At 62.6% G+C, this 46,443-nt stretch carries 36 protein-coding genes; 17 read left to right on the plus strand and 19 right to left on the minus strand.

What is annotated here, in order from left to right; genetic code table 11:
* The 3 genes from EZI54_RS19935 to EZI54_RS19945 form a co-directional block, all read right to left on the minus strand.
* Positions 1-1,912: type VI secretion system Vgr family protein (locus EZI54_RS19935; protein WP_131483641.1), on the minus strand; the 1,912-nt coding region annotated here is incomplete at its 3' end.
* A 136-nt stretch (positions 1,913-2,048) separates the two neighbouring features.
* Complete coding sequence (locus tag EZI54_RS19940) at positions 2,049-2,624, minus strand: nucleoside 2-deoxyribosyltransferase (protein WP_131483642.1); 576 nt, start codon at positions 2,622-2,624, stop codon at positions 2,049-2,051.
* Positions 2,625-2,639: 15 nt separating this feature from the next.
* Complete coding sequence (locus EZI54_RS19945; RefSeq protein WP_131483643.1) at positions 2,640-3,434, minus strand: SDR family oxidoreductase; 795 nt, start codon at positions 3,432-3,434, stop codon at positions 2,640-2,642.
* Between the two features lie 227 nt (positions 3,435-3,661).
* On the opposite strand from EZI54_RS19945, the gene EZI54_RS19950 reads away from it, so the two are divergent.
* Positions 3,662-4,207, plus strand: coding sequence for a YaeQ family protein (locus EZI54_RS19950; protein WP_131483644.1), 546 nt, complete (start codon positions 3,662-3,664; stop codon positions 4,205-4,207).
* 16 nt (positions 4,208-4,223) lie between these two features.
* On the opposite strand, the gene EZI54_RS19955 is transcribed toward EZI54_RS19950, so the two are convergent.
* The 6 genes from EZI54_RS19955 to EZI54_RS19980 all read right to left on the minus strand — a co-directional run bounded on the left by EZI54_RS19955 (position 4,224) and on the right by EZI54_RS19980 (position 11,705).
* On the minus strand, positions 4,224-4,778 hold the full coding sequence (locus EZI54_RS19955; RefSeq protein ID WP_131483645.1) for an META domain-containing protein: 555 nt from the start codon (positions 4,776-4,778) through the stop codon (positions 4,224-4,226).
* Between the two features lie 6 nt (positions 4,779-4,784).
* Positions 4,785-5,066 (minus strand): YebG family protein, encoded by a 282-nt coding sequence (locus EZI54_RS19960; RefSeq protein WP_131483646.1) that lies wholly within the window; start codon positions 5,064-5,066, stop codon positions 4,785-4,787.
* Between the two features lie 96 nt (positions 5,067-5,162).
* Complete coding sequence (locus EZI54_RS19965; protein ID WP_131483647.1) at positions 5,163-6,515, minus strand: sigma-54-dependent transcriptional regulator; 1,353 nt, start codon at positions 6,513-6,515, stop codon at positions 5,163-5,165.
* Entirely contained in the window at positions 6,512-8,317 is a 1,806-nt protein-coding gene (locus tag EZI54_RS19970; protein WP_131483648.1) for a sensor histidine kinase, read from the minus strand. Before EZI54_RS19970 ends, EZI54_RS19965 begins: the two co-directional genes overlap by 4 nt.
* A 112-nt stretch (positions 8,318-8,429) precedes the next feature.
* The gene (locus EZI54_RS19975; RefSeq protein ID WP_131483649.1) at positions 8,430-10,622 is read right to left on the minus strand and encodes a TRAP transporter permease; all 2,193 of its coding nucleotides are present in this window, start codon (positions 10,620-10,622) and stop codon (positions 8,430-8,432) included.
* Positions 10,623-10,727: 105 nt separating this feature from the next.
* Positions 10,728-11,705 carry a TAXI family TRAP transporter solute-binding subunit gene (locus EZI54_RS19980; protein ID WP_131483650.1) on the minus strand — a complete coding sequence of 326 codons (978 nt, stop codon included), beginning with the start codon at positions 11,703-11,705 and terminating at the stop codon, positions 10,728-10,730.
* Between the two features lie 849 nt (positions 11,706-12,554).
* Between EZI54_RS19980 and EZI54_RS19985 the strand changes: the two genes are divergently transcribed.
* Complete coding sequence (locus EZI54_RS19985) at positions 12,555-14,804, plus strand: NADP-dependent isocitrate dehydrogenase (RefSeq protein WP_131483651.1); 2,250 nt, start codon at positions 12,555-12,557, stop codon at positions 14,802-14,804.
* A gap of 106 nt (positions 14,805-14,910) precedes the next feature.
* On the opposite strand, the gene EZI54_RS19990 is transcribed toward EZI54_RS19985, so the two are convergent.
* Entirely contained in the window at positions 14,911-15,609 is a 699-nt protein-coding gene (locus EZI54_RS19990; RefSeq protein ID WP_131483652.1) for a DUF6901 family protein, read from the minus strand.
* 221 nt (positions 15,610-15,830) lie between these two features.
* Between EZI54_RS19990 and EZI54_RS19995 the strand changes: the two genes are divergently transcribed.
* The 9 genes from EZI54_RS19995 (at position 15,831) to EZI54_RS20035 (ending at position 30,007) form a co-directional block, all read left to right on the plus strand.
* Complete coding sequence (locus EZI54_RS19995; protein WP_131483653.1) at positions 15,831-16,676, plus strand: sensor histidine kinase; 846 nt, start codon at positions 15,831-15,833, stop codon at positions 16,674-16,676.
* A 58-nt stretch (positions 16,677-16,734) separates the two neighbouring features.
* Positions 16,735-17,406: a GTP-binding protein gene (locus EZI54_RS20000; RefSeq protein ID WP_131483654.1), complete on the plus strand. Its 672-nt coding sequence runs from the start codon at positions 16,735-16,737 to the stop codon at positions 17,404-17,406.
* Positions 17,399-18,538, plus strand: a complete 1,140-nt coding sequence (locus tag EZI54_RS20005; RefSeq protein WP_131483655.1) for a sensor histidine kinase — start codon at positions 17,399-17,401, stop codon at positions 18,536-18,538. The genes EZI54_RS20000 and EZI54_RS20005 overlap by 8 nt, the downstream gene beginning before the upstream one ends.
* A 3-nt stretch (positions 18,539-18,541) precedes the next feature.
* Positions 18,542-20,791, plus strand: a complete 2,250-nt coding sequence (locus tag EZI54_RS20010) for an ATPase, T2SS/T4P/T4SS family (protein WP_131483656.1) — start codon at positions 18,542-18,544, stop codon at positions 20,789-20,791.
* Positions 20,784-24,431, plus strand: coding sequence for a PAS domain S-box protein (locus EZI54_RS20015; RefSeq protein WP_165495816.1), 3,648 nt, complete (start codon positions 20,784-20,786; stop codon positions 24,429-24,431). The genes EZI54_RS20010 and EZI54_RS20015 overlap by 8 nt, the downstream gene beginning before the upstream one ends.
* Positions 24,428-24,862, plus strand: coding sequence for a response regulator (locus tag EZI54_RS20020; RefSeq protein ID WP_131483658.1), 435 nt, complete (start codon positions 24,428-24,430; stop codon positions 24,860-24,862). Before EZI54_RS20015 ends, EZI54_RS20020 begins: the two co-directional genes overlap by 4 nt.
* A 7-nt stretch (positions 24,863-24,869) precedes the next feature.
* The gene (locus tag EZI54_RS20025) at positions 24,870-28,067 is read left to right on the plus strand and encodes an EAL domain-containing protein (protein ID WP_131483659.1); all 3,198 of its coding nucleotides are present in this window, start codon (positions 24,870-24,872) and stop codon (positions 28,065-28,067) included.
* A gap of 63 nt (positions 28,068-28,130) precedes the next feature.
* The gene (gene nosR, locus EZI54_RS20030) at positions 28,131-29,465 is read left to right on the plus strand and encodes a response regulator c-di-GMP phosphodiesterase, NosR family (protein ID WP_131483660.1); all 1,335 of its coding nucleotides are present in this window, start codon (positions 28,131-28,133) and stop codon (positions 29,463-29,465) included.
* Between the two features lie 5 nt (positions 29,466-29,470).
* On the plus strand, positions 29,471-30,007 hold the full coding sequence (locus EZI54_RS20035) for a response regulator (protein WP_131483661.1): 537 nt from the start codon (positions 29,471-29,473) through the stop codon (positions 30,005-30,007).
* 9 nt (positions 30,008-30,016) lie between these two features.
* Here EZI54_RS20035 and EZI54_RS20040 read toward each other — a convergent pair whose 3' ends face one another.
* Positions 30,017-30,445: an oxidoreductase gene (locus EZI54_RS20040; RefSeq protein WP_131483662.1), complete on the minus strand. Its 429-nt coding sequence runs from the start codon at positions 30,443-30,445 to the stop codon at positions 30,017-30,019.
* Between the two features lie 349 nt (positions 30,446-30,794).
* Between EZI54_RS20040 and EZI54_RS20045 the strand changes: the two genes are divergently transcribed.
* Entirely contained in the window at positions 30,795-32,555 is a 1,761-nt protein-coding gene (locus EZI54_RS20045) for a BMP family ABC transporter substrate-binding protein (protein WP_165495817.1), read from the plus strand.
* Positions 32,556-32,575: 20 nt separating this feature from the next.
* On the opposite strand, the gene EZI54_RS20050 is transcribed toward EZI54_RS20045, so the two are convergent.
* Entirely contained in the window at positions 32,576-33,241 is a 666-nt protein-coding gene (locus EZI54_RS20050) for an SDR family oxidoreductase (protein WP_131483664.1), read from the minus strand.
* A 394-nt stretch (positions 33,242-33,635) separates the two neighbouring features.
* Here EZI54_RS20050 and EZI54_RS20055 point away from each other — a divergent pair, with 394 nt between their 5' ends.
* Together EZI54_RS20055 and EZI54_RS20060 are read left to right on the plus strand one after the other, a co-directional pair.
* Positions 33,636-33,857 (plus strand): DUF1127 domain-containing protein, encoded by a 222-nt coding sequence (locus EZI54_RS20055; RefSeq protein ID WP_131483665.1) that lies wholly within the window; start codon positions 33,636-33,638, stop codon positions 33,855-33,857.
* Positions 33,858-34,020: 163 nt separating this feature from the next.
* The gene (locus tag EZI54_RS20060; protein ID WP_165495818.1) at positions 34,021-35,427 is read left to right on the plus strand and encodes a CHAD domain-containing protein; all 1,407 of its coding nucleotides are present in this window, start codon (positions 34,021-34,023) and stop codon (positions 35,425-35,427) included.
* Here EZI54_RS20060 and glcF read toward each other — a convergent pair whose 3' ends face one another.
* From glcF to dctP, 7 genes are all read right to left on the minus strand, one after another.
* Positions 35,428-36,636, minus strand: coding sequence for a glycolate oxidase subunit GlcF (glcF, locus tag EZI54_RS20065; protein ID WP_131483667.1), 1,209 nt, complete (start codon positions 36,634-36,636; stop codon positions 35,428-35,430).
* A gap of 4 nt (positions 36,637-36,640) precedes the next feature.
* Positions 36,641-37,705, minus strand: coding sequence for a glycolate oxidase subunit GlcE (gene glcE / locus EZI54_RS20070; protein ID WP_131483668.1), 1,065 nt, complete (start codon positions 37,703-37,705; stop codon positions 36,641-36,643).
* Positions 37,705-39,156: an FAD-linked oxidase C-terminal domain-containing protein gene (locus tag EZI54_RS20075; protein WP_131483669.1), complete on the minus strand. Its 1,452-nt coding sequence runs from the start codon at positions 39,154-39,156 to the stop codon at positions 37,705-37,707. Before EZI54_RS20075 ends, glcE begins: the two co-directional genes overlap by 1 nt.
* A gap of 71 nt (positions 39,157-39,227) precedes the next feature.
* On the minus strand, positions 39,228-39,653 hold the full coding sequence (locus EZI54_RS20080) for a GlcG/HbpS family heme-binding protein (protein WP_131483670.1): 426 nt from the start codon (positions 39,651-39,653) through the stop codon (positions 39,228-39,230).
* Positions 39,654-39,739: 86 nt separating this feature from the next.
* Entirely contained in the window at positions 39,740-41,290 is a 1,551-nt protein-coding gene (locus EZI54_RS20085; protein WP_131483671.1) for a TRAP transporter large permease, read from the minus strand.
* Positions 41,287-42,000, minus strand: a complete 714-nt coding sequence (locus EZI54_RS20090) for a TRAP transporter small permease subunit (protein WP_131483672.1) — start codon at positions 41,998-42,000, stop codon at positions 41,287-41,289. Before EZI54_RS20090 ends, EZI54_RS20085 begins: the two co-directional genes overlap by 4 nt.
* Before the next feature lie 95 nt (positions 42,001-42,095).
* A complete protein-coding gene (gene dctP, locus EZI54_RS20095; protein WP_131483673.1) occupies positions 42,096-43,214 on the minus strand; it encodes a TRAP transporter substrate-binding protein DctP in 1,119 nt (372 codons plus the stop codon).
* A 431-nt stretch (positions 43,215-43,645) separates the two neighbouring features.
* Here dctP and EZI54_RS20100 point away from each other — a divergent pair, with 431 nt between their 5' ends.
* The 3 genes from EZI54_RS20100 to EZI54_RS20110 all read left to right on the plus strand — a co-directional run.
* Positions 43,646-44,608, plus strand: coding sequence for an HAD-IIA family hydrolase (locus EZI54_RS20100; RefSeq protein ID WP_131483674.1), 963 nt, complete (start codon positions 43,646-43,648; stop codon positions 44,606-44,608).
* A gap of 104 nt (positions 44,609-44,712) precedes the next feature.
* Complete coding sequence (locus EZI54_RS20105; RefSeq protein WP_131483675.1) at positions 44,713-45,495, plus strand: spermidine synthase; 783 nt, start codon at positions 44,713-44,715, stop codon at positions 45,493-45,495.
* Between the two features lie 188 nt (positions 45,496-45,683).
* On the plus strand, positions 45,684-46,443 hold a 760-nt coding region (locus EZI54_RS20110; protein WP_131483676.1), incomplete at its 3' end, for a hypothetical protein.

Here is a 46,443-nt window from a genome sequence, read left to right on the forward strand (position 1 = left end):
GGCCGGCAGGTACTTCCGGCAGTTCTGCCGACTGCCCCGACCCACTCCCCGGCGCCCCGCCGGAATTCAGCTTGACGCTGGGGCCGGCCAGGGTGACGCCGCTGGCGTCCAGTTTCAGGAAGCTGCCACCGGCGGCGATGGTGAGTTCGGCGCCGGCGTCGAGGACGACCTTGGCGCCGGCTTTGTAGTGGGCTTCGTTGCCGGCTTCGGTGAGGGTGGCGGTGCCGGATGTCTGGTGGAATGTGCCGCCGACGGTCAGGCTCATATCCTGGCCCACCTTCTCCCGCTTCTCGCCATCGATGGTGCTGTGGTCGTTGGCCTGGATGTGGGCATAGCGGTCGTTGTCGACGGTCAGGTGGCTGTCGTGGTGGACCACCTCGGTGCGGTCGTTTTCGGTCAGCAGGTCCAGGTCCTTCTGGGCGTGGACGTAGATCTGTTCCTTGTCGGCCTCGTCCTCGAAGCGCAGTTCGTTACTGCCCTCACCCTTGTGGGTCTGGGTCTTCAAGGTCGTGCGGGTCTTGTGCTCCGGCAGCGCGTAGGGCGGCGTGTTGGTGGCGTGGTAGGTGCGCCCGGTGATGATCGGCTGGTCGGGATCGCCGTCCAGGAAGGAGACGATGACCTCGTGGCCGATGCGCGGCAGGGCCATGAAGCCGTAGCGGCCCCCGGCCCAGCCCTGGCTGACCCTGAGCCAGGCGCTGCTGTGCTCGTCATTCTGGCTGTAACGATCCCAGGGGAACCGGACCTTGACCCGGCCGTGCTCGTCGCAGTGGATCTCCTCGCCCTGGGGGCCGGTGACGAGGGCGATCTGAGGGCCGTCCATGATGGGGCGCTGCGGCGGCTCCGGCCGCCAGGTGGTATCCCCGGGCACGCTCTTAAAGGTGTTGCTGTAGGTGGTCGGCTCGGAACCCCCTTCCTCTTCCAGCGCCTGGGGCTGCTGGCCGGTGTGGGTGACCTGGGTGATCAGCCAGTCCCGGTTGAGACTGTCGGTGCTGTGGCCGGTGAGGGTGACCTTGGCCCCGGCGCTGAAGTCCGGGCGGTTGCTCTCGCCACTTCCGAGGCTGGCGTCCTTGCGCAGGCTGTCCAGCCTCGCTTCGGTGTAGGGCTGGCCGGAGGCATCGCCCATGAACCGGCCCGGGTAGTCGTAGTGTTCGTAGTCGCTGCGCTGGCTGTCCAGGTCCGCCGCATGGGCCTGGTGCATCAGGGCGTAGGCGGGATTCCTGAAGGTGTAGTCCTTCAGGGCCACGCCGGCGACGGAGACGGTCTCGGTGTAGCTGAATTTAAAGACGCAGGGGGTCTTGTGGGAACCGCCTGAGGTGGCGTTGTAACCCACTTCCGGCAGTTGCGGGGCATCCCGGTGGTGATCGGCGATCACGATCGGCTGACCGGCTGTGGTCGGATCGAACCGGTAGTGCCAGCCTTCCTCGGCGGCAATCCGGGACAGGAATGCGAGATCCGTCTCCCGGTGCTGGACGCAGTATTCCCGTTCCTGGGGCGGGCGCTTGAGATCAAAGGTCTTGTCCACCAGCCCCCGTTCGTCCAGCAGGGTGCCGAGAATCACATCCGGGGTCTGTTGCTGGAAGATGCGGCTGTTGTGCATCAGGTCCAGGCGCCACAGGGCGGGTCGCACCTCGACTTCGTAGCGGGTGCGGCGGTGGCCGCTGTCGCCCCGGCTGAAAGACGTCACCACGCCCTGGACGTTGCGCAGGGCCTGGCCGTCCTGCCAGATCACCAGTTCCATGCCTTGGTCCAGCACATCGCTGGCGGCGAGGTCGGCGAAGGTGCTGGCCAGCTTGAGGGTCAGGGTAAAGGGCCGGGACAGGTGCTCTTCGAGTTCGAACTCGACCACCGCGAAGGTGTCGTCCGGCAGGCTGCCGAGGCGGGCCGTGAACTGCAAGCCAGAGGGAGCGGGCATCCTATCTTCCTTGAGTTTGAAATAGGGTCGCGCTCGTCCTGAGCACGGTGACTGCGTATAGTGTGGTCAAAGATATCGACCGAGCCTACGTTTAGCAACCCGGGATACGAGACCTTTCTCACGCGCAGCCAGACAGCTACTGTCCCGCCAGGGCTGACATCAACCTCTTCAAACAAGCCACGGCCTGCCGGAACAGCGCCTCGTCGAAGTAATCGGCGGGGGCAAACCCGGTCGGCGGATACGCCCGCTCTCCCTGCAGCATCACGCCGCCAGCCCGGGCCAGGCCGCAATCCAGCATCAGGTTGTCCGCCAGCCCGAAGGGTTCGATGGCCGCGCCGTTCGGGTCGATGTCCTCGCCCTCGACACGCGCGTTGTAGGGCGTTTGGCATACCGTGAACCCGACCGCCGGCTTCCCCTGCCCCAGCATATAACCCAGCTCATACACGGTTCCGGCGTCCGCGCTGGGACCCCGGAACGGCGTCAGGTTGGCAATCAGGCCATCGGCCTGCGCCATCAGGGCCAGATTGGCGTCGTAGATGGCCCGGGCGGGATCGGCTTCATGCGCGATGTCGATCGCGTTATCCGACGGAGACAGGCCTTCAAGGCCCGCCTCCATCAGCAGCACCTTCCTGCGCCGGTCGATGTGGGCGCGAACCGCTTCGGGGAAGAAGACTTCCGGTCCGGCGAGGTAAACGCTCGGTGTTGATGCCATCGAATCCCCCTGCCCTCAATTGCGGCCCTTGGTCAGGCGGAACAGCATTTCCGGGGCGATACGTTTGACCCACAGCGCCGCCATTTCCTTGCCCTTGCCGACCGGGATTTCCCGTTTCTTCGCATTGAGCCCGTTCACCACGACCTCGGCGCATTCATCGACGTCCATACCACCGGCGATGTCGTCGTCCACCCGGCCAAACGCAGAGCCGTCAGCAGCCAGGGCGTTCTCCGCGATGGCCGTACGAATGAAGCCGGGCACGATGGTCGACACGTGAATACCCGAATCCTCCACTTCCGCGCGCAGGGCGTCGAAGAAGCCCATCACGGCATGCTTGGCGGCGCAGTAGCCGGTGCGCTGGGGTACACCCACCTTGCCCGCCACGCTGGCCGTGACAGCGATGTGCCCGGCCCCACGCTCGAGCATGTGCGGCAGCACGGCCTTGGTCAGGGCGATCTGGCCCATGACGTCCACATCCATCAGTTTCTGGTAGACGCTCATGTCGGTGTCCTTGCACAGCGAACGCTGGGACACACCAGCGTTGTTGATCAGCAGGTCGATGGCGCCAAACCGGTCCAGCACCGTCCGCACCGCCTTGGGCAGCGCCGCCCAGTCGGTCACGTCCAACGGCATCACCAGCACCTGATCCTCACTGATCCCGGCCTCGATGCAGCGGGTGGCGACACGCTGCAATTCAGGCTCGCGCCGGGCCGACAGCACCAGGTTGGCGCCCTCCCCGGCATAGCGTACGGCCAGGGCCTCGCCAATGCCGGAAGACGCGCCGGTAATCCAGACGGTTCGGGAGGTCATGAAAGCTCCTTGTTATGCTTTTGTCGAGACGACCAATGTAACTGAAGCGCCCGATTCAACACAGGGGCAGCGCTCCCATCCGGGGCGCGGTCACCCGTTCCGGGGGAGTGCGCCACAGCCACCGCGGGATCGGCAAAAGCCGCTACACGAATGTGCTTTACCCCATGCACCGCTTGCCCGAGAATACCGGCTGGCGCCCATCATCCACTCATGCAGCGAGCACCGACATGGCCCTGAAATCCACGGTCTTCAAAGCCCATATCAACATTGCGGACATGGACCGTGCTCACTACGCCGACCACGCCCTGACCCTGGCCCGGCATCCGTCGGAGACCGATGAGCGGCTGATGCTGCGCCTGCTGGCGTTCGCCCTCTATGCCGACGAGACACTGCAGTTCTCCAAGGGCCTGAGCACCGACGACGAACCGGACCTGTGGCAGAAGAGCCTGAGCGACGAGATCGAGCTGTGGATCGAACTGGGACTGCCGGAGGAGAGCCGCATCCGCAAGGCCTGCGGGCGTTCGGAAAAGGTGGTGATCCTGGCTTACGGCGGGCGCGCCGTACCGATCTGGTGGGACAAGCTGCACGGCAAGGTGTCGCGGTTCGACAACCTGGTGATCCTGCAGATCGATGCGGAAGACAGTCAGGCGCTTGCGGCCCTCGCGGAGCGCTCGATGCATTTCCAGTGCACCATCCAGGATGGGCAGGCGAGCTTTGGCGACGGTGAGCAGATCGTCACGATTGATCCGGTGCGCCTCTACCCAGAAGCCTGAACAGCCCTCACTGCAGCTACTTGAGCCGCTTTACCTGTGCCTTGAGCACGGCCAGTGGCTGACCGGACTTGTTGAGCAGGAGCAGTTCGTCGTTGTCCTGTTTCACGCCAACGGTCTGGCGCATCGCCTTCATGTAGGGCCCTTCCACCGGATCGTCGGGACACACGTCACGGGTCGCCGCCATCTCGGTGAAACGGAACTCCCCATTTACCACCGCGTAGGTGCCCTTGAAGTGATTACAGCCGGCAAAACCGCCCACGCGGCCATCGTCGAGGAAGATGATAAACGGGGCCTGACCGTCCGGCTCGGGAGGTGCCACCTTGTTGCCGCCCACATGCACCAGGCGCCAGATGGTGTTGGTAAAGCTGATTTTCGGTGCCGTGGATTCATCCTCCACCTGCACCGTGGTGCAGGCACTCAGCAGGCCGGCGGCCAGCACGAAGGCAAGCCATCCCTTACGCCGATCTGGCCGTCCCGATATCCCCTGCCACAATCCATGACAGGCCGATGCCCGGTCTTGCAGGCCGCGCATCATCCACAGTCCGAGCTGTGTCAGAGGATTTCGGGTCATCGCTGGCTACTCACTGTTTTCCCTGGATGCATTCAGTAATGAGGGCTTCTTGAGGGCTTTCTGGAACAGGTCCTTTTCCTGGGCAATGCTCAGGGCACATTGCTCGGCGAGGTCGTCCGTCAATCCCTCAACCCGGGACTGAAGAAATACCATAATCTCCTCGGACAACTCCAGCATCCGGTCACGGGCATCGGCATCCGCCTTGTTGGTGAAGAGCATCTTGTCGGGGTTCTTCAATGCCATCTCCTGCCCGTCCCTCTCCGAGAAATACAACGCTTGAACAGCCATACTGCGTTTCTCCTGTTATCGCCGTGCGCACGACGGTCTACGAAAAGTAGAGGCAAGAATAGCACTCATATACTGTATATAAAAACAGTATTCTGATTATTCCCGGAACTCGGCCTTGTCGAGCCCGTGCTTCTTCATCTTGTCGTACAGCGTCTTGCGGGCGATCCCAAGCTGTACCATGGTGTCCTTGAGGCTGCCCTGGCAGGCATTCAGGGCGCTGACGATGGCCGACCGCTCGAAGGCGTCCATCATTTCGCCCAGGGTGCGACGGCCGGGCACGTTGTCGGAGACGGCCACGCCGGTTTCATCCAGTGCCGGCGCACCCAGCAGCACGTAGCGTTCCGCCAGGTTGCGCAGCTCCCGCACGTTGCCGGGCCAGGTGTGCTGCATCAGGCGGGCGGCCTGCTCGGCGTCCAGCGGTACGCTTTCCCGGTCGTAACGGGCGGCGGCAATCAGCACAAAGTGATGGAACAGCAGCGGGATGTCTTCCTTGCGCTCGCGCAGCGGCGGGATGTCCACCTTCACCACATTCAGGCGGTAGTAGAGATCGGCGCGGAATTCGCCCTCGTCGCTGAGCTGTTTCAGGTCGGACTTGGTGGCGGCGATCACGCGCACGTCCACGTCCAGCGGCGTGTTGCTGCCCAACCGTTCCACCTTGCGCTCCTCCAGCACCCGCAGCAGTTTCACCTGCAGGGCCAGGGGCATGCTTTCCACTTCGTCCAGGAACAGGGTGCCCTTGTCGGCGTGTTCGATCTTGCCGATGCGGCGCTTGTCGGCGCCGGTGAACGCGCCCGCTTCGTGACCGAACAGTTCACTCTCGATCAGGTTCTCGGGCACCGCACCGCAGTTGATGGCGACGAAGTTATGGGCGCTGCGCGGGCTGTTCTCGTGGATGAAGCGGGCCAGCGCGTCCTTGCCCGAGCCGGTCTCGCCGAACACCAGGATGTTGGCGGAGATGTCCAGCAGGGGCTCCACCGTGGCGATCACCTTCTGCATGGCCGGCGAGTCGCCGAGGATGCGCGGCCCCGGGCGGGCGAGCTGGCGCAGTTGGGCCTTGAGTCGGCGGTTCTCCAGCGCCAGGTGGCGTTTTTCCAGGGCATGGCGCAGCAGTTCGATCAGCTCGTCGTGGTCGAACGGCTTCTCGATGAAGTCGTAGGCGCCGCGCTGCATGGCAGACACCGCGGTACTGATGTCCCCCTGGCCGGTGAGGATGATCACGGGTATGGCGGCGTCCATGGCCTGGATCTGGTCCAGCAGTTCGAGCCCGTCCATGCCCGGCATGTTGTAGTCGCAGAGGATCACGCCGGTGTAGTCCGGATCGATCTGGCGCAGGGCCGACGGCGCATCGGCGTAGCAAGCCACCCCCAGGTCTTCCAGCGATAGGGTCTGGGCCATGGCATGGCGGATGGAATCCTCATCGTCGATGAAAATCACGTCGGTCTGGGTCATTCCACGGTCTCCCGTCGCGTCAGGGTGAGGATGAATTCAGCGCCGGCGCCATCACGGCGGTTCTGGCCCGTCAGCCGACCGCCCTGGGCATCCACGATCTGCCGTGAAATGGACAGCCCCAGGCCCAACCCCTGTTTCATGGATTTGGTGGTAAAGAACGGCTCGAAGACCTGTTCGGAATTGGCCGGCAATCCCGAACCATTATCCCTTATCCGGCACTGCCAGCCATCCGCGTGTTCCTGGATGTCGATGGTGATGCGCGGGTCGTCGACACCTTCCACCGCCTGTATCGCGTTGGCGATCAGGTTCACCATCACCTGCTCGATGCGGATGAGGTCACCGTGGATCATGACCGGTTCGTCCGGACGCTGCCAGTCGATGGTGACGCCTTCGCTGTTCTCCTGGGCGGTGATGATCTTCAGGGCGGCGTCGATCGGCTGCCGGAGGTCGATGCACGACGGCGGCCCCTCGGATTTGCGCGCGAACACTTTGAACTGGCGGGTCAGCTCCGCCATTTTCAGGCACAGGTTGGCGATTTCCTGCAGGTTGGCGTCAACCATCGCAGTCTCGCCCCGCTCCAGGAAACGGCGGCTGTTACGGGCATAGGTCTGGATCGCGGTGAGCGGCTGGTTCATCTCGTGGTTCAGGCCCGCCGACATCTGTCCGAGCACCGCCAGCTTGGCCGCCTGGATCAGCTCCTGCTGGGTTTCCTTGAGCTCGTCCTGGGCCTCCTCCCGCTGCCGGATCTCCTCCAGCAGTTGCTGGTTGGTGTTCTCCAGGTCGGCCGTGCGTTCGGCCACCCGCCGCTCCAGTTGCTCGCCCCGCTGCGCCAGCTCCGCTTCCCGGCGATAGCGCTCGCGCAGGTAGAGCCAGGTCAGGAAGACGCCCAGGAACAGCATCAGCCCGCCGATCAGGAACTGGATCCGGATCCACAGGATCGGCTGGGTACTGACCATGACCTGCAGCGTCCAGTCCATGCGTGGCAGCGGCGTGCGCGATTGCAGGTAATCCTGGTCGACGCCCGGCTCACTGATGTGGATACGGGCGGCCTTCGCCGACACCCCCCAGGGCTGACCCAGCCGGGTAATGGCCATGGGCTCCAGCGACCGGTTGGGATAGCGCAGGCTCGGTGCCGGGTTGGGCGACTTGCGGTCGAAGTCCCGGTACAGCCAGTCCTCGCGGCTGGCCAGGAAGCTGATGCCGTCGTCGTCCAGCACCACCATTTCCGCATCGTGCAGGGACGCGGGCCGCTGCCACTGGGATTCCAGCTCGTCCACCTGCACCTTCACGGCGATCACACCGAGGATATCGCCCCGGGCGTTCTTAACCGGATGGGAAAAATACAGGCCGCGGATATCGGACGTGGTCCCCAGGGCAAAGTAGACGGCGGAATCCCCGGTGCGCATGGCCTCCTGGAAGTACGGCCGGAAATCGAACACGCGGCCGATAAAGCTGTCCTTGCGCTGGTAATTATTGGCGGCAATGGTGTAGCCGGTGCGATCCATCAGGTACACGTCGGAGCTGCCGACGATGTTGGCCATGCGCTTCATTTCCTCGTTGGCCTCGAGGATCAGGCGCTGGTTATCCGGGTTCAGCAGCACGTTTTCCATCAGCGGGTGTTCGGCCATCAGTTCGGGAATCGGCCGGTAACGCTTGAGCTCGTTGGCCACGAGCTGGGTATAGCGGAAGGACTCTTCGTGCGCTTCCTGTTCCAGCATACGGTAACCGGCCCAGCCACCGAGCAGCCAGGAAAAGCCGATGGTCGCGAGGAAAAGGAGTACTGCCCAGAGTCGGTAGGTCATGGATGCTTGCTTCTGAAAGTCCGAGGCAAGCCTACTCCTGAGGCGGGCAAGGAACAACCGGCCGGGTGCAGCCGGCCGGTTGTCGCCCGTGTGGTGACGGGTCACCGAAGGATCACGAGACTCCCACGGTCGTGCCATGATCCGGGCGCCGCTGCTTCTGCAGGAAGTAGGTGACCACGGCAAGCGCGATGCCCGCCAGGTCGGAGACCCAGCCGCCGGCGATCATCATCAGGGCCGCGGCCAGCAACAGCAGGCGCGTCAGGCGCGGCGCACTGGCCTGGAAGATCCAGCCCTGTACCGCACCGGACAGCAGGTAGACCCCAAAGGTGGCGGTAATCAGCGCACGGGCAATCGCCAGGACGCTGGCATCCATCAGCAGGGCGCCGTTGTAGAAGAACATGAACGGCACGATGAACGCGGCCAGGCCAATCCGGAACGACGCCACCGACGTTTCCATCGCGTTCGCGCCGGATATCCCGGCGGCGGCGTAGGACGCCAGCGCCACCGGCGGCGTGATCGCCGACACCACGGCAAAGTAGAACACGAAGAAGTGCGCGGTCAGCGGCTCGATGCCCAACTGCACCAGACCCGGTGCGACCACCGAGGCGGCAACGGCGTAGGCGGCCGTGGTGGGCATCCCCATGCCCAGCATGATGGAGATCAGCATGGCAAAGATCAGCGCCAGCAACTGGCTGTGCTCGGCCACGCTCAGCAGCAGCGACGAGAAGCGGGCACCGACGCCGGTCAGGGAGATGACGCCGACGATCACACCGGCACAGGCACATACTGCGATGATCTGGATCGACATGATGCCGGCCAGCTCCAGCGCGTGCAGGATCGAGCGAATGCCCATCTTGTGGGGCGACAGCCAGCTCACCACCACCGCCGAGACCATCGCCAGGGTGCCGGCGCGGATCACCGAGTACCCCATGAACAGGGCCACCACCAGGATCACGATGGGCGCAAACAGGTAGACCTGCTTGACCAGCGTCTTGAAGCGCGGCAGCTCGTCGGAGCGCATACCGCGCATGCCCAGCTTGGCCGCTTCGAAGTCCACCATGAAGAACACGGAGGCGAAGTAGAGGATCGCCGGGATGATCGCGGCAATGGCGATGTCGGTGTACGGGATACCGGTGATCTCCGCCATGATGAAGGCGCCGGCCCCCATGATCGGCGGCATGATCTGCCCGCCGGTGGAAGCCGCGGCTTCGACCGCGCCTGCGGTCTGCTTGCTGTAGCCCACGCGCTTCATCAGCGGGATGGTCAGCGACCCGGTGGAGACCACGTTACCGGCACTGGTGCCGTTGATCATGCCCATCAGGCCGGACGCGAAAATCGCCACCTTGGCGGGACCGCCGCGGGAGCGGCCGGCGCAGGCAAAGGCGAAGTTGACGAAGTAATCCCCCACCTTGGACGCCTGCAGGAAGGCGGCAAAGATGATGAACAGGATGATATAGGTCGACGATACGGCCGTGGTCGGCCCGAGCACGCCGGCATCGGTGTAGACCTGGCTGAAGAAGCGCTGTACCGACAGCCCCGGATAACTCAGGAAGCCTGGCAGGTAGGGTCCAACGAAGACGTAGGCCAGGAAGATCACAGCAATCACCACCAGCGCCAGACCGGCCACGCGGCGCGTCATTTCCATGATCAGCGCAGTGCCGGCAATGGCCGCGAAGGAGATGCCGATGGGGGCAAAGGAGGTCCCGGTGCTCATACGCAGGGAGGTGTTGTAGACCTCCAGGAAATAGGCCGCCGTGGCGATGGAACACAGGATCAGGACCAGGTCGGGCAGGCTGAAGGCGGCCCGTTCACGCTGGTGGAACCAGCTCAGCACGATGGCGCCGGCGGTGGCGGCGAGCAGCGGCCAGCCAAAGTGCCAGGTTTCCAGTTCCGGCGGCAGCCGCATGGTGCCGGCGGCAATCATCTGGTGGAAATTGAAGGTCTGGTACAGGGTATACAACGCCGGCAGCATCAGGACCGCAGCGATCCAGGTGGTCCAGCGATGGCGGGCCTCGCCCTCCTGGCCGGACACGAACTGGGCGCCGGTGTAGAGGAGGAAGCCGAGAATCAGGGCGCCGCAGACGTGAACGATCCGGAAAGACCAGGTCTCCATCGGCGCGATGTTCAGGGAATACAGGTGGAAGGCCGAATAGGCAATCGACAGGACGACAACGGCCTGCAACATCCAGCCGGTGTAGAGGCGACGGTTGGACTCAACCGGCTCGTCATCCACACCATGGGCCAGCATATGATCGTCATCCGGTGCGGCCGGAGACGGATTCTTGTCGTGGTTATCAGTAGTCATGATGCAACCTGATCGAAAAAGAGTGTGGCCGGGAGAGGGCCAGGAGCCAGGAAGCGGACCGGCCGGGCGGCCGGTCCTACGACTGTCGCCGGTGCGACAGGGGGCTTACTTGATCTGGCTGTCGTCGATCTTGTAGCCGTGCTCGTTGAACCAGCGAGCGGCACCCGGATGCCACGGCAGAACGGTGTTCTTGCTGTAGTTTTCCGGAATGGACGACTTGGCCGCCTTGTGGATGCCCACCATCTTGTCGTTGTTTTCCATGGTCAGCTTGGTGATCTCGTAGACGAAATCCTCCGGCACGTCACAGTTGGCGATGGCAAAGTTCCACATGGAGACCACGTGGGACGGCTGATCCAGCGACTGGTAGGTGCTGGCCGGAATGTCGAACTTGGATACCGGGAAGTTCTTCAGGATTTTCGCCTGTTCTTCGTCCGTCATACCGATGATGTTCACGTCGGTCTGGACTTCCAGCTGGCTGACCGCCGGAATCGGGATACCGGCCGCGAAGGCGACCACATCGATCAGGCCGTCCTGCAGCTGACCACCCAGGTCGGACCAGCTGCCGTTACGGCGCTCGTACTTCACGCCCAGGGCGTCCATCATCTTCGGGAAGTAGGTATCGGAGGTGGAACCGGCCGGACCGAAACCGATCTTGGCGCCATCCGGGATATCGGAAATGGACTTGATGCCGGAGCCGGCCAGTGCAGTGACCGAGAACGGCGTCTGGTACATCGGGAAGATCGCACAGACGTTGTCCATCTTCATGCCCGGTGCCAACGGGCTGTTGCCATCAATGGATTCCTGCGCGGGACCCAGGGTGGTCAGACCGAATTTCAGGTCGCCGGTGTGGACCAGCGCCATGTTCTGCATGGGGCCACCGGTGATTTCAGCACCACCGGACACACCCAGGTTTTCGGAAATGAAGTGAGCCCAACCGGAACCATAGGCGAAGTAGGTGCCGCCCTGGCTGGCTGTACCGACGGTGAACTTTTCGGGCCAGTCGGAACGGTCCTGCGCGGACGCGGAAGCGGATACGATCAGTGCCGAGGCGAACGAAGCCGCGAGCAGGGACTGTAATTTCATTATTTTTTGCTCCTGAATGTCATTGTCATTATGGAGCCTCTGATCAACACCTGAGATGTCGAGTGCTCCAGAGGCTCTCCAGTCATGCGCATCTCACTCAGAGCAAACGCCAGGCCAGGTCCGTAGAAGTCGCGACTTTCCTGGCCTCAACGGAAACCGTCACAATAGAATGTTGGCGACAATGGGTAACTTTTCACCCACACCCGGAACACCGATGTGTGGGATCTCACCCATTTGATATCGAAGGGATGATCCGGGCAAAGCGCCCCGGCACGATCGCCCATCGCACCCCCCAAGGTGCGCCGTTTTCGGCTACAATGTGTACCGGTTCCCGCGAGTACCTTCCGGTACGGCGCGAACCTTTTCCCCTGATGCCTGTCCTGTTCAACGTGCCCGCACCCGGGCCCCGCAGCAGTCAGGCTGCAACTTCCGCGTCACCTGCAGGCGCAGACCTGACCGGGCAACGTCGCCCTGTACTGGCGCCTCCACCAAACCTTATGCAGCTACAAGCGACATATACGTTTGGCTACTGGACAACGCGGAATGTGAACAAAGCGACGGCAGTTATGGTACGAATGGGGTTGCCCAAAGTAGGGACTCTCTGAAAACGCCCTGAGGAGCTTCTGGCCAGAGGCTCCCTGACCTTCCCACGTCGGGCAGGACGTTTTCAGCGGTTTCCTGGTCTGGGGAACACCCTGAATACCCCCTGAATCACCTCTGGCTCTGCAAGCGGTTCAGGTGTTGTTCAGCGGCTCCCCTGTTCATCCAAAGTCGGACCAGCGGATGCAGCCCACAAGGCCACATCCGGACCATCCGTCCTGATCCACAACGACGACCTGAAGACGAAACATGACTGATTCCAAATCCAAGATTATCTATACCCTGACCGACGAAGCCCCTGCGCTGGCCACCCGCTCTCTCCTGCCGATCCTGGAGACCTTTGCGGCCCCCGCGGGCATCGAATTCGAAACCAGTGATATTTCGCTGGCCGCCCGCATCCTCGCCGCTTTCCCGGACCGCCTCAGCGAAGACCAGAAGGTTCCGGATCACCTGGCCGAACTGGGCGAATACACCAGGAACCCGCACGCCAACATCATCAAGCTGCCGAACATCAGCGCCTCCATCCCACAGCTGCGCGCGGCCATCAAGGAGCTGAACGAGCAGGGCTACGACGTGCCCGAATACAAGGAGCATCCGGAGACCGACGAGGAGAAGGAAGCCCAGGCGCGCTACGCCAAGGTGCTCGGCAGTGCCGTTAACCCGGTCCTGCGGGAAGGCAACTCCGACCGCCGTGCCCCGGCCGCGGTCAAGGCGTTTGCCCGCAAGTACCCGCACACCATGGGCGAGTGGAGCCCGGCCTCCCGCACCCACGTGGCGCACATGCGCGGCGGCGATTTCTACTCCAGCGAGCAGTCCCTGACCCTGGACAAGGCCACCACCGCCCGCATCGTGTTCGAGAACACCAAGGGCGAGCAGACCATCCTGAAGCCGGAGCTGCCGCTGCAGGAAGGCGAAGTGCTGGACGGCATGTTCATGAGCTGCAAGGCGCTGCGCAAGTTCTTCGCCGACGCGATCGAAGACTGCCAGAACACTGGCGTCATGTTCTCCCTGCACGTCAAGGCGACGATGATGAAGATCTCCCACCCGATCGTGTTCGGTCATGCGGTGAAGATCTTCTACAAGGAACTGTTCGACAAGTACGGCGACCTGTTCGACCAGATCGGCGTCAACCCGAACAATGGCCTGTCGTCGGTGATCGAGAAGATCAAGCAGCTGCCGGAATCCAAGCAGGAGGAAATCCAGGAAGACCTGCACGCCTGCTACGAGCACCGCCCGGAAATCGCCATGGTCGATTCCGTCAAGGGCATCACCAACCTGCACGTGCCCAGCGACGTCATTGTCGACGCCTCCATGCCGGCCATGATCCGGAACTCCGGCAAGATGTGGGCCCGTGACGGCAAGCTGAAGGACACCAAGGCGGTCATGCCGGAGTCCACCTACGCCACCATCTACCAGGAAGTGATCAACTTCTGTAAGACCCACGGCGCCTTCGACCCGACCACCATGGGCACCGTGCCGAACGTGGGCCTGATGGCGCAGAAGGCCGAAGAGTACGGTTCCCACGACAAGACCTACGAAATCAAGGAAGACGGCTTCGTCCGCGTGATCGACGGCGACGGCAACGTCCTGACCGAGCACAAGGTCGAGAAAGGCGACATCTGGCGCGCGTGCCAGACCAAGGACCTGCCGATCCGCGACTGGGTCAAGCTGGCCGTCAACCGCGCCCGCGCCACCGGCATGCCGGCGGTCTTCTGGCTGGACGACGAGCGCGCCCACGACGCGCAACTGATCAAGAAGGTCGAGACCTACCTGAAAGAGCACGACACCGACGGCCTGGACATCCGCATCATGGCCCCGGTCCGCGCCATCCGCTGGACCATGGAGCGTCTGATCCGCGGCCTGGACACCATCTCCGTGACCGGCAACGTCCTGCGCGACTACCTGACCGACCTGTTCCCGATTCTGGAGCTGGGCACCAGCGCCAAGATGCTGTCCATCGTCCCGCTGCTCAACGGCGGTGGCCTGTACGAAACCGGCGCCGGCGGTTCCGCGCCGAAGCACGTACAGCAGCTGCTGGAAGAGAACCACCTGCGCTGGGACTCCCTCGGCGAGTTCCTCGCCATCGCCGTCTCCCTGGAAGAGCTGGGCGACAAGGAGCACAACGAGCGCGCCCGCATCCTTGGCCTGAGCCTCGACAAAGCCACCGAGCGCCTGCTTGAAAACAACCAGTCCCCGTCCCGCGTGACCGGTGAGCTGGACAACCGCGGTAGCCACTTCCACCTGGCCCGCTACTGGGCCGAGGAACTGGCCAAGCAGGACGACGATCCCAAGCTGAAAGCGTTCTTCGCCAAGCTGAGCAAGCAGCTCGAGGACAACAAGGACAAGATCCTGGAGGAAATGAGCGTGATCCAGGGCCATCCGGCCGACATCGGCGGTTACTACCACCCGCCGGCGGACAAGGTCTGCAAGATCATGCAGCCAAGCGAGACACTGAACAGCATCCTCGCCAAGGCCCGCGAGGAAGCCCAGTCAGCTTGATCGCGACCGTCTGAAGAAGCCCAGCCGGGGCAACCCGGCCGGGCTTTTTTCGTTTTGTATCCACAACACGCCGGAATGGGCCCGCCTCGCTCAAGCGCCGAACCCTCTAACGCTCCAGGAATTCCTGGAGGACGACGTCCAGCTCCCCCTCGTACTCGTCCAGCGCCAGCTCAACGTCCGAAGCCAGCAAATCCAGCAGCACGACGCTGTTGTTCGCCGTATCGTCGCTGGCCACCTCCCGTAAACGCCGGCTCATGCCCTGGTTCACCTTGCGGATGGCCCGGTAGCTTTCCCGGAGCTTATGCATCTCCCAGTCCGCCTCGAGGCCATGGAACTGCCTCAGGTGCTGCCCCGCCAGGTAGATGCCGAACACGCGCACCATCGTTTCCTGGGCATTGCTGAACGGCAGGTGGAGGCGCGCCATGGGTCTCAGGATGCGGAGATGGGGGCACCCCGAGAACGCGCCCACCACGCCCAGCATCGACCCCATGCCCCGCTGCAGGGACGTCGTCCCGGACACCTCCCGCTGGGGTGTCTCAACCCGGACGGCAACGGTTTCGTGGGATTCGTGCGATCCCAGACCATCCAGCACCGGTTGCAGCGCGACGGCAAAAGGGCACCGGGCATGGTGACTGACTGATAACGGGCAGTGCTCGCACTGGTGATTGCCAAGCCGGGTCCAATCACCGGGTTCGGTATCGGCACTCCGATCCTCCGCGTCATCGGACTGCAGGATCGGAATACGGTGAGACCAGCGGCCCCCATTCTCGAAGGAAAACTGGTAGTGAATGTCCTCAGCAGTCATAAGCATCCATTGTGAAGGCGCGTTTCGGTAGCAAACGAGTTGATTTAACAGAAAAGCAAACCAAAAACCGCGACCCGTTTACCAAATTTTACGCGTCACCATTATGCAGCGCCCTATACTCCATGGAGGTAGTCCGTATTGCCGGCTTTGACAAATGCCGCCCTCTGTTCGACGTTTTATTGTGAATACGACCACTCAATCACGTAGCAGGTCAGCCGCCCATGGAAATCACGGAAGACAGGGAAATAGCAGACTTAAAGGACCAGTTGGCGCAGGCAAATCGTCAGTTGATGCAGTCCGAAAAGCTCGCTGCCATCGGGCAGCTGGCCGCGGGTGTTGCTCACGAAATAAACAACCCGGTCGGCTATGTGCAATCCAACATACAGACTCTGGGGAAATACCTGAACGACCTCCTCAAGGTCACCGACGCGGTGGGCACCGAGGCCTCCGTCGACAAGTTGCGCCGGATCCGCGATTCGGTGGACTACGATTTCCTGCGCTCGGACCTGGAGGATTTGCTGCAGGAATCGATGGAAGGCCTGGACCGCATTCGCAAGATCATTGCCTCGCTGAAGGACTTCTCCCACACCGAAGAAGAAGCCTTCAGGCCCGCCGACCTCCAACACGGAATCGAAACGACGCTGAACGTCGTCAATAACGAGCTCAAGTACAAGGCCGATGTGGTCCGGGAGTTCACAGAGGTCCCACCCGTCGAATGCATCATTTCCCAGATCAACCAGGTGGTCATGAACCTGCTGGTCAATGCGGCCCACGCCATTGACAGCTTTGGCCGCATCGTCATTCGCACGGGCCACGCCGACGGGGAAGTCTGGTTCGAAGTCGAGGACAACGGTTCGGGCATTCCCCCAGAGAACCTGGACAAGCTGTTCGAGCCTTTCTACACCACCAAGCCCGTCGGCAAGGGCACCGGGCTGGGACTCGCGCTTTCAAGAAGCATCGTCGAAAAACATTCGGGGCGCATCGAGGTGGACTCGGAACCGGGCAAAGGCACGCGGTTCCGGGTCTGGCTGCCGGCCAATCAGCCGGAGGCCGCCAACGAAGATTAGTCAGACCGCTCCCAGAAGTGGACCACGCCCCCTGAACCAGGCAAAAACGCGGTAGATTATGGCCGACTTTGATGAAGACCAGAAGAAGCTGGTGCTCAAGATCGTGTTTTACGGACCGGCTCTCAGCGGCAAGACCACCAACCTGATGCAGCTGCACAGCCAGCTCACCCCTGAGCGGATGGGAGAGCTGATGGTGCTGGAAACCAAGGACGACCGCACCCTGTTCTTCGACATGCTGCCCATTGGCATGCGCAGCCAGTCCGGCCTGGACCTGCGCCTCAAACTGTACACGGTGCCCGGCCAGGTCCAGCACGACAGTACCCGCAAGGCCGTCCTGTCACGGGCGGACGGCGTCATCTTCGTCGCCGATTCGCAGCGTGCCCAGCAGCACAACAACGCCGTATCGTTCGACAACCTCGACCAGAACCTGCAAAAGGTGGGTATTGACATCGAGTCGCTACCGATCGCACTGCAGTTCAACAAGCGGGACCTGCCGGACATCGTCGAGGAAGCAACGCTCAGGGAGCGCTGGAAAAGCACCCCCTGGACCCCGCCAGTCATGGCCAGTGCCCTGCAGGGCTATGGCATTATCGAAACCTTCCAGGTCCTGCTGGAACGCCTGTTCGTGACCATCGATGCCGAGCACGGACTCAACTGTCGTTTTGGCATCGACAAGGCCGAGTTCGTAGCACGACTCAGCAATGCCGGGGGAGAAGTGCATCATGCGTGACTTCGAGCACGATCCCAGTCTCGCCGAACTGCTTGACCCCAAGGCGATCAGCCAGCTCTCCACATTGCTCAGCAGCCTGGCAGACAGCGAACTGCAGCTCGAATCTTCAGCCGGGTCCGGTCCGGCCACCCCCGTCGAACTGAACCTGGACACCATTGGCTGGATCACCGGTGACAACCCCGAGCCCCGGCGCCGCGCGGCCGCCAGCCTCGTGGAAGTCGTCCTTCACTACGTCTACAAGTACCGTCTGGCGGCCAACCTGCACCGCAGCACCACGGAAGCCAGCTTTCAGGCTCTCGAGCGACAGAACGAAGCCCTGCGGCAGTCCGAGACCCGCTACCGCGAACTGGCCGAATCCCTGCAGGACCGGGTCGACAGCCAGGTCGAGGTGATACGCCAGGCCCAGCAGGAGCTCTATGAAAGCGCCCGGCTGCGGGCCGTGGGCTATCTCGCCGCCGGGGTCGCCCATGAGATCAACAATCCGATCGGCTTTATCAAGAGCAACCTGAAGGTGGCCAACGAATACGTTGACGAGCTGGAGGAAGCCCTGCCGGAGCAACACACCTGCCAAGACACCCTGGCCGACTTCCGGGCCCTGCTGGAGGAATCCCTGGCGGGCTCGACACGTATCGCGTCCATCGTCGCCGATCTCAAGGCCTTTTCCAGCATCGATCAGGGCGAGTATGTGAGTTGCAACATCAACCAGTTGCTGACCACGGCCATGCACCTGGTGCAGACCAGCCACCCCGACGCCCCGGAAATGACCACCACCCTGTCCGATCTGCCGGATATCCCGGGGCACGCCGCACGCCTGTCGCAGGCCCTGTTCAACGTGCTGGACAATGCGGCAAAAGCCGTGGAAGACGGGGGGACGATCGCCGTACAGACCCGGCACACGAACGCCGACACCATCCGGATCGAAGTGACCGATACCGGCTGCGGTATCGATGCCCAGTCTCTCGACCACATTTTCGATCCTTTCTTCACCACCCGCCAGGTGGGCAGTGGAACCGGCCTGGGACTAACCGTCGCCCGGGAAACCATCACCGCCCATCAAGGCTCGATCGACATCACCAGCGATCCCGGCCAAGGCACCCGGGTCGTCATTGAGCTGCCTGCGAAGCGGAAATAATCTATGTCCAGACGTTACGGCGCCCTTTTCCTGGAAAATGAAACGCCTCCGGCGGATAAACCGACAGAGGAGCAGCGCACTCCCTACCGACTCCTGATCGTTGACGACGAGCCCAACATCCTGTCGTCTCTCAAACGTGTCTTCGCACGGGAAAACTACACCCTGTTCTTTGCCCGATCGGGCGAGGAAGCGCTGGCCGTCATGGAGAAGGAATCCATCGACCTGGTCATGACGGACTTCATGATGCCGGGTCTCAACGGCAGCGAGCTGTTGCGCCGGGTCCGGGAGCGTTGGCCGGATACGATCCGGCTCATGCTGACCGGCCATGCCAATACGGATGCCGTCATGGGGTCCATCCGCGAGGGAGCAGTCTACCGGTTCATCCTCAAACCCTGGAATGACGACGACCTCCGCCTCACCATCGCCCTGGCCCTGGAGCAGTACGAACTGGTTCGCAAGAACCGTTCCCTGGAGCAGCAGAACCAGAAACAGAACAAGGACCTGGAAACCATCGCCAAGATGGGGGTCACCAACCGCAGCCAGCTGGCCATTCTCCTGCACAAGAAAGGCTGGCTGAATCCGCAGCAGATCCAGCAATTGCACCGGGAAATGCAGAGCAAGAAGGCACCGGTCATCCAGCTCATCATGGAGCACGACTGGCTGGACGCCGACAAGATCTACAATCTGCTGAAGACGGAGATGATGTTCGATGAAGTCGACCTGCGCGAAGCCCAGGTGGACCCCAACCTGCTGAACCTGATCCCGCAGAAGGTCTGCACGCGTCACCTGTTGCTGCCGCTCAATGTCGTCGGCAACCGCCTGCACCTGGCCATGGTCGATCCCATGGAGATTTCCCTGATCGACGAACTGGCCTTCATGTCCGGCTACTCCATCAATCCCCTGGTCTGTCCGCTTGAGCAGATGCAGAAAAAGCTGGCGGAGATGTTCGGAGCGGCGAGCGAAGGCATCGACGAGCTGGCCACCCGCATCGGCATGGACGACCCCTACGAGGGCATCGAGATCGTCCTTGATGAGGACAAGGATTCGGAAAGCCTGGAGCAGCTTCTCGGCAGCTCGGAAGAACCGCCGGCCATCCGGCTGGTCAATGCCATCATCCTGGAAGCCCTGCGGCTGAGAGCCAGCGACATCCATATCCATCCGCGCACCAAGGCGTTGATCGTTCGCTACCGCATCGACGGCGTCCTGCAGGACAAGATCCAGATTCCCACCGACCTGTTGATGTCCGTGGTCTCGCGGATCAAGGTCATGGCGGAGATGGACATCACCGAGCGGCGTCGGCCCCAGGATGGTCGGATTACGGTCAAGACCCCGATGCGGATTGTCGACCTGCGCATCTCCACCCTGCCGACCATCAACGGGGAGAAGGTCGTCATGCGGGTGCTGGAACGGCAATCGTCGGTCCAGTCGCTACAGGACCTGGGCCTGTCCCAGCACAACCTCCAGAGCCTCACCCGGGTGGTCAGCAAACCCCAGGGCATCATTCTCGCCACCGGCCCGACCGGCAGCGGCAAGACCACGACGCTCTATGCCCTGTTGCAGCATAACGCCACGCCCGAACGAAACTACGTCACCATTGAGGATCCAGTCGAGTATCAGGTCGACATGGCGGGCCAGGTTCCCGTAAAGGACCGCATCGGCCTGGATTTCGCCACCATCCTCCGGGCGATCCTCCGGCAGGACCCGGATGTGATCCTGCTGGGCGAAATCCGTGACGAAGAAACCGCCGATGTCGCCTTCCACGCCGCGATGACCGGCCACCTGGTCTACTCCACGCTACACACCAGTTCCGCGGCGGCAACCGTGGCACGGCTGCTGGACCTCGATCTGAAGCCCTACGTGCTGGCTTCGGCCCTGGAAGCCATCATTGCGCAGCGGCTGATCCGGCGCCTGTGCCAGAAGTGCAAGCAGGAGGTGGACCCCGATCCTGAGCTGGCCGCCCAACTGGGCCCGCAATTCACGAACCCCGGCACGGTCTACTACGGGCCCAAGGGGTGTAACCACTGCCACAACGGCTATACCGGGCGCATTGCGCTACACGAGGTGCTGACCATCAACGAGGAGTTGCGCCAGGCCATCACGGAACGGGCAAGCGCACTGACCATCGAGAGCCTCGCCAAGCAAAGGGGCATGAAACTCCTCATCGACGATGCGGCCGAGAAAGTCGCCGCCGGGCTCACCTCGCTGGAAGAGGTCCTGCGTATTCTGGGGCCGCAGGATCAGGCCTATGCCTGACCCCATTCCTCACATCCGGCTGCGCACCTGCCTGAGCCTGGCGGTGGCGTTCCTGCTGATGTCTTTGGGTCTGATAGCCCTCGGCGACCAGGTTTTCAATGCCGATCCCCGCCAGCCCGTTTGGGCGTTGCTTCCTTCGACGATGCTGCTGGTGTTCGCCGCCGCGCTGCTGTTCACGGTCTACCTCATCGGTTCACGCATACTGGTGGCCATCGCCGCGCTGACGACGTTAGGCCTGTCCCTGCTCATCCTGTTCTGGCCAGCGACCGATTCGCCGGAGACCGCCCCCTATCTGCCCCTCGATGACGTTCATCATGGTTCGGGCATTACGGCCCTGACCCTTGCAGCCCTGGGTGTCAGGTTCCTGTCGGCACTGTCCCGGACCAACATGCGGCCCATAGTCGCTATCACGAGCGCGGTGCTGGTTGTGTCAGGCGCACTCTCCCTGGCTTCGGTCTGGCTCCCCGCCCTTGCTCCCTATTCCTACAGTATCCGCCCGGAAACCAATCTCCTGCTGGGCCCCATACTGATACTCGCGGGCTGGGCTCTCACCGAACCGAAACCCTTGGTCGGTCCAGGGCCGGACATCCCCCCCAGGCTATGGATCTCGGGAGCGCTGTGCGCCTTGGTGGCCACCGTATGCTGGTACGGTGTGAGGACCTATCAGATTAACGACATGATCCAGCGAAACGAGCAGCTCACCCAACACCTCAGAAAGTCGATCAGCGACAAATACCGGGCGGACCTGTCCCTGGTCGATCGCATAGCATCAAGATGGCAGGCTTCGAACGAGCTCCCCGAACTCGCGCTCTGGTATACGGAGGCCCTCACCCACCTTCGTGGCTTCCCTGAAATTCACGTTATGGCGGTGCTGGACGGCATGAATGTCAGGGATCAGGTGATGGATCGGCGCCCGGAGTCTGCCCGGGTTATCGAACAGGCCATCGGCTCCGAAAGTGGCCGCGACTGGCTGGAACATATCGACAGGCATGCGCAGGCTACCATGGGGCCTACACTCATCTCAGGGAGCCAAAAACCCTACGCCGTCATTGCAGCACCGCTGCGTTTACCCGGACATTCCGAGTATAAAATCGCCGCGCTGATCAATCTCAGGACAATGATCGGCGAAGTGCTGGACGCAAGGGACAAGGGTTTCGCGCTGTCCGTCACCCGTAACGGCCAGGTCGTGTTCGATAGCCAGGAGGGCGGCTCAGGCAACTCATCGACCATTTCCCGTGAGACCCTGTCGTTCCATCACGATGATCCCTGGACGATTGCCAGTCATACGGCCAGTTCCGGCTTTCCCGTCGCCGAATTCTATCTGCCCGCCAGCATCTTCTTTACCGGCAGCCTTATGACCACCCTGTTCCTGGTCAGCCTCGCCGGCGGCCACCAGTCGCGGCAACAGAACCGGGCCTACAGCCGACTCAACGAGCGGTTGTCCGAGCTCCTTGCCCGGGAAAGGGAGGTTCGACATACCAACGAACGCATCATGCATTTCTCGCCGGATATCCTGTGCTCCATTTCGGCGAACGGCCGGTTTGTCCAGGTCAACCCGGCGTCACAGCATCTTTTCGGTTATACGCCGGATGCCCTGAAAGGGCAGCACATCTCGATGGTGGTGGATCCGGCCGATCTCGGGGCCACCATGGAGAAGGTCAAGGAAACCATCGAAGACAGCCCGACCGTCGAATTTCGCAACCACTGCCTGCACCGGGACGGGCATACGGTCTCGATGGTGTGGTCGGCAGAATGGTCGGAAGAGGACAACGCCCTGTTCTGTGTCGGACGGGACATCTCCGCCAACATCACCGCCGAGTTACTGGCCAAGGAACGACAGCAGTTCTTCTCCCTCACACCGGAAATGTTCTGTATTGTCGACCTCAATGGTCTGTTCTTCGAAACCAACCCGGCATTCTCCAGCGTCCTCGGCTATTCGCAGACCGAGCTGATCGGGGCCTCGTACATGCGCCTGGTCGTCGAAGAGGACAGAAACCGTCTGGCGGCTGCCGTCAACCGGCTGATCGGAGGCAAGAGCATCCACGATCTGGAAATCCGGGTACTGGACAGGCATCACGGGGAACACTGGCTGCAGTTGAATGCGGTACTCAGCGACGACGAACTGATCTACTGCGCCGCCCGCGACATCACCCCCATCAAGCGGACGCAGGAAGCCCTGAAGCAGAGCCAGGATCTGCTGCGCATTTCGGAGACAGCGGCCCGTATTGGTGGCTGGGAGCTGGACCGGGTGACCCTGCGGGCCCGTTGGACCGATATGGTCTATGAGCTGCATGGACTGGAGCCCGATTCATGTACCCCATCACTGCAGGAAATCATCGACGCTTTCGCCCCCGAAGACCGGCCTCGACTAAAGGCGCTGGTGGACGCCTGCTTCGAACAGGGAACACCCTTCGACGAAGAACTGCGATTGCACCCGGCAAACGGAACACGGAAGTGGGTTCGCACCATCGGCCACGCCGTGGTCGGTGACGACGGCCAGGTCATCCGGCTGCAGGGGGCCCTGCAGGACATCACCCAGATCAAGCAGTCCCAGGATGAAATACGCCGTCTCGACCAGCGGTTGACGACCGTCTTCGAAAGCATCACCGATGCCTTTTTTACGCTGGACCACAGCTGGCGCTTCACCCGCGTCAATTCCCGCTCGGAAGAGCTGCTGCGCCGGTCGGCCGATGACCTGCTGGGACGTTCGCTCTGGGACCTGTTTCCCGAGGCCAGGGGGACAATATTTGAGAGTGAGTATGGACGCGCCCTGGAAACCGGCGAATCGGTGTTTTTTGAGACCTATTACGAGCCACTGGATATCTGGGTCGAGGTCAGCGCCTATCCGTCCGAGGAGGGTCTGGCGGTCTATTTCAGGAGTATTGGAGAACGCAAGCGGGCCGAAGCCGACCTGAAGCGGACGCTGGAGGAACTGGAGCGCAGCAACCAGGAGCTGGAGAGCTTTGCCTTCGTGGCGTCCCACGATCTCCAGGAACCCCTCAGGAAGATCCAAACGTTTGCCGATCGCCTCATTTCCCGAAGTGAAATGCTGCCGGATACGGAAAAAGATTATCTCAAACGCATGCAATCGGCGGCCTCGCGCATGCAATCCCTGATCAGGGACCTGCTTTCCTACTCGAGGATCACCACGCGGGCCAAACCATTCACCCAGTGCGACACCAGTGCATTGATCGACGCCATCCTCGGGGACATGGAAACCACGATCCAGGCGGAAGAGGCGGTCATCAAGGTCGACGACCTGCCACCGGTGTTTGGTGACGACACCCAGATCCGGCAGGTCCTCCAGAACCTGATCAGCAACAGTGTCAAATTTCATAAAAAAGACACCCCTCCCTATATCGCTATACGTGCGGAGGACGTTACTGTTCAGGAGTGGACACTTTGTATCCAGGACAATGGCGTGGGGTTCGACATGGACTACGCTGAACGTATATTCGAACCGTTCCAGAGACTCCACAGCCGGGACGAATTCCCGGGAACAGGCATCGGCCTGGCCATCGTCAAGAAAGTACTCGAGCGTCATCATGCACGGTTCGCTGTTGAATCGTGCCCGGGCGAAGGATCGTTATTCCGGATGACCTTTCCCCGGCAGGCCCAAGGATTGAGGAGCCCCCCATGATCACAGCAACCAGAGCAGCAACGATTTTGATCGCCGAAGACGACCCCGATGACCGCCTCCTCCTGTCGGAAGCCATCTCCGACAGCCAGATGACCTATGAAACCGTCTTTGCAACAGACGGCGAAGAGGTCATGTCCTTCCTGCGTGGCAATCCGGCCAGCGTGAAACGGGGCGCCCTGCCAGACCTGATCCTTCTCGACATCAACATGCCACGCAAGAACGGGGAGGAGGTCATCAGGGAACTGGCCGGCCATCCGTTCCTGGGAAAGATTCCCATCATCGTGCTGAGCACGGCTTCCAACCTGGCGAGCAGGCTGGGGCACTTTCCCAATGTGCACCAGTGCTTCTCCAAGCCCGCCAACTACAGTGACCTGGTTTGCCTGGTCAGCAAATTGCCGACATACATTCAGAATGACCGCGGACGACCCTGAGGTGCCAATGGCAGCCATTCCTCAAGCAACACTGCATATCCTGCTGATCGAGGACGATGAGGATGATGTCCTCATTACACGGGACCTGCTTTCCGAAGGGCTGGAAGTCGCGTGGTCCCTGGACTGGAAGCGCCATTTCACGGACGGCCTGGCCGCACTGAGCGACAACGACTACGATGTGGCGCTGGTGGACCTGCGCCTCGGTCCCGACTCGGGTATCGATCTGATTCAGGCGGCCCGGGGTCAAGGCAGTCGTACGCCGGCCATACTCCTGACCGGACAGGGGGATACGGAGCTGGACCTGCATGCGGTGGAGCTGGGAGCCGCCGACTACCTCGTCAAGGGCGACGTCGATGGCCTGGGCATGGCCCGGAGTATTCACTATGCCGTCGAGCGGGCGCAACACAGGGCCCAACTGGAAGTCAGCGAAGCACGCTACCGGTTTCTTTTTGATGCCAACCCGGAACCCCTGTGCCTGGTCGACGCGGAATCGAACGCCATTATCGCGCTCAATGCCGCGGGCGCCGAACTTTACGGATCGTCTTTACCCGATCTGGAACAACAGCCGTTCAGCGCGCTGGTGGCCGATGACCAGTCACCGCTGACGTCGGATCCGGCCCTGTCTGGCTTTTGCCCCAAGAGTGGCACTCGCCTTGAAATCCATCGAAGGCAGGATGGCAGCCCGTTCTACGTCGAGATCACCGAGCATTCCGTCGTGCTGGATCAGGGACCAGCCCACCTGTTGATGCTGACGGACGTCTCCCCCCGCATTGAGGCGTCCCGCAAGGCCCGGGAAAGCGAGGAAGCCTATCTCAAGCTGCTGACCGATCTGCGGGATGCCGTTGTGGTCATCGACCAGAACCGGTCGGTACTTTTTGCCAACAAATCGGCGCATGCCCTCTTCCACACCACCCGGGCGGAGGACATCCGCCTGCCTGGGCAACTTCCGGCGCCCGACGAACCGGCACCGACCATCCTGAACCTGGGCGAGGAAGCCGGGGTATCGAAATGGACGGACATCCAGACCTCCCGGACGCAGTGGAATGGCGTGTCCGCCAGCATCGTGACGCTGCGAGACATGACCGACCGCATCAAGAACCAGGAGCGGATGCGGTTACTGACCCGCAGTATCGAGTCCTCCTCCAACGGGATCGTGATTGCCGAGGCGGGCCCCCGGAATAATCCGATCATCTATGTGAACCCCGCCTTCGAGGCCATCACGGGCTATACCCAGGACGAGGTCGAGGGCCGGGACTGTCGGCTCCTGCAGGGGCCGGACACCGAGCCGGAAAAGGTGGCGGAAATCCGCAAGGCACTCGACAGCCGGCAGGAAATCCGCCTTGTCCTGCGCAACTACCGCAAGGACGGCACGCCATTCTGGAACGATCTCTACGTCGCCCCGGTGACCGATGAGAGCGGAGAGATCCGCCATTTCATCGGTGTCCAGAGCGATATCTCCGCGCACAGGGACGCGGAGTCGACCATCGCCTACAACGCCAGCCACGACGTACTGACCGGTCTGCCCAACCGGTCGCTACTGGCCGACCGGATGGAACAGGGGCTGCAGTTCGCGGAAAGGCACAAGCGGACGCTGGCCGTCGTCTCCATCAACATGGACGGGTTCAAGCTCATCAACGATTCACTGGGGCACCCGGTCGGCGATCGGGTTCTCGTCGAGGTGGGCAAACGCCTCAGCCAACTCACCCGGGCTGGCGATACGGTGGCCCGCCTGGGGAGTGACGAGTTCGTGGTGCTGTTGCCCGACCTGGCCTTGCCTTCGGATGTGGTCGGCATTGTGGAGAAAATACTGGCCAGACTCGCCCAGCCCTACCAGGTCCAGGACCATAACCTGCACCTGACAGCGAGCGCCGGGATCGCCAGCAGCCAGAAGAACCGGGACGACCCCATGGCCCTGGTGCAGCAAGCCGACATGGCCATGATCCAGGCCAAACGCAAGGGGATGAACACCTACCAATGGTATACCTCCGACCTGAACGATGAAGCCAACAAGCGCGTCACCCTGCGCAACGAGCTGGAGAAGGCCATCGATTTGGGGCAGTTGATCCTTCACTACCAGCCCGAGGTGGACAGTCGTACCGGCAAGATCGTCAGCTCCGAGGCCCTGATTCGCTGGCAGCACCCTGAGCAGGGCCTGGTCGCGCCGGGACAGTTCATTCCGCTTGCGGAAGAGACCGGCCAGATCATTCGTATCGGCCATTGGGTACTGGAACAGGCCTGTACCGACAACAAACGACTGATGGATAACGGCCACACCCAGCATGCGGTGTCCGTCAACGCCTCACCGCTCCAGCTGCAGCAGGACAATTTCGCCGCGTCGGTGCAGGCCGTGCTGGAGAAGACCGGGCTCCCGGCAGATCAGTTGGAGATCGAAATCACCGAATCTGTCCTGATTGGCGACAAGCAGCGGGTCATCGACACCCTGAACGAGCTGTCCTCCATGGGCGTGAAGGTGACCATCGACGACTTTGGAACCGGGTTTTCCAGCCTCAGCTACATCAAGATGCTGCCCGCCTCAAAGCTGAAAATCGACCGGGCCTTCATCAAGGACGTCATCAGCGACAGCCAGGATGCCGCAATCACACTGGGGGTCATCTCCATGTCCCACCACCTGGGACTGGCGGTGGTTGCCGAAGGGGTTGAGACCGAAGCCCATGCCAACTTCCTTCGCCGCAACGAGTGTGACCTGTTGCAGGGCTATCACCTGTCCTACCCGGTGCCGATCGACGAACTGGAATCACTGCTCCAGTTGTCGGGAAAGAGCGTTCAGCCCCCCCGGGACGCGGAGCCGGAGCGGACACTGCTGATACTGGACGACGAGCAGAATATCATCCGCGCCCTGACACGCCTGCTGCGTCGGGACGGCTACCGGATCCTGTCAACCACCAACGCGCGGGAAGCCTTTGCCCTGCTTGCCGAGAATGACGTGCAGGTCATTATCTCCGACCAGCGCATGCCGGAGATGTCAGGCACCGAGTTTCTCAGCGAGGTCAAGGATATCTACCCGAACACCATTCGCATCGTGCTGTCCGGCTACACCGATCTCAAGTCGATCACCGACGCCATCAACGAGGGCGCGATCTACAAGTTCCTGACCAAGCCCTGGGATGACGAACAGATCCGCAGCAACATTCGTCAGGCATTCCGTCATCACGCTGCAGAGCAACATGCCGAGGAGTTTCAGTAACGATGGACATCATAACGACCGTTTCCGGCATGCCAGCGCCCCCACGCCGTTGAGATCCAGAGCATGGAACACACTGAAACCCAGACAGCAGCGCCGGTCTTCCGCATTCTCTTCGTCGACGACGAAGCCCCCATCCTGAGCTCGCTGCGCCGCATGATGCGCAAGCAGGACTACGACTGCTACTTTGCCCAGAATGCCCGGGAGGGGCTGTCGATCCTGGAGACCCACAACATCGACCTGATCATCTCGGACATGCGCATGCCGGAAATGGACGGCGCGGCGTTCCTGGCCGAGGTGAAGCGGCGCTGGCCGTTCAGTGTCCGATTCCTGCTGACGGGCCACGCCGACATGAATGCCGCCATCGACGCCCTGAATCTCGGCGGCATCAATCGCTACATCAGCAAGCCCTGGGACGAAACAGCGCTGCTGGAGGCGATCGATGAGGGGCTCCGGATTCGCCGGCTGGAGCGCGAGAAAAAGCGCCTGATCGACAAGACACGGGAGCAGAACCGGTCGCTGCAACAACTGAATGATGAACTGGAGAGCCGGGTGGAAGCCCGCACGGCGGAAGTGAGGAAAAAATCCGCCATGGTCAAGAAGGCCTTCGGCCAGTTGCAGCGGAGTTACGACAGTTTCGTCCGGGTCTTTTCCAGCGTCATCAGCAGCCGCCCCCAACTGATCAAGGGGCAGTCCCGGCTGGTCGCCGACCTGGCCCGTGATATCGCCACCCAACTGGAGCTGGAGACCGCCCAGGTCACCTACATCTACTACGCGGGCCTGATGCACGAACTGGGCAAGCTCAACCTGCCCGATGATCTTCTGCTCCGCTCGGAAGTCCACCTGACCCACCGGGACTGGGAGACCTACCACAAATACCCCGAGATGGGCGAGACCTTCCTGTCCTCCATCCCGGCACTGGCCTATTCCGGCACCCTGATCCGCCAGCACAACGAATCGTTCGATGGCGGCGGTTACCCGGACGGCCTGAAAGGTGAACATATCGAACTTGGCGCCCGCATCCTGCGGGTGGCCCGGGACTTCGTCGGCCTGCAGAGCGGCCTGATCAGAGCCGAGCCGCTTTCCCCCGACGAGGCCTATGCCCATATTAACGAGCGTGCCGGCCGCGACTATGATCCGTCGGTCGTCGAGCAGTTGAAGCCCTTTATTCATTCGCTGACGATCGACCGTATCCAGTCCCACGAGCGCCAGGTTGGGGTTATCGAACTGGTACCCGGCATGACGCTCACCCGGGATCTGGTCAACCGCACCGGCATCCTTCTCATGGCGGCCGGCGGTCAGTTGAGCGAGACCATCATCGACAAGCTGGTCCAGATGGAACGCATCGAAGGCCGGAAACTGTCGGTCTACGTGACTCAAACCGAAAACGAGGAAGGTTAAGCAAGATGCCGACGATAGCCCTGGTCGACGACGAACCCATGATCCTCAAGTCCCTGACTCGCCTGTTCAGGAAAACCGACTGGCGGATCCTCCCCTTTGACGACCCGCAGCAGGCCCTGGATAAACTTCAGGACGAGTCGGTCGATCTCGTTATCTCCGATTACCGCATGCCACAGATGAATGGCGTTGAATTCCTCAAGCGGTTCAAGGATACGCACCCCGACGCCTTACGCCTGGTCCTGAGTGGGCAAGCCGATATGGACGGCGTCCTTGAGGCGGTCAATGAATCGGAGGTCTATCGCTTCCTCCTGAAGCCCTGGAACGATGACGAGTTACTGGTCACCATTCGCAACGCACTGCGTTTCAATGAAGTGCTCAGGGAGAACCAGCAACTGGCCGACATTGTCCGGCGCCAGCGAGATCGCCTGAAACGACAGCAACAGGAACTTGAGCGTCTTGAGAGTGAAATGCCCGGCATTACCCGTGTGGACCGGACGGACGATGGCTTGATTGACGTGAGCGGCGAATTCGATGACGGGTGAATCCCCCCGTTATCGGCGTGTCTTCAGATGGATCCCCATCTCTTCCAGCGCTGGACTTTCGTCACCCCGCATAAGCCGTTTCAATTCACGCCGCGCCTCCTGGATCGCCATACCCTGCCCAGAGAGCCGGTCAAGCAGCTTGCCGAAGATCTCTCGTCGGCGCTGACCCGCCGGTGAATCGTCCCGGCGATCCTCGAAGACATCCATCAGGGTGGAGCCACAGACGCAGTTCCTGAAAAGCTCGACGATCGGGCTGTCATCATCGTCGTATCCCTGCTTGAGGCCGGAAGCCTGCCCCAGTGACGCCGATTGCCGGACAAAGGAATCCGGCGACTCATACTCTCGTCCACAGTTTGCACAACGCTTGGGAAACGCGCTATCGCTGAGCGCCCGAAGTCCCTCAAACAAACTTTGCTCGACGTCGCTATGGTCGTTCATGAATACCCATCCCCTACCGGTATGTTTCCCGGTACGCACCGCCGAGCATGGACAGCGATCTATTGCAGCCCATCGTACCCGGTGTCACGCCCACCAGTACCACTCGATTCTCGAGGCCGTCGACATTCCGCGGTATGTCACCGCAGGATTGCATGTTTCGTTAGAGCCTGTCCTGTTCCGTATCAACCTTCTCTTCCATACGATAGCAGTTCCAGGCCACGGTGAAGGAGTCATGGCGGAAGAATTCCACGGATCGGCGTGGGCACTTCCCCTTCCCACAGGCCTGCTCTCGTTGATGCTCTGCCCTCTGCCGGGCACAATGACGGCTGAATGTCACGCAGGCAGTCCGATGAAGCTCACTCTCGCCATGATCACGGCGCTCACCCTCTCGCTCTGTTCGGGGCTGACGGTTGCCAGGACATTTGCGCCGGCGATCCTGTTCAATTCGGAAGTGGTCATGGACAACGCCTACAACGAGCAGTTGCTCAAGGGCGTGCAGACCTATGCCCAGCGAAAGGATTGCGATTACGTCTACAAGGCCACGGCCGTGCCCACCACCTACCGCCGTTACCTGGAACAGCTGGTGGCGGAGGGCCGCGATCCCATCCTGACGCCGGGAACCTACACCCGTGAGATCGTCCGTGAGGTGGCTGCCGCCCACCCGGACGTCACCTTCATCACCATCGACTACAGCCTGGACCTGCCCAATGTCCACGCCATCCTGTTCCGGGAGGCGGAAGCGTCCTATTTGGCCGGTGTGCTGGCGGCACACAAATCGGGGAGCGGGAAACTGGGATTCATCGGCGGGATGCCGATTCCGGCCATCCACGAGTTCGAGTCGGGCTTTATGGCCGGTGCCCTTTCGGTGGACCCGACCATCGAGGTCGAGCGTCTCTACCTGTCCGATCTTACGGACCGGCCCTTCGATGATCCCGAGGCCGCCTACCGGGCCGCCCGCTCCTTGCTCGAAAAGGGCAGCGACATCCTCTTTGCGGCGACGGGCAGCAGCGGCCAGGGCGCCATGCGTGCAGCGAAGGAGGCCGGCGCCCTGGCCATCGGCGTGGACAGCAACCAGAACGGTTTGTACCCGGGCACCGTCCTGACCTCGGTACTCAAGAATCTCGACCGTGCCGTCTACGTGGCGCTGGTCAGCGAGCGTTGGGGGCTCTGGCGGCAGCCCGTCAAACAGTTGGGACTGGCCCAGGGCGGGGTCGGCCTGGCCATGGACAACCATAACGCCCCACTGATCAGCGAACGCCAGCGTCAGGCCGTCACCCGGGCCAGGGAAGCCATCCTGAAAGGACACCTCGTGGTGAGCAACGACGGCGTAGCCAGTCAGTCACAGTTACCGCACCAGCCACCACGCATGCGCGTGATTCTCCCTGCCCGGGAACAGTGGCCCTACATTACCGACCCGAACGGGCCGAATGCGGACAAGCGTCCGGGCCTGTTCATCGACGCACTCAACCTGGCCAGCGAGCAGTTGGGGGTCGAGTTCGATTATGACCGCCAACCCCTGCGCCGCGGCAGCTATACGTTGTCGAAAGACAAGGCCGACGCCATGCTGGTGCGGTCCATCGACGCCGACCTGAAGGCCCGTACCATCTACCCAATGGTGAACGGTCAGCCCGACGCCAGCCGTGCGTTGATGCAATGGGATCTCGCCGTCTACCGGCGCAAGGACGGCCCCACCGGACAAGACTACCGGCTGATGCCCATCGGCGTACCGCCGGGCACCCGGATCGCCGACAACCTTCAGCGTCATGGCGTAACGCTGTTCGCCAACAACAACCTGAACAGCCGGTTAGGCATGCTGATGCGGGAGCGGGTGAACACCGTTGTTGCCGATCCACTGCATGCGGATTACCTGATCGACCACTCCCCGACACTGCAGAGCGAGGTGATCAAGACGGCCGATTCCGTGGGTCGGGAAACCAGTTACCTACTGGTGAGTAACAACTTCTACAGGAACTACCCGCAATTCTGTGAAGAACTGTGGAACCGGCTCTCGGAAGTGCGGGAGTCGGTGGCCCTGTGGGACCGGGCGGACCGCTATTTCACCAGTGACCGCCCGGCACAGGCCACCCGGATTCCGACGGTCTCCGAATAGGACCCGCCGGAAGTATCCCCCTACCAGGACAGCTCTTCGCCACTGCTGTGCCAGAACGAACCGGTGTTCTCCAGGTTCAGGGCCTCGATGCGGGTCGCCAGCCCCAGAGCGGACTCTTCCGGCGTGATCAGGCCGCCGAAATTCACCATGCGCGTCTTCACATAGCCCGGGTGCAACTGGGCCACCGCGATGCCACGCGGCTTCAGGTCCATGGCCAGGGAACGGCCGAAGGCATTCAGCGCCGCCTTGGAGGCCCGGTAACCGTAGCGTCCGCCGGAGTCATTATCGGCCATTGAGCCCATGCGGCTGGTGATGTTGGCGATCTTGGCGCCCTCGCGCAGATAGGGCAGTAAGGCTTCACTGATCCGTAGCGGCGCGTATGCGTTGACTTCCATCTGCAAGCGCAGGGAGTCGTAGTCGATGCTGCCCAGTACCTCGTCCTGCAATACCCCGGCGTTATTGATCAGCAGGTCGATGCCATCGGTCTGCTTCACCGCCTCGACAATGCGGGCGACGCCCTCGTCGGTCGTCACATCAACGCCTTCCACCACCTGGTCGGCCACATCCTTCAGTTCGTCGGACGCACTTCGGCAGACGCCGGTCACAGCCCACTCGTGGCGCGCGTAATACCGCGCCAGCTCCAGTCCAACCCCGCGGTTGGCGCCAGTAATCAATACACGCAACATAAGAGTCCCTCTCCCGATAGAACGTTGTTATTGGCGGGACCATATAACAGCGCATCGTCCGGCGCCAAGCAAAGGCGTAACAAATGAACAGGAGTTCAGGATGGGTCAGGCATACCGGCGGTTGTTTCGCGCAGTGTGCCCGGCGCCATCGGCGCCCCACTCCACCGGTCCTGGACCGGGTGTACGAACACCGCCAGCTCGGGAAGCCGCCTGCGGCGACCACGGCAGCATGGCAGGAGCGCTTTCCCCAAGTATGCCGCAGAGCGGCGTTGCGCGTTCAGGTTTTCTGAACGGTGCGTGAAAAATTAATGGATTCCGCAGTTTTCCCGACTTGCCTAGGATGCATGGAACGGATCGGCGATCACCGTCGCCACGGCACCGGGAGGACACTGCCATGCAAAGCATCCTGACGTTCAAGTTCCGCAAGTTTCACTGGCCCGCCCCGCGGGCCCTGACCCGGCTTCGCCGCTGGAAAAAACGCCTTGCCACCCGCCACTCGCAGCGCCGTGAGTTCGGCGCTGCGAGCCCCGAATGGCTGGCGCGTATGGAGCGGGATATCGGGCTCGAGCCGGGCGATCTGCAACGGGAACTGAACAAGCCGTTCTGGGAAGAGTAGCCGGTGGACAGCCCCGAACCCGGCGATTGGGGATGGCCCTCCGGCCATCCCGTTTTTTGCCATAGCCCGCAGATGCGACGGGTGTTCACCGAAAGCCGCTGCAACACCGCCGTCATATGGAGCATGTTAGACTCATGCCTACATGACGGATTCCAAAACATCGATGAAGCATCTCTTCCTGATTCGGCACGGCAAATCCAGTTGGTCCGATGCCTCGCTCGAGGACTGGGAGCGCCCGCTCAATAAACGCGGGCAGCGCCAGCTGACGGTGATGGCGCCGGCCCTGCAGGGAATTGGCGCCTTTGACGGCGCGGTTTATGCCAGCAATGCCCTGCGTACCCGAAAAACCGTCGAGGGCATGCTGGCGATCCTGGATGAGCCGTCACTGGCGCAGCGGATCACGTTCAAATCCCGACTCTACACCTTCAGCGGCGACGTGCTCTGGAAGTGGCTGCGCAAACGCCGTGACAAGTCGGCCATTACCCTGGTCGGCCACAATCCGGCGCTGCTGGAACTCGCCAACCGCCTCCTGCGACACCCCATCGGCACCCTGCCCACCGGCGGCTGTGTCCATATCCTGCTGCCCATCCAGCACTGGAGGGACATCGAACCCGAGACCGGCGCCCTGGCGACCTGCCTGAAACCGGCCTGGGTCAGCTACACGGAATTCCAGCGCAAGCAGTCGGGCGACCCGGGCAAGAAGGCCAACGGCACCAGCCTGCGCAACCTGGGCCTGTCCCTGCCACACCTGATGGACCGCCTGGAAACCCTGGAATCGCCGGCCGCCCTGGGATTCGACCCGGAATTCCTGCACCAGTACCGGATCATCATCCGCAAGGTCCGCGCCGTGCTGGAAACCCTGTTTGCGCTGTCCGGCGACAAGGCCCTGAAGGCCCCGATCAAACGACTGCGGCGACAGGCCCGGGCCACCAGCGCGCTGCGCGACCTGGACGTCTTCAACGAAGCCCTGGCGGACTGGCTGGGCGATGCCGAATTCCAGGACGCCCTGCAGGCCAGCGGCGCTGTGGGCGCGTTCCGGGAGCGCCAGCGGGCGGCCCAGGCGGCGTTCGCCCGGCACATCGACACGCGGGAATACCGGGATGACCGGGAAGCGCTGCAGGATTTCCTGCACTCCAGACGCCTGGAAGCGATTCTCGGTAGCCAGGACAAGCACCGCATCCGCGAAGCGCTGGATGCCCGCATCGCCGATCACAACGCAAGGCTGGTGGCCCTGTCCGACCTGTCGCCGGACGAGGACTTTCACCGGCTGCGTAAATGCCTCAAACGGATCCGCTATCTGGCGGACCTCGACCGCGCCCTGCCGGCGGCCTTTCGCAAGGACCTGAAGCAGCGCCAGACCATACTGGGGAATTTCCAGGACCGGCAGGTGCAGCTGTCCCTCATGCTGGCGTATCAGCAGGAAGCCGATCCGGAAGGCAGGCTGTCGTCGCTGGCCGAACGTCTGTCGGGCCAGAAGCAGGCGGATCGTCAGCGCATCCTCACCCTGGACGTGATCGATGCGCCCGAGCCGGTCACCCGGACCGGCAGGGCGCGAACGATTGGCGTCTGATCAGCGGTCCAGCAACTCGATCCAGTGCTGCACGGGCCGGTCGGCCTTGCTGCCCAGGTGCAGCTGGCAACCGATATTGGCGGTCACGATGCGATCCGGGTTATCGATGGTCAGGGCCTTGAGCTTGTTGCCCAGCAGGCGCTGGCTCATTTCCGGCTGGAGGATGGAGTAGGTCCCGGCCGACCCGCAGCACAGGTGCCTGTCACGGGTTTCCGCCAGATCGATACCCACCTTGCGCAGCACCTGCTCCGTCACCCCGTTCTGCTTCATGGCATGTTGCAGGGTGCAGGGGCAGTGCACCGCCACCTTGCCCGGCTCGCCGGCCGGACGCAGGGTCGAGAGATCCTCCTGCAGCAGGAACTCGCCCAGGTCCCGGGTCAGGGCACTGATGCGCGCCGCCTTGTGGGCGTAGTCCGGATCGTCCCGCAGCAGGTGCCCGTAGTCCTGCACCATGGCGCCGCAACCGGAGGCGGTCATGACGATGGCTTCCGCCCCGCCCTCGATCATCGGCCACCAGGCATCGATGTTGCGGCGCATGTCGTCCAGGCCGTCGTCATGGGCGGACAGGTGGTAGTTGATGGCGCCACAGCAGCCCGCTTCCGACGCTTCAATCAGCGAAATCCCCAGTCGATCCAGCACCCGCGCCGCCGCCGCGTTGGTGTTGGGCGTCGCCGCCGACTGCACGCAGCCGGCCAGGGCGATCACCACCCGTTCGTGCCGGGCGGCGGGCCAGGGTCGGGTGGTCTGCCGGGGCGGGACCTTGCCGCGCAGGGCGGCCGGCAACATCGGCCGGAACAGCTGCCCCAGGGCCAGCAGCGGCGTGAACAGCGCCTGCCGGGGCACGATGGTGCGCAACGCCCAGCGAATCAGGCGTTCGCGACGGGGGCGTTCGAGCTTCTGATCCACCAGGCCGCGGGTGATGTCCACCAGTCGGCCATACTGCACCCCCGACGGGCAGGTGGTCTCACAACTGCGGCAGGTCAGGCAACGGTCCAGGTGGGTGCGGGTCCTCTCCGTCACTTCGTTGCCTTCGAGGAACTGCTTCATCAGGTAGATGCGGCCGCGCGGGCCGTCCCGCTCGTCGTTCAGTTCCTGATAGGTGGGGCAGGTGGCGGTACAGAAGCCGCAGTGCACGCAGGCCCGCAGGATGGCTTCGGCCTCCTGGCCCTCGGTGGTGTTGGCGAATTCCTTGACGAGATTGGTCTGCATAACGTTACAACCAGCTGTAGAGTCGACCGGGATTGAACACGCCGTCGGGATCGAAGGCCTGCTTCAGACGCTGCTGGATCTGCTGCATCGGTTGGGCCTGGCTGTGCATGACTTCACCGCTGCGGTCCCCGCCGCGGAACAGGCTCACCTGCCCGCCGGCGGCCTCCGCCAGGGGCTCCATGTCGGCCATGGTGCCCACGCCCCGGTACCAGCGCTGGGCGCCGCCCCAGTCCACCAGCCAGTTGCCGTCCAGCGGCGGATTGGCTGCAGTGCTGTTCACCGAAAAGCGCCACAGGGGGGTGTCGCCGGCAAAGAAATCCAGACGCTGGTCGCGCAGCGCGGCCCAGACGTTGCCGGCATCTTCCAGCACATCGCCGTCCCAGTAGTGGGCGGTGGCTTCGACCGCCGACTGGGCGCCGGCCAGCCGCAGGTACAGCTTGCCGTCGAACCAGCAGGCGCCGGTCAGGGGTTTCGGCTCACCGGCGCGCCGGTTCATGTAGGGTATGGCGTCGTCGAGCCCCATGGCCAGGACCAGTGTCAGGCTCGAGGCCGGCCGCGGCATCACCTTGAGGCTGATCTCGGTGATCACGCCCAGGCAGCCCATGGCGCCGGCCTGCAGGCGCGAGACGTCATACCCGGCCACGTTCTTCATGACCTGGCCACCAAAATGCAGGTGCTCGGCCCTGCCGTTGATCAACCGCAGGCCCAGCACCTGGTCCCGCACGGAATAGGTCCAGGGCCGCCCGGGGCCGGACTGGTTGCAGGCCAGCGTGCCGCCGATGGTGCTGCGGGCCGAGAAGTGCGGCGGCTCGAACGACAGGCACTGGTTGTGTTCCGCCAGGGCCGCATCAATCTCTTTCAACGGCGTGCCGGCGCGGACGGTCAGCACCAGCTCCACCGGCTGGTAGTCGACGATGCCGGTGTGCTCGGACAGGTTCAGCGGCGTGGTTTCCACATCGGTCTGGCGGCCCATGAAGGCTTTGCTGCCACCACCGACGATCGACAATTTGCGCTCTTCGGCCAACGCCGCGTACACCTGCTGTTGCAGGGCTTGGGTCTTGTCCGCCATCAGGCCTCCGCCGTGTGGGCTTTGTGTTCCAGGGACCGGTATTCCTGGCAATGGCGCAGGGCGGGCACGCCCTTGCCCGGGTTCAGCAGGCCGTCCGGATCGAAGGCCGCCTTGAGGGCGTGGAACTGGGCCAGTTCCAGGTCGTCGAACTGGATCGCCATCTGGCGGATTTTCTCCACGCCCACGCCGTGCTCGCCGGTGATGCAGCCGCCCACGTTCACGCACATGGCCAGGATGGCGCCGCCGAACTCCTCGGTGCGCTCAAACTCACCGGGCACATTGGCATCGAACAGGATCAGCGGGTGCATGTTACCGTCGCCCGCGTGGAACACGTTGGCAACGCGCAGGCCGTAATGCTCGGACATCTTCTGCATTTCCGTCAGCACGTAGGCCAGGTGGCGCCGGGGAATGGTGCCGTCCATGCAGTAATAGTCCGGCGAGATCCGGCCCACCGCCGGGAACGCCGACTTGCGACCTTTCCAGAGCAACGCCCGCTCCTCCTCGCTCTGGGAGACACGGATAGAGGTCGCGCCGAAGGACCGGAACAGGTTGCTCGCCTGCTCGATGTGTTCCTGCACTTCCTCGGCGGTCCCGTCCACTTCGCACAGCAGCAGGGCCGCGGCGTCGCGGGGATAGCCGGCCTGGGCAAAGTCCTCGGCGGCAACGATGGCAAAGCCGTCCATCATTTCCAGCCCGCCCGGAATGATGCCGTGGGCGATAACGCCACCGACCGCATCGCCGGCGTTCTGCACCGAATCGAACCCGGCCATGACCACCTGGGCCTGCTCCGGCTTGGGCAGCAGCTTGACCTTCACTTCGGTGACGATCCCCAGCAGGCCCTCGGAACCGGTCATCAGCGCCAGCATGTCCATGCCGCAGCCGTCCAGCGCATCGCTACCCACCACCAGCTTCTCGCCCTCGACGGTGACCATCTCGACACTGAGGATGTTGTGGACGGTCAGCCCGTACTTGAGGCAGTGGACGCCGCCGGAGTTCTCGGCGACGTTGCCACCAATGGTGCAGGCAATCTGCGACGAGGGATCCGGCCCGTAGTAGAGGCCGTACTGGGCCGCTTCCTCACTGATGGCCAGGTTGCGGACACCGGGCTGCAGGCGCGCGGTGCGGGCCAGCGGGTCGATTTCCAGGATGCGGTTGAACTTGGCCAGCGACAGCACCACGCCCTCGGCATAGGGCATGGCGCCGGCGCTCAGGCCAGTCCCGGCGCCGCGGGCCACCACCGGTACCTTGTGTTCCTGGCACAGGCGCATGGCCTGCTGCACCTGCTCGACGGTCTCCGGCAGCACCACCAGCCACGGCATCTCGCAGTACATGGACAGGCCGTCGCATTCGTAGGGGCGGATGGTTTCGTCATCCTCGATGACAAACGCCGGATCGATAAACGTGCGGAACTGGCGCGCCAGCTCAGCACGATCGATCGTGGGTGTGGACATGATCTCTCTCCCGGTCCGATCGGACCGACTTCTTGTCGTTATTCTAAGTTATGCCCGGTGTGACTGACGGATCAACCCCGTTTTGCGAGGAAATGATCCAGCCCGGCCTGGGCGCACTCCATATCCTGCTGCGGGGTGCCGGAACTCAGGCCGATACCGCCGACGACTTCACCGTCAACGGTTACTGGCAGGCCGCCGCCGACGGAACTGATACGACCGCCCACCTCGGTATGGATGCCAAAGGCCAACTGGCCGGGCACGTTGGCGGCGTTGTACTCATGGGTGGCCTTGCGCGCGGCGGCCGCGGTGTAGGCCTTGTCCTGGGCGATGATCACGCTGGAGGTCTTGCCGCCGTCCATACGTTCGAACGCCACCAGGTTGCCGGACTCATCGGTGATGGCGATGCACATGGGCACGCCGATCGCGCGCGCCTTCTCGGCGGCACCTTCGATCAGCAGGCGGGCATCGGCACTATCCAGGCGTTTCAGGGTAAGCATGTGGGATCTCCTTTTACCGGTTGAGGACTTCCCCGGTTATAACCGGGGGCGCCCCGCATCGGCCATGCGACTTTCATCGGGTGGCTTTACCCATAGACCCTGTCCGGCAGCCAGGTAATGATCGCCGGGAACAGGATGCACAGCACCAGTCCCAGGCATTGCAGCCCGAGGAACACCAGCGACGAACGGAAAATGGCCGCCATGGAAATCTCCGGCGGGCAGACGCCCCGGATGTAGAACAGGGCGTAGCCGAACGGCGGGCTGAGGAAGGACATCTGCATGTTCACCAGGTACAGCACACCAAACCAGAGCACCACGTCTTCCCCCGGTACCGCCGGCAAGCCGAACAGGCCCTCGAAGGTCAACGACTTCACGATGGGAATGAAGATGGGCACCGCCAGCAGCAGGATGCCGACCCAGTCCAGGAACATCCCCAGGATCACCAACAGGGCCATCAGCAGGAACAGGATGCCGTAGGACGACAGTCCGGTGCCCAGGATGGCATTGGTGATGAACTCCTGGCCACCCTGGAGGATGTAGAACCCCACGAACACCGAGGCGCCGAACATGATCCACAGCACCATGGCCGAGGCCTTGGCGGTGGTGATGGACGCTTCCTTGAGGGTCTGGATGGAGAAGGACTTGTGCATGGCCGCCACCACCATGGCGCCGAACGAGCCGATACCGGCCGCCTCCACCGGCGTGGCGATGCCGCCGAACAGCAGCCCCAGCACCAGCGCCACCAGGATGAACGGCGCAATCAGGTCCTTCAGCAACAGCAGCTTTGCCTTGAGGGAAATCCGCTCCTCCTTCGCTATCGGCGGCCCCAGTTTGGGATTGATGGCGGTGCGAATCAGCACGTAGGCGATGTACATCCCGGACAGCATCAGCCCCGGCACCACCGAACCCAGGTAGAGTTCGCCCACCGACTGCTGCGCCACCACGGCGTAGAGGATCGCCAGGATCGAGGGTGGGATCAGGATGCCCAGGGTACCCCCGGCCATGATCGAACCGAGCGCAATCTGGTGATCGTACCCGCGCCGCAGCATGGCCGGCAGCGCAATGATGCCCATGGTCACCACCGCGGCACCGATGACGCCCACCATGGCCGCGAGGATGGTCGAGGCGAGGATGGTGGCCGACGCCAGGCCACCGCTGAGCCCGCCCATCCACTTGTAGACCACGTTGAACATTTCCTCGATCAACCCGGCCCGCTCCAGCATCGACGCCATGAAGATGAACAGCGGGATGGCGGCCAGGTCCGAGTTGGTCATCATCGGGAAGATGCGGCTGGGCACGATGTTGAGCATCAGCGAATCGCCCACCAGGTAGATGAACGCGACACCCAGGCCGCCGGTGACGAACGCCAGCGGCAGCCCCATCATCAGCGCCACCAGCAGCGAGCCGAACATCAGGTAGGTCAGCGGTCCGATGCCGATGCCATAGAGACTGCCGGCCAGCCGGAACAGGAAGTACTCGTCGCCGTAAGGGTCGTAGAACAGGATGTTGATGGTCTCGACCACGATGATGAAACCCAGCGCCACCGTGGCGACGATCATCAGCCAGGTGCCGAGCTGGCCGAACAGCGTTTTCATGGTGCTGCCGGCGGTATCGGGTTTGGCGGTGTTGACGCTCATGCACGACCCTCCTTACCCAGGCGGACAAACAGGGCGATGTCCTTGATCAGCTTGGACAGTCCCGCCAGCAGGATCAGGATGGCGCCCAGCAGCATCATGAACTTCACCGGGTAGTACTGGATGCCCCAGGTTTCCACGGTGGTTTCATGCATGGCGTAGCTGTTCTGGAAGAAGGTCCAGGAGGTAATCGCCAGCACCAGCGCGAACATGAAGAAGAACATGGAGGTGAAGATGTCCATGCCTACCTGGCCCCGTTCCGGCAGCAGGTTGTAGAGCACGTCGACCCGCACGTGGGCGCCGTGCAGCAGGGCGAAGGCGCCCGCCAGCAGGTACTGCATGCCCAGCAACAGGAAGCTGGCTTCGTGCACCCAGATGGTGGGCATGTTGAAGATGTAACGCATGACCACTTCGAAGAAGTAGAAGCACACGGCGTTGACGGTCCAGAACGCCACAAAGACGCCCGAGTGCTCGCTGATCCAGTCGATCGCCCGGGTAAACCCGTTCACCCCCGCATCCGGGTGCCGGGTATAGACCGTGTCCTCGGCATCCTGCCCCTCGCCCGGGATGCGGACGGATTCCTCCGCGACCGCCCCCTTGCGCTTCCTGTGCCAGCGATCCAGCGCCATCAGCAGCAGCGGCATCACGGCCAGCCAGCCCCAGTACAGCCAGTGGGGCAACACAAAACCGAAACCGTCCAGTTCGTCGGACATACTTCACCCCGCAACACGCCAAAAACCCCCGGGGATGACCCGGGGGCCAATGGGGAAAGGCGGCGCCTACCCCGATTCAACGCCCCTGGAGGGGTCTATTCCATACCCTTGAGGTCTTCCGGGCTCAGGTAGCCCATAATCTCGTTCTCCATGTATTTGACCTGGAGATCGAAGACTTTGCGGGCGTCATCGTCCTTGTTGGCCCAGCGGAACCAGATGGGAATGGCCGCCTTCCGGAAGCGCTTCAGGTCGTCCTGGCTGAGACGTGAAACGGTGTTGCCATCGGCCTTGAATTTCTCCATGGCCTCGATGTTGCGCTTCTGGATGGTCAGGTAGTGTTTCTGGGAGTAGATACGCAGCTCGTCCTCAACCAGTTGCTGGAGCTCCGGTTTGAGGTTGTTCCAGGCGCGCAGGTTGATGGTCAGGTCCATCAGGTCCACCGGCTGGTAGATGGACATCACGCCCGGCGGGCCAAACAGGATGTAGTCGGTCACCTGGGAGAAGCCCAGTTCGTAGTTCACCGCCGGTCCTACGTAATCCGCGGCGTCGATGGTGCCCTTCTCCAGCGCCGGGAAGATGTCCGAACCCGGCAGGCTGACCGTGGACACGCCAAACTGCTGGAACACCTCGGCCACCATGCCGCCCGGGACCCGGATCTTCATGCCCTTGAGGTCGTCCAGGCTGCTGACCGGCTTCTTGGAGTGGATGATGTTGGCGTCATGCTGGATCGGGCCCACGTAGAACAGGCCGTATTTCCTGTAGATGTCCCGGGTCATTTCCAGCATGCCCAGCGAATAGAACATGGTGTCCCACTGGTGCGGCTGATCCGGGCCGCCGGGATAGGACGAGAGGAACACCGACGCCGGGATCTTGCCCGACCAGTACAGGGTGAACGGGTTCATCCCCTGGAGTACGCCATTGCGCACGGCTTCGAACAACGCGTTGTTGTCCGCCGCCACCGCCTTGGCCGGGAAGCACTTGAAGACCAGCTCACCGCCGCTCTTCTTCTCCATGCTGTTGCACCACTCCTCGAACAGGGAGTAGCCCACCGTACCCGCATCCCAGACGGACTGGATCTTCCAGGTGGTAGCCGCCACAACGGTGGTTGTCAGGAATGACGCCCCCGCAAACGTGGTGGCTATGGCGAGGGTCTTCAGGAGACCACGGCGAATACCCGCGGCCTTTCGGTCGATACCGCTGTCACGTGTGCTCATTGTTCGGTCTCCAGCATCTTTGTTCTTGTCGGGTTCATCACCCTTCCACGAGGCACTTCAGACCCGGATGACACTTGCGCAGGTCGTCATCGAGTGGCGAATGCCACATCATCCCGGTCTGATTTGAATATCGTCACAGATTCGAATTTCGTCCAGATTTTGATCAATAAATAAACACTGTTGCAGCCCTTATTCTTCCGGACACGCCTAATCCATTGATCGAAAAACCATTTCAGCGCCGGACCGGCCTCATCCAATAGTCTAAGGAAGGGCCGGGCCAGGAGGGTCCAAAGGTCGCCCCCGAGACAGCGTTATCGATTCAGGCTACAGTGAAGGACAATGCTTGCGGCAAGCCCCGATTTCCGTCGGGAATGACGGAATCCGGACCAGGGAATGGCCGATCGACCGCTCAGACAGGCAGTTCTGCATTCATGACGTCATCAGACACCATCAGCACCATCCACGACCTTATGCCCCCAACGCCCCGCTGGGCGTTTTCGGAGTATGAGCGCATACGCCATCGCCTGCCCCGGCACGAATCCCCGGCGGTAGCGACGGCACCGGAAATGCAGCCGTCCCTGGGCCCACTGGCTGACCGTTACGACGCGTTTATCTTCGATGCGTTCGGGGTGCTCAACATCGGCGACCAGGCGCTGCTCCACGCCGTCACCCGATTTGCCGAGTTGCAACAGGCGGGCAAGCCCTGCCTGATCCTCTCCAACGCCGCCACGGCGTCCACCGCGCGGCTGCTGGAGAAATACCGGCGCATGGGTTTTGGCATCGGGGAGGGTCAGCTGATCTCAAGCCGATGGCTGCTGGAACAGGCCCTGGCCGACAATCCACGCCGGGGGCTGTGGGGGGTGATCGCACCGCTGGAAGCCAATCCCCAGACCCTCGGCGTCAACTACCTCAGCATCCAGGGCGAACCCAACGTGAGCCTGCGCGAACGGATGGATCGCTGCGACGGCTTTATTTTCCTGAGCACCCGCGACTGGACCCGCGATCACCAGGCGCAGCTGGAAGCCAGCCTGGCGTCCTATCCGCGTCCGCTGGAAGTCGCCAACCCCGACCTGGTGGCCCCGCGCGGCGACCGCCTGACCCTGGAGCCGGGCTTCTTCTCCCACCAACTGGCGGATCGGACCGGCATTACGCCGGTGTTCTACGGCAAGCCCTACTCCCCCACATTCCAGGCGGCGCTGGAGCGTCTGGGGCATCCGGACCCGTCCCGCGTGCTGATGGTGGGCGACACCCTGCACACCGATATCCTCGGCGGCCTGAGCGCCGGCATGGGAACGCTGCTGGTGACCGACCACGGCTCGCTCAGCGGCCTGGACATCGGCGCCTGCATCACCCGCTCGGGCATTACGCCGGATGTCGTGGCTCCGCACATCTGAAGGCACGCAAGGCACCATGTCCCCGACCTGGGCCGACACCGATCTGGGCGCGCCCCAGCAAGACCGGTAGGATAGGAGCAATTGTCTTCCCCACGAGTCCGGCCATGAAGTTCAGCCTCAACGGCAGTGTGACCTACGAAACCTTCGATGCCCTCGGCGCGGTCCGCGTGCTGGACTACCGCAAGCACCGGGTGCTGACGTTCGATTCGGTCTTCGAGCAAAGCAAGATCGCCCGCAAGAAACCATGGCTGCCGGTTCACGAATACAACCGGGCCATGCTCCTGCCGCTGGCCTTCCATGAGCCCACCCATGCCACCGTGCTGGGCGTGGGCGGCGGCGTGATGATCAGCGCCCTGCACCACATGCTCCCGGACTGCCGGATTCACGGGGTGGAATTGCGCCGCGCCGTGGCCGAGGTGGCCCACGAGTTCTTTGCCATGCCCGACGACGAGCGCGTGCGGATCACCATCTCCGACGCCCGCCCGGCCCTGCAGAAGATACCGCCGGGCAGCACCGACCTGATCCTGGCGGATCTCTACAACGCCGACCGCATGAGTCCCGCACAGGCCCATCGTCGCTTCGTGGACCAGTGCCACCAGGCCCTCAGCGACGAGGGCTGGCTGGCCCTGAACTTCCACCTCGCCCCCGCCCGGGACGGCACCCTGATCCGGCACCTGGGCCGGCTGTTTGCCGAAGTATTCCTGTACCGGACCAAGAGTAACAATTACGTGATCTATGCCAGTAAGCGGCCGGTAACGATTCCGCCGTCCGACGACCCGGCTTTGGATGCACTGGAAAAGCGGCTGCCCATTGGCTGGTCGGGCCTGGTGGAGAAACTCATGCCACAGGTGAGGCGCGTTTCAAGTACGGAAGAGACTCCGGCGTAACCCGTAGGGTGCCGGCGAGCGCAGCGAACCGCACCGGAACGGCCCGCACCGCGGGGTCTTCGGCCTGATGACACCCGTTCACGACCTTGCTCGCGGTGACGTCTTGCCGAGTAACCACCAATGGGATAATGTGCGGTTTTATTGCTGGCAGGACGTCAGCACCCGGAAAATCTCAAGGATTGGAGTTCATGAGTTACCGTCTTGCGAGCGTGGAGGAGTTACCACGTTCTTCCGACGCATTGGTGACCCTCGTCCATCCCCTAAGCGCGGTGGACATCGTCAAGCGGATCCTCAGCCCGCATGCTGTCACTGACATCCCCATCGAGAACCTGGATCCCCGCCAAAAGCCATCGCTCCTGCTGGAACAGCTGGCGCAAGGCGAACAGGTCCTGTTTGACGCCAGCGGTGCCAGCCCGGGAATCTTCCTGAACCGGCGTCCGGAGTCAGAGTCGGTGATGGGTAACCTGCCGCCCAGATTGACCCGCGCCCTGGACGATTACTGGGAGGGCCAAACAAACCACGGCCTCGGCCCACGCCCCATCCAGAGTGACAGCCTCGCCCCGGCCATCGAACCGGCCTACCAGCCACCGCCACCCCAGGGCACCCCGGCCGAAGCCGGGCAGCGCACGCTGGACTTGCTCTACCGCTGGCCAGACGGCAGCGGTGTCGCCGGGGCACCCTTTGCCGTCACCGGCCTGGATGACTTCCGCTCCGGCACGCTGGACGACCAGGGCCAGGCACAGGTGACGGGCCTGCTGGATCCACTGGTGGACGTGCGCTTCGGCGAACCGGCACCGGCCGGTGAGACGGCGGTACTGCGCCAGCAACTCCAGGCCCAACTGGATGCCATGGTCGCCCGCGAGCGCCGGGAAGCGGCCCGCCTCGATGCCAGCACGGCGGACCTGCCCTTGACCTTCAATGCCGGCGTGCATGTGGTGTTCGGCCTGA

It is taken from the genome of Marinobacter halodurans, assembly GCF_004327985.1.
GTDB lineage: Bacteria > Pseudomonadota > Gammaproteobacteria > Pseudomonadales > Oleiphilaceae > Marinobacter_A > Marinobacter_A halodurans.

Bases quoted from the DNA above. Each gene is read 5' to 3' on its own strand.
- EZI54_RS19940 (WP_131483642.1), bottom strand. From the start codon at position 2,624: ATGGCATCAACACCGAGCGTTTACCTCGCCGGACCGGAAGTCTTCTTC.
- EZI54_RS19945 (WP_131483643.1), bottom strand. From the start codon at position 3,434: ATGACCTCCCGAACCGTCTGGATTACCGGCGCGTCTTCCGGCATTGGC.
- EZI54_RS19950 (WP_131483644.1), top strand. From the start codon at position 3,662: ATGGCCCTGAAATCCACGGTCTTCAAAGCCCATATCAACATTGCGGAC.
- EZI54_RS19955 (WP_131483645.1), bottom strand. From the start codon at position 4,778: ATGACCCGAAATCCTCTGACACAGCTCGGACTGTGGATGATGCGCGGC.
- EZI54_RS19960 (WP_131483646.1), bottom strand. From the start codon at position 5,066: ATGGCTGTTCAAGCGTTGTATTTCTCGGAGAGGGACGGGCAGGAGATG.
- EZI54_RS19965 (WP_131483647.1), bottom strand. From the start codon at position 6,515: ATGACCCAGACCGACGTGATTTTCATCGACGATGAGGATTCCATCCGC.
- EZI54_RS19970 (WP_131483648.1), bottom strand. From the start codon at position 8,317: ATGACCTACCGACTCTGGGCAGTACTCCTTTTCCTCGCGACCATCGGC.
- EZI54_RS19975 (WP_131483649.1), bottom strand. From the start codon at position 10,622: ATGACTACTGATAACCACGACAAGAATCCGTCTCCGGCCGCACCGGAT.
- EZI54_RS19980 (WP_131483650.1), bottom strand. From the start codon at position 11,705: ATGAAATTACAGTCCCTGCTCGCGGCTTCGTTCGCCTCGGCACTGATC.
- EZI54_RS19985 (WP_131483651.1), top strand. From the start codon at position 12,555: ATGACTGATTCCAAATCCAAGATTATCTATACCCTGACCGACGAAGCC.
- EZI54_RS19990 (WP_131483652.1), bottom strand. From the start codon at position 15,609: ATGACTGCTGAGGACATTCACTACCAGTTTTCCTTCGAGAATGGGGGC.
- EZI54_RS19995 (WP_131483653.1), top strand. From the start codon at position 15,831: ATGGAAATCACGGAAGACAGGGAAATAGCAGACTTAAAGGACCAGTTG.
- EZI54_RS20000 (WP_131483654.1), top strand. From the start codon at position 16,735: ATGGCCGACTTTGATGAAGACCAGAAGAAGCTGGTGCTCAAGATCGTG.
- EZI54_RS20005 (WP_131483655.1), top strand. From the start codon at position 17,399: ATGCGTGACTTCGAGCACGATCCCAGTCTCGCCGAACTGCTTGACCCC.
- EZI54_RS20010 (WP_131483656.1), top strand. From the start codon at position 18,542: ATGTCCAGACGTTACGGCGCCCTTTTCCTGGAAAATGAAACGCCTCCG.
- EZI54_RS20015 (WP_165495816.1), top strand. From the start codon at position 20,784: ATGCCTGACCCCATTCCTCACATCCGGCTGCGCACCTGCCTGAGCCTG.
- EZI54_RS20020 (WP_131483658.1), top strand. From the start codon at position 24,428: ATGATCACAGCAACCAGAGCAGCAACGATTTTGATCGCCGAAGACGAC.
- EZI54_RS20025 (WP_131483659.1), top strand. From the start codon at position 24,870: ATGGCAGCCATTCCTCAAGCAACACTGCATATCCTGCTGATCGAGGAC.
- nosR (WP_131483660.1), top strand. From the start codon at position 28,131: ATGGAACACACTGAAACCCAGACAGCAGCGCCGGTCTTCCGCATTCTC.
- EZI54_RS20035 (WP_131483661.1), top strand. From the start codon at position 29,471: ATGCCGACGATAGCCCTGGTCGACGACGAACCCATGATCCTCAAGTCC.
- EZI54_RS20040 (WP_131483662.1), bottom strand. From the start codon at position 30,445: ATGAACGACCATAGCGACGTCGAGCAAAGTTTGTTTGAGGGACTTCGG.
- EZI54_RS20045 (WP_165495817.1), top strand. From the start codon at position 30,795: ATGAAGCTCACTCTCGCCATGATCACGGCGCTCACCCTCTCGCTCTGT.
- EZI54_RS20050 (WP_131483664.1), bottom strand. From the start codon at position 33,241: ATGTTGCGTGTATTGATTACTGGCGCCAACCGCGGGGTTGGACTGGAG.
- EZI54_RS20055 (WP_131483665.1), top strand. From the start codon at position 33,636: ATGCAAAGCATCCTGACGTTCAAGTTCCGCAAGTTTCACTGGCCCGCC.
- EZI54_RS20060 (WP_165495818.1), top strand. From the start codon at position 34,021: ATGAAGCATCTCTTCCTGATTCGGCACGGCAAATCCAGTTGGTCCGAT.
- glcF (WP_131483667.1), bottom strand. From the start codon at position 36,636: ATGCAGACCAATCTCGTCAAGGAATTCGCCAACACCACCGAGGGCCAG.
- glcE (WP_131483668.1), bottom strand. From the start codon at position 37,705: ATGGCGGACAAGACCCAAGCCCTGCAACAGCAGGTGTACGCGGCGTTG.
- EZI54_RS20075 (WP_131483669.1), bottom strand. From the start codon at position 39,156: ATGTCCACACCCACGATCGATCGTGCTGAGCTGGCGCGCCAGTTCCGC.
- EZI54_RS20080 (WP_131483670.1), bottom strand. From the start codon at position 39,653: ATGCTTACCCTGAAACGCCTGGATAGTGCCGATGCCCGCCTGCTGATC.
- EZI54_RS20085 (WP_131483671.1), bottom strand. From the start codon at position 41,290: ATGAGCGTCAACACCGCCAAACCCGATACCGCCGGCAGCACCATGAAA.
- EZI54_RS20090 (WP_131483672.1), bottom strand. From the start codon at position 42,000: ATGTCCGACGAACTGGACGGTTTCGGTTTTGTGTTGCCCCACTGGCTG.
- dctP (WP_131483673.1), bottom strand. From the start codon at position 43,214: ATGAGCACACGTGACAGCGGTATCGACCGAAAGGCCGCGGGTATTCGC.
- EZI54_RS20100 (WP_131483674.1), top strand. From the start codon at position 43,646: ATGACGTCATCAGACACCATCAGCACCATCCACGACCTTATGCCCCCA.
- EZI54_RS20105 (WP_131483675.1), top strand. From the start codon at position 44,713: ATGAAGTTCAGCCTCAACGGCAGTGTGACCTACGAAACCTTCGATGCC.